The following is a 55630-nucleotide window of genomic DNA, read 5'->3' as shown; positions in this document are numbered from 1 at the left end:
GGCGGCCTGCCACCGAAGCGGACGGCGGTGACGGACCACCTCGCCTAGGAACGGGGGGTTGGAGGTGCTCGCGAAGGAGTAAGTGCAAGGTCGGATTACCTCGATCGTGTGATCGTTCGCGTGCGGGCTTGTGGTGGTCTGGGCTGTTCGGGTTAACGTGATCGTGCGACCTGGGACACCGGGTACGGCGTCAGCGTGCGGGGCCCCTGCTCCACCAGAGGATGGTTCAGGGCCTCCCCGTCGCCTCCGGCCGTACCCACCTGGCCAGGTCGCGCAGGGAACTGGCCTCCCGGGCCCGGACCACGCACACGATGCGTGTCGCCACCCGGGGTCGAGTACGCCGGGGACCAGCTCGCCCAAGACCGTTCGGGGCGCGCGGCTGAACGGACTCACTCTCGCTCAGTCCACAGGAACGGTCTCTCGCACACACACCACGATCGCTCGGGGCGTCTCCTCCGGCGTCGGGGAAGCCCCAGGTGTCGCCGAACACAGGCTGGTCAGGTCCTTCGGGTTCCCCGCGTTCCGGCCCACCAGCGGTGTCGGCCCGTTGCCGTCCGTCCTGTGCCGGGCGGGCGTCTCCGGCGGCTGCGCCGAGTCCCGCAGCCACAGGGTGAGCACACCCCCGACGACCACTGTGACCACCCACACGAGCACGGCCGACCGCCACGCTCTACGGCTCACCCCCACGCCTCGACGTCCACCACGGCGGTCACCGGGATCGGCCCGTACACGTGCGGGAACTCCTCGGCGCCCGGCTCCGGGGCTTCGTACTTCAGGGGTACGTCGAGTCGCACGGGGTCCACGACCAGCACCACCAGGTCGTCGGGGCCGTCGTAGGAGCCGTACAGGAAGGCTGCCACGCCCGGGAGTTGGGCTCGGGTCGAGCAGTGGATGAAACCCTCCTCCCGAAGAGTGCGGCCACGCGTCGACATCTCGTAGGTGCCGCGCTCGCGAGCGGCGTCCCAGAGGGCGCGTTCGGTGATGTGGAGTACGTACGGGAGCGAACGTTCGGGCATGAAGCCAAAATAGCGCGGCGGGCGCGAACGCTCACCCGTCCCCGTCCAGGGCAGAGCGGATCGTCCTCGGTCAGGCCGTCGCGCCCCGGCCGCTCCGGGCGTCCTGGTCCGCCCGCGTCCCGCACACCGTCACCAGGTACGTCAGGACCGCTCCGTCGGCTCGGGCCGCCGTGGTCGGACGGCTTCCCCGGAGCCGTCCTCGGCCTCGGCGGCCGGATCGACGTACGCCTCGCACTCGGTGTTCCGGCACGGTCCGGCGACCCACTTCGGGACCCAGGCGCCCAGGGTCTTGTACCGCCTGACCACCGTGGTCACATGCTGTCCGCAGACGGGACAGTCGTGCTCGTCTCTGCCCATGCCCTCAGGGTATTGCGGGACCGGCCGGGGCGCTCCCCCGCCGGTTCAGCGCTTTCTGCGGTACGTCCGCACGAGCACTCCGTTCTTGAACGGGCGCAGCTCGTCGAGGACGAACTCCGAGACGTCGAAGCCGGTGCCGAACATCGGCATGCCGGTGCCCAGGGCGATCGGGTACGTCTTGATGACGAGTTCGTCGATCTCGTCGTGCAGCTCACCCGCGACATGGGATCCACCGCACAGGTAGATGCCCAGCCCGCCGTCCTCCGCCTTGAGTCCGCGGACCCTGGCGGCCAGATCGGCGGCGATGATCTCGACGTGCGGGTCGGGCGACTCCCGCAGGGTGCGCGAGGCGACGTACTCGCGCAGGTGTGCGTACGGGCTGGTGATGCCCTCCTTCAGGGCCACCTCGTAGCTGGCCCGGCCCTGGACGACGGTGTCGAAGCGGCGGTTGGGGAGGTCGTCGAGGCCGAGGGCGCGGCGGCCGGCGGTGGCGATGGTCTCGGGGTACTCCGTCCGCAGGAACTCCAGGAACGGCTCGTCGACGAAGGGATACATGAAGGAGGCGTCGCCGCTCTCGTCCCCGATGAAGCCGTCGATCGAGCAGGCGACGAAGTAGGTGAGCTTTCGCATGCCGTTCTCTTTCCGCTCTCTTTTCGCGGACGAAGGCGTGGAGTGTCCGGGAGGGGATGGTGGAGTGGGGATCAGGCCTGGGGCTCGCGCCACATGGGCCACATCCGGGGGCCGTCCGGGAGGTCGAGGGGGCGGCCGAGGTGGACGAAGCCGAGGCGCTCGTACAACGTGCGGCTGCGGGCGCTGCTCGCCTCCAGATAGGCGGCCACTCCTTCGCGGTCGCAGCGCTCCAGGACGTGCTGGACGAGAGCCGCGCCCAGCCCCCGCCCCTGGCTGTCCGGCGCGACGCCGATCATCCACAGGTATTCGTGGGCCCGGTCGGAGGGGTGTATGGCGGCCGTGAGCTGCCCGATCAGTTCCACGCGCTCGTTGTCGGGATCGACGGCCTCGCGCAACCGGGCCGCGTCGCCGTTCTCCTCCGCCGCTCCTTCGTTTTCGTTCTCCGGGTGTGCGTCGGCGGGGACGGACAGCCACAGGGCGCACCCCGTGCCGTCCTCGGTGAGGTCGACGCGTCCTTCGGCGAGCACGATGTCGAGGAAGGCGGCCATCAGTTTGGGATGCGTCGCGCGGCGGTGCCCCTGCTCCGGGAAGACCCAGCCGCTCACCGGATCGTCCTGGAACGCCTCGTCCAGCAGTCGGACCACCAGCTCCCGGTCGTCCTCGCCCGCCGTCCGTATCGCCACGCCCATGCCCGCCCCTTTTGTCTCAACCACCGTTGATCGTATGGCGGTTGAGCGTAACCGGTGTGCGAGATGTGACGGGCCCCGCACACCGTGGGGATGTGCGGGACCCGCCGCCGGAGCGCCGCCTCGGAGAGCACGGAGTCAGGGCCGTGCGCCCCGCCGCGGGTGGCGGGTGTCTCCGGGGCCTCAGGTGGTGCGGCGGGTCACGAACTCGGCGAGCGACAGGAGGCCGCCGGCCGCCTCCGGGTCGGGGACCGCACGGGACAGCTCGTGTATCGCGCGGGCCATCCGGTCGGCCGCCTGGAGCTGTGCCCAGTCCCGGCCGCCCGCCCGCTCGACGGCCAGCACCGTCCGCTCCAGCGCCCCTTCCTGCCCCTCGTCGTACGGGACCGCGTACAACTCGGCCAGTTCCCTGGCCGCCGGTGTGCCGGAGGCCAGCGCGGCGACCACGGGCAGGGACTTCTTGCGGGCGACCAGATCCGCCCCGGCCGGCTTGCCGGTGCGGCTCGGGTCCCCCCATATCCCGATCACGTCGTCGATGAGCTGAAAGGCGAGCCCGGCCTCCCGGCCGAACGCGTCCATCGCCTCGACGTCCGCGGCCGATCCGCCCGCGTAGAGCGCCCCGAGGGCGCAGGCGCAGCCGAGCAGCGCGCCCGTCTTGGCCTCGGCCATGACGAGGCACTCGTCGAGGGTGACCTCGCCGGGGCCCCGCTTCTCCATGGCCGTGTCCGCGTGCTGCCCCTCGCACAGTTCGACCACGCAGGACGCGAGCCGGGCCGCGGCGGTGGCGGACGCGGGGTGCGGGTCCTCGGCGAGCAGCCGCATCGCCAGGGCGTGCATGGCGTCTCCCGCGAGGATCGCGTCGGCGTCGCCGAACACGGTCCACGCGGTGGGCCGGTGTCTGCGGGTGGTGTCCCGGTCCATGACGTCGTCGTGGAGCAGGGTGAAGTTGTGCACCAGCTCCACCGCGGCAGCCGCCCGTACCGCCGGCTCCCGTCGGCCGCCGAGTGCCGCGGCCGCGGTCAGCACGAGCGCGGGGCGGATCGCCTTGCCCGCGTTGCCCGCCGCCGGACTGCCGTCCGCGTGCTCCCACCCGAAGTGGTGGAGCGCGACGCGGCGCATGGCCCCGGGCAGCGACTCGATCGCCCCGCGCAGCACGGGATCGACGACGGCCCGGGCCCGCTCCAGGATGAGCTCGGCGTCCTGCCCGTCCGCCCCGGCGGGCTGAACCTGTGCCTCGCCCTTCCCCCGTACCTGTGCGGGGAGGTCGTCCTGCCCCGCGTCGTGCCTTGCTCCCACGGCCGGCCGCTCCCGTCCCCCGGACTCCGGGGATCTCTCCGCACGCCTCCGAGCCGGACTGCCGATGGAGTTCCGCCTCTCCGGGTCCAGAGTCCCGATGGTCTCGGCCGGGCCGTGGGGCGGGGTCATCGCCAGCGGCCGATCTCGACGTTCTCCAGCACGCCGAGGGCGTCCGGTACCAGGACGGCCGCCGAGTAGTAGGCCGTCACCAGGTAGTTGATGACCGCCTGTTCGTTGATGCCCATGAACCGCACGGACAGGCTGGGCTCGATCTCGTCCGGGATTCCGGCCTGCTGGAGCCCGATGACCCCCTGTTCGGCCTCGCCGGTGCGCATCGCGATGATCGAGGTCGTACGGGCCTCGGTGACCGGGATCTTGTTGCACGGGAAGATCGGCACCCCGCGCCAGGTGGGGATGCGGTTGCCGCTCATGTCGATCGTCTCGGGGACGAGGCCGCGCTTGTTCAGCTCACGGCCGATCGCGGAGATCGCCCGCGGATGCGCCAGCAGGAACTTGGTCCCGCGCCGCCTGCTGAGCAGTTCGTCCAGGTCGTCGGGGCTGGGCACACCGTCGTGCGGCTGGAGTCGCTGGTCGTACTCGCAGTTGCTGAGCAGTCCGAACTCCCGGTTGTTGACGAGTTCGTGCTCCTGGCGCTCCTTCAGTGCCTCGACCGTCAGCCGGAGCTGCTGCTCGGTCTGGTTCATCGGCTGGTTGTAGAGGTCGGCGACGCGCGAGTGGATGCGCAGTACGGTCTGGGCGATGCTCAGTTCGTACTCGCGGGGGCTGGCCTCGTAGTCGACGAACGTGCGCGGGATGTCCGCCTCGCCGCGGTGACCGGCCGCGAGGTCGATCTCCCTCTCACCGTATTTGTTGGCGTTCTGCTCCGGGATCGCTCGCAGCTCCTGGAGGTGCCCGCTGAGCGAGTCGGCGCGCTCGGCGACCTGCTCGAAGTGCTGACGGGAGAGTGTCAGCACGGTGACCGCGGTGACCGCGCGGGCCGTGTACTCCCACAGGGCGTCCGGGTCGAGCAGCGCCTGGTCCCCGAAATACGCCCCGTCGGCCAGCATGCCGAGTTCGGCGTCGTCGCCGTACGGACCCGTGCCGATCTTCTCGACCTTGCCGTGCACCAGCAGGAACACCTCGTCGTTCGGGCTGCCGAACGAGGCGATCTCCGAACCTGGTGTGAACTCCCGCTGCTGGCAGCGCCGGGCGAGCTCCGAGAGCACTTCCTCGTCCTCGTAGGAACGCAGGGCCGGCAGCTCGGACAGTTCGGCGGGGACCACTTCCACGCGGTCACCCGTCTTCACGAACGTCAGACGGCCGTCTCCCACGGAGTAGGTGAGCCGTCGGTTCACCCGGTATGTACCACCCTGCACGTTCACCCAGGGAAGCATGCGCAGCAGCCAGCGCGAGCTGATCTCCTGCATCTGGGGTACGGACTTGGTGGTGGTGGCCAGATTCCGCGCGGCCGTTGTGCCGAGACTCTGCTGCGGCTTGTCCTGCTCCGTGCGGATCTCTTCGCCTACCGACATATGGAACTGCCCTCCCAATAACGCGTAATGCGCCGACGCGTCGCCCCCCTCGGGTGCACTCGGCGTCGGACGCCTGCGCGCACCAGCCTTCCGCACCGAACGGGGCAGTGCTATTACACGAATGAGCGGGAATGGATCATCTCCGAAGTGGGCACAAAGAGGTTCTTCGCCATCTCGTTCGACCCGGCGAACAGGAATTACCCCGTACGGGGAACTTCAAGATCGGGCGGGCCGTTTGAGTATTCGACGGACGACGAACAGGAGAGATTCGATGGCAGGCTTCCTGGACCGCGCCAAGGAACAGGCACAGCGCGGCCTGACGCAGGGCAAGCAGAAGCTCGACGAGGTGCAGGCCCAGCGGGCCGGCGCCGACCTGCTCAAGAAAGTGGGCGCGGCGTACTACGCGGAGCGGCGCGGCAGCGGTTCACCTGACGCGACGCAGCGGGCCCTGCAGGCTCTGGAGAGCCACATCGCGGTGAACGGGGACGCGTTTCTGCGCCAGTGACGGCCGGTGACGCCAATTCGGCGTCACTGACCGGATCGGCTCGCACGCCGTACGAACAATTCGACCTCGACCGCTGGATTCCGGTACAAGCTGCGGTACGAGGCGGTCACGACCGGTGGCCGGCGTGCGGCGAAGGAGACGGTCATGGCCCCACCCATGTCCGCCGGCGACTTTCTGGACCGGCTCAGGGAAGAAGGCGTCGACGTCGTCGAAGTCGGCGACTGGGCCCACCACAACCGCAACCACAAGGGTCCTTGGGGCCCGGTCCACGGCGTGATGATCCATCACACGGCGACCCGGGGCAGCGAGTACACGGTGGAACTCTGCCGCGAGGGTTACGCGGAGCTGCCCGGCCCCCTGTGCCACGGCGTCATCACCAAGGACGGGCGCGTCCACCTGGTCGGTTACGGCAGGGCCAACCACGCGGGCCTGGGTGACGACGACGTGCTGCGCGCGGTGATCGCGGAGAAGGCGCTGCCGCCGGACAACGAGGCCAACACGGACGGGAACCGTCACTTCTACGGCTTCGAGTGCGAGAACCTCGGCGACGGCGAGGATCCCTGGCCGCCGGCCCAGCTCGACGCCGTCGAGAAGGTCGCCGCCGCACTGTGCCGTCACCACGGCTGGACGGAGCGGTCGGTCATCGGCCACCTCGAATGGCAGCCCGGAAAGATCGATCCCCGGGGTTTCGGTATGCAGTGGCTGAGGGACAGGGTGCGGGACCGTCTGAAGTAGGAATTCCTCGCCCCCGCGAGAATGGGCCCGTGCCCCTACCCACCCCTCTCCAGGAACTCGCCGACCACCGCTTCGCACAACGCGGCCTCCGGCTGTTCCTCAAGCGTGACGATCTCATCCATCCGGATCTGATCGGCAACAAGTGGCGCAAGCTGGTCCCCAACCTGGAAGCCGCCGCCGGACGCCCGATCCTCACCTTCGGCGGCGCCTACTCCAACCATCTGCGCGCCACAGCCACCGCCGGCCGCCTCCTCGGCCTGCCCACGGTCGGTGTGGTCCGAGGCCAGGAACTCGCCGACCGCCCCCTCAACCCCTCACTGGCCCACTGCGCGGCCAACGGCATGCGCCTGCACTTCGTCGACAGATCGACCTACCGGCGCAAGGCCGACCCGGACACCCTCGCCACCGTCCTCCGGGCGGCCGGGGCCGAGGACGCCCACGTCGTGCCGGAGGGCGGCAGCAACCCGCTCGCCGTGCGCGGCTGCCGCGCCCTCGGTGAGGAACTGCGCGGCCACGCAGATGTCGTCGCGGTCGCCTGCGGTACCGGCGGCACCCTCGCCGGCCTCGCCGCGGGCCTCGCCCCCGAGCAGCGCGCCCTCGGCGTACCGGTCCTCAAGGGGGGCTTCCTGGACGCGGAGATACGGGCCCTCCAGGACCTCACCTTCGGCGGGCCCCGCGGCTCGTGGACCCTCGACCACCGCTTCCACTTCGGCGGCTACGCCCGTACGACCCCCGAACTGCACGCCTTCGCCGACGACTTCGAGGCCCGTCACGACGTACCGGTGGAACGTCTCTATGTCGCCAAGATGCTGTACGGACTTGTCGCCCTCGCCGAGGAGGGCGCCTTCGCGAACGGGACCACCGTCGCGGCGGTGATCACCGGGCGCCCGTTCCCGTGAGCCACCGGACCGCGATCCGGGTGCCGCACCCGCCCTACTCGGCCTCCCGGAACGCCGCCGCCTCCTCCAGGTCCAGCCGTCGCAGCAGGGTCCGCAGCATCTCGTCGTCGATGTAGCGCCCGTCCCGCAGCCGCACGAACACCTCTCGCTCGGCGCTGATCATCTCGCGGGACAGCCGCCGGTACGTGTCGTCCACCGTCTCGCCGGTCACCGGGTTGACCGAACCCAGCCGCTCCCAGACCGCGTTCTGGCGGCGTTCCAGCACCATGCGCAGCCGGTCGGCCAGCGGAGGGGGCAGCGCGTTGCTCTCGTCCTCCAGCAGGCCCTCCAGGCGCCCCTGTGCCGCCCTGGACGCCTGCGCCTGGGCGTTCGCCTCGGCGAGCGTCTCGGCCTGCGCGTCACGTCCGGGCAGCTTCAGCAGCCGGATCAGCGGAGGCAGCGTCAACCCCTGGACGACCAGCGTGCCGATGACCGTCGTGAAGGTCAGGAAGAGGATCAGGTTTCGTCCCGGGAACTCCTCGCCGCCCTCCACCGTGTGCGGGATCGAGAAGGCGATGGCCAGCGAGACGACCCCCCGCATCCCGGCCCAGGAGATGACGAACGCGCCCTGCCAGGTCGGGTTCGGCTCCCGCTCCCTGATCCGCGCCGACAGCAGCCGGGGCACGAACGTCCCCGGGTACACCCAGGCGAACCGGGTGACGACGACCACGAGGAAGACGGCGATCGCGTACCAGGCGGCGTCGACACCCTCGTACTCCCCGAGCCCCTTCATGACGACCGGCAGCTGCAGCCCGATCAGGGCGAAGACGGCCGACTCGAGAACGAAGGCGACCATTTTCCAGACCGCCTCCTCCTGGAGGCGGGTCGCGAAATCGACCTCCCACGCGCGATGTCCCAGATACAGCGCCACGACCACCACGGCGAGAACCCCGGAGGCATGCACCTCCTCGGCGACCGCGTACGCCGCGAACGGGATCAGCAGGGACAGCGTGTTCTGCAGCAGCGCTTCCCGCAGGCATCTGCGCAGCCAGTGGATCGGCACCATCAGGAGAAGTCCGATACCGATGCCGCCGACCGCCGCGAGCAGGAACTCACCGATTCCGCCCGCCCAGGTGGCGCCCTCCCCCACGGCCGCCGCGAGGGCGACGCGGTAGGCGGTGATCGCGGTGGCGTCGTTCACCAGGGACTCGCCCTGGAGGATGGTGGTGACCCGCGACGGCAGTCCGACCCGGCGCGCGATCGCCGTGGCCGCGACGGCGTCCGGCGGGGCCACGACCGCGCCGAGCACCAGCGCGGCGGTGAGGGGCAGTCCGGGCACGATCAGATAGGCCGCCCAGCCGACGGCGAGCGTCGCGAAGAGCACGTACCCCACGGACAGCAGTGCCACGGGCCGCAGTTGCGCGCGCAGATCGAGATACGAGCTGTCGACGGCCGCCGTGTACAGCAGCGGGGGCAGCATCAGCGGCAGGACGATGTGCGGGTCGAGCGCGTAGTCGGGTACCCCGGGGACGTACGCGAACAGCAGGCCGGCCGCGACCAGCAGCAGCGGAGGCGGGACAGGGGTGCGGCGGGCCGCGGCGGCAATGGCGGCGCTTCCCGCGACCAGCAGGAGCAGTGGCATCACATGCATCGGTTTCGGCCCACTCTCAGTCCGCCCACTCTTGTTCCGCCCGCTCCGTCTTCGTGCGCTTCGGCTTCCGCGCGGCTTTCCGCACAGCCCGTCGTAACCTGGCAATCATGAAACAGTGCACGCATGCCGACGCGCTGCCCCTTCCGGAACCAGAGCCCAAGAGCGAGACCTGTCCGGAGTGCCTGGCGTCCGGCACCCACCCGGTGCAGTTGCGTCTGTGCCTGGAATGCGGCCATGTCGGCTGCTGCGACTCCTCGCCGAACCGTCACGCGACAGAACACCACAAGGAGACCGGTCACCCGGTGATGCGGACCTTCGAACCCGGCGAGAGCTGGCGCTGGTGCTTCGTCGACCACGTCCTCGTATGACGGCGCGGAAGCCCCGAGTCGCCGCCCACCCGGCCCCGCACCCGTGTGAGCAGGGGCATTGGTGACCGAGGGCGTAATCGTGTGACCCTGGATCCGGACGGTTCGACCGTCTGACGCCTGGGTACGTCAACCCGGCGCGCGCTCTTCCCAATTGGGCCCGCCAGACCTCTAGCCACTGTGCGTATCCATAGGTTTACTATGAGTGACGGCAAGGGGCTGGGGTCCCGGGACAGGAAAGTCCGGAGCGCGGTAGCGTCACCGCTGAACCACGTATCGCGTTACCCCGGGGGGCGACCCTCGGCCCCCGAAAGAGCTTGTACCACCTTGGAGGTGAGGGTGTCCCAGTTCGCAGGCGAGCCCGCGACCCAGGACTTCGTGGAAGTCCGGCTGCCGGCCGCGGGTGCCTACCTGTCGGTGCTGCGTACGGCTACGGCCGGCCTCGCGGCCCGTTTGGACTTCACCCTCGACGAGATCGAGGACCTGCGCATCGCAGTGGACGAGGCCTGCGCGATCCTGCTTCAGCAGGCCGTGCCCGGCTCCGTACTCAGCTGTGTGTTCCGACTGATCGACGACTCCCTGGAGGTCACGGTCTCGGCCCCGACCACGGACGGTCACGCCCCCGCGCGCGACACCTTCGCCTGGACCGTCCTGTCGGCCCTCGCGGGCCAGGTCGACTCGACCGTCGCCGAGGACAAGACCGTGTCGATCAGTCTCCACAAGAAGCGCGGCGCGGGACCCGGGCCGGCGTGAGGAACGGGGACGGGCCGGTGCGGGACGAAGAGCGCGGCACACGGGAGCTGCCCGGGGCGGGCGGCGGCGGCCCGGACGGGCCGCGGAGCACGGCGGACGCCGCTTCCGGCATCGCCGGTATCTCCGGCATCCCCGAGCAGGCCCGGCCACACCCGGAGGACAACCCGCCGGAGGCCGGCTTCATGGACGACGGGCAGCTGGATCGGGAAGGTGCCGTGCAGAGTGCGCCCCTGGAAGGGCCGAGTGAGGTCTCCCCTGTCCCCGCCGACGCGCGGGCTCAGGGAAGGTCGACAGGCGGGACGATGAGCGAGCACGAACGAGACGACGCGCAGGGCGCACAGCCGGCGGTGCAGGTCACCTCGACCTCTCCGACGGACCGCAGCGGAGCGCGTGCCCTGTTCTACGAGCTGCGCGCGCTGGAGAACGGCAGTGCCGAGTACGCGGAGCTGCGCAACCGGCTGGTGCGTATGCATCTCCCGCTCGTCGAGCACCTCGCGCGCCGCTTCCGCAACCGCGGTGAGCCGTTGGACGACCTGACCCAGGTCGCGACCATCGGTCTGATCAAGTCGGTCGACCGCTTCGACCCGGACCGCGGCGTCGAGTTCTCGACATACGCGACCCCGACGGTCGTCGGCGAGATCAAGCGGCACTTCCGTGACAAGGGCTGGGCGGTCCGCGTCCCGCGCAGGCTCCAGGAGCTGCGGCTCTCGCTCACCACGGCGACGGCGGAGCTCTCGCAGCGGCACGGCCGCTCCCCCACGGTCCACGAGCTGGCCGAGAAGCTGGGCATCTCGGAGGAGGAGGTCCTGGAGGGCCTGGAGTCCGCCAACGCCTACTCCACGCTATCCCTGGACGTCCCCGACACGGACGACGAGTCCCCCGCGGTCGCGGACACCCTGGGTTCGTACGACGAGGCCCTGGAGGGCGTCGAGTACCGCGAGTCCCTCAAGCCGCTGCTGGAGGATCTCCCGCCCCGGGAGAAGCGGATCCTGCTGCTGCGCTTCTTCGGCAACATGACGCAGTCGCAGATCGCGCAGGAGGTCGGCATCTCCCAGATGCACGTCTCACGTCTGCTGGCGCGGACGCTCGCCCAGCTGCGGGAGCGGCTGCTCGTGGAGGAGTAGACCCTGGGGTCACTCCGACGCGTTGCCGGGCCCCCGGATCCCGAGGGCCCGGGTCGTCTCCTGGTTCACCAGCAGCACCAGCGCGGTGACCGCCACCACCCCCAGCACGATCCCGCCCGGAATGGCCATGCTGTCGGCCCGGAGCAGGTTGTAGGCGACGGGCAGCGCCATGATCTGCGTGATGACGGCGGGCCCCCGGCTCCAGCTCCGCCGCCCCAGCAGCCCGCGCGCGGCCAGCAGCGGCAGCAGAGCGAGCACGATCAGGGTGATACCGCCGGTGACGGCCTGCTGCCGGTCGTCCGGATCGCCCGTCAGCCCCAGAACGAGGACGAAGGCCCCGCCGACCAGCAGAGCGAGCCCCTCCAGGGCGGCGAGCACGGCCGCGAGGGTCAGCCGCAGGGGTCGCGACTCCGTGGACACGAGGGTTTCCGGGGCAGGGTTCTGCTGAGCGCTCACCCAAGAAGGGTAGCCCTGGACCTCAGGGGCGCTCGGCCCCGCGCCCCTGAGGAGCGCGGGGAACCTCGCGACCAGCCACAACGCACCCGCAGTTTCATACGGCGCCCCGGCTCACGCTCCCCCTGCTCTTACCGATCCCATACCTGCCCTGGGCCGAGTACCACCGGGTAGGTACCCTGCATCGCATGCGTGCACTTCTCGTGGTCAATCCGGCGGCTACCACCACAAGCGCCCGTACGCGCGATGTGCTGACCCACGCTCTCGCGAGCGAGATGAAACTCGAGGCGGTCACCACCGAGTACCGGGGGCACGCGCGTGATCTCGGCCGGCAGGCGGCGGAGAGCGAGAACATCGACCTGGTCGTCGCTCTCGGTGGCGACGGGACGGTCAACGAGGTCGTGAACGGCCTGCTGCACAACGGGCCCGACCCGGACCGGCTGCCCCGCCTCGCCGTGGTCCCCGGCGGCTCCACGAACGTCTTCGCCCGCGCCCTCGGGCTGCCCAACGACGCCGTGGAGGCCACCGGCGTCCTGCTGGACGCCCTGCGCGAGGACCGGGAACGCACGGTGGGCCTCGGTGTCGCGAAAGGCACCCCGGGGACCGAGGACGAGTCGGTGCCGGAGCGCTGGTTCACGTTCTGTGCGGGCCTGGGATTCGACGCCGGTGTGATCGGGCGCGTGGAGCAACAGCGGGAACGCGGCCGTAAATCCACACATTCCCTTTACCTGCGGCAAGTTGTGCGGCAATTCCTGGGCGAGGCCAATCGCCGGCACGGCACGATCACGCTGGAACAGCCGGGCGCCGACCCGGTGACGGATCTGGTGCTGTCCATAGTCTGCAACACGTCCCCCTGGACGTATCTGGGTAATCGTCCGGTGTACGCCTCACCTAAGGCCTCGTTCGATACCGCCCTCGACGTACTCGGTCTCAGCCGTATGTCGACGGGTGCGGTTGCCCGGTATGGCATGCAGTTGCTCACTTCGTCCCCCGACCGGGGACCCCATGGCAGGCATGCCACGGCCCTGCACGACCTGACGGACTTCACCTTGCATTCGAAGGTCCCTCTGCCCCTCCAGATGGACGGCGACCACCTGGGACTGCGAACGAGCGTGACGTTCACAGGCGTACGCCGTGCACTGCGTGTGATTGTGTGAGCGGAACGGGCTAAAGTCCTTCCACTCGAACGTTTAGGCCAGGGTCCACCCCATGGAAGTACGGCTGTGACTGAGCCGACACCGAGGAATCAAAAAAAACTTTCCGGTAGGGGTTGTATCCGCCGCTGAGGTTTGCGAGTCTCTAAGTGGCGATCGGGACGGCCCGCAACACCGGCCACCACAGAGAGCCAGAACCCCTCCTCACTTCAAGGACGACATCAGTCCGTCTGATGATCGGCCCTTCACTTGTTGAGGGATTCGTGAAAGCGTTCACATTCACAAGCAACGTGCATGTAATACCAAGGAGAGGTAGCAGCCATGGACTGGCGTCACAACGCCGTTTGCCGCGAGGAAGACCCGGAACTCTTCTTCCCCATCGGCAACACCGGTCCTGCGCTGCTGCAGATCGAGGAAGCCAAGGCCGTCTGCCGCCGCTGCCCCGTCATGGAGCAGTGTTTGCAGTGGGCGCTTGAGTCCGGCCAGGACTCCGGCGTCTGGGGTGGTCTCAGCGAGGACGAGCGCCGTGCCATGAAGCGTCGCGCCGCCCGCAACCGGGCCCGCCAGGCAACCGCCTGACAACCCACCCCGTAACAGCCTGAGCTTGGCGGCGCGTACAGCGAGTACGCATCTCCCGCCCCCGAGCCGCAGCGCGCAGTGCCCCCGATGCGCATAGCAACCGCGCGAACAAGCATATGAGCCCCGGACCGTTCCATGGTCCGGGGCTCATCGCTGTGCTGGGGCTCATCTCTGTGCCGGGGCCGATCGCGCCGCGCGGACTACTTGTTGGCGCGTACCGGGATGTCGAGGATCACCTGCGTACCCCGCTCGGGAGCGGGCACCATGTCGAACGTGCCGCCCAACTCCCCCTCCACCAGCGTCCGTACGATCTGCAGGCCGAGGTTGCCCGAGCGGTGTGGGTCGAAGCCCTCGGGGAGACCGACGCCGTCATCCTGGACGGTGACGAGGAGGCGGGACTCCTTGGTCGTGCCGCCTCGTACCGCCGAGACCTCGACCGAGCCCGTGTCGCCCGGTCCGAAGCCGTGCTCCAGGGCGTTCTGCAGGATCTCGGTCAGCACCATGGAGAGCGGGGTGGCGACCTCCGCGTCCAGAATGCCGAAGCGGCCGGTGCGCCGGCCGGTGACCGTGCCCGGCGAGATCTCGGAGACCATGGCGAGCACCCGGTCGGCGATCTCGTCGAACTCCACCCGTTCGTCCAGGTTCTGGGAGAGCGTCTCGTGCACGATCGCGATCGACCCGACCCGCCGTACGGCCTCTTCCAGGGCCTCGCGCCCGCGCTCCGACTCGATACGCCGGGCCTGGAGGCGCAACAGGGCCGCCACCGTCTGGAGGTTGTTCTTGACGCGGTGGTGGATCTCCCGGATGGTCGCGTCCTTGGTGATCAACTCACGTTCGCGACGGCGCAGTTCGGTGACGTCGCGGAGCAGGACGAGTGAACCGATGCGTGTGCCCTTGGGCTTGAGGGGGATGGCGCGGAACTGGATGACCCCGTCGACGGACTCGATCTCGAACTCGCGCGGCGCCCAGCCGCTGGCGACCTTGGAGAGCGCCTCGTCCACCGGCCCCCGGGACGGAGCGAGTTCGGCCGTGGTGACGCCCAGGTGCTGACCGACGAGGTCGGAGGCGAGGCCGAGCCGGTGGTACGCGGACAGCGCGTTGGGCGAGGCGTACTGGACGATGCCGTCGGCGTCGAGCCGGATCAGTCCGTCGCCGACACGCGGCGAGGCGTCCATGTCGACCACCTGGTTCGAGAAGGGGAACGATCCGGCGGCGATCATCTGGGCGAGATCGGAGGCGCTCTGGAGGTACGTCAGTTCCAGCCGGCTCGGGGTCCGGACGGTGAGGAGGTTGGTGTTGCGCGCGATGACCCCGAGGACGCGGCCTTCCCGGCGCACGGGGATCGACTCGACACGGACAGGGACCTCTTCACGCCATTCCGGGTCGCCCTCGCGCACGATCCGGCCCTCGTCCAGAGCCGCGTCCAGCAGGGGGCGGCGGCCACGGGGGACGAGATGGCCGACCATGTCGTCCTGGTACGAGGTCGGACCGGTGTTCGGCCGCATCTGGGCGACCGAGACATAGCGCGTGCCGTCGCGGGTGGGAACCCACAGGACGAGGTCGGCGAAGGAGAGGTCGGAGAGCAGTTGCCACTCCGACACCAGCAGGTGCAGCCACTCCAGGTCGGAGTCACTGAGCGCGGTGTGCTGGCGTACGAGTTCGTTCATGGAGGGCACGTGTGCGAGCGTACCCGTCGGTCCGGACCTGGCCGGAAACCATGGCTGGGGGCGGGGCTCGATGCGGCCCGGGAAACACCCGCGGGCCGCGGCGCCTGAGAGGGACCCTCAGCCCTCCCGGCACCGCAGCCCGGAGCAGCAACGGCCGTGGGGTGTGCGGTCCCGGTCGGCCGATGGATGAGGAGCCGGCGCAGTCAGGGCAGAGAGCCCCGGTTCCTCGATCCGTCTTCCTGTGCGGGGAAGACGGAGGCTCTGGTCTTACGTACAGCTGATCGATCGTACGCTTCTCTGGCCATTGTGGACTAGACCACAAGCCGTGTCCATGCGTTGGAGATTGTTTGTCGCTGTGGGTTCGCGAGCAGTTCGGATGCCTCAGAACCGCCCGTGGGAACTAGTCGGACGTCCCAGCATCCACCATGCAGCCTAGCCTTGTTGGTTCATGTGCGGGGCCGGATCGGCAGGGCAATTTCCGCGAGCATCGTCGGTGGCGAGGTTCACCTACCGGGAGCCTGGGCCGGGAAACCCCGCTCTGTTAGATTGGTCTAAACCACACGGTTCCCCCGTACGCCTCTTGAGCGCTTCTCCAGATCGGCAGGCCCAGCGTGGAAGTTGTCATCGTTCCGGACGCCAAGGCGGGTGGCGAGCTCATCGCCGGGGCCGTCGCACAGCTGCTCCGGCGCAAGCCGACCGCGCTGCTCGGCGTGGCCACCGGCTCGACCCCGCTGCCCGTCTACCAGGCGCTCGCGGCCCGGGCGGCCTCCGGTGACGTGGAGATGTCCCAGGCGCGCATAGCCCAGCTCGACGAGTACGTGGGGCTGCCGGCCGACCATCCGGAGTCGTACCGTTCGGTGCTGCGGCGCGAGGTGCTGGAGCCGCTCGGGATCGGGATGGACGCGTTCATCGGGCCCGACGGGACCGCCGAGGACGTACGGGGAGCGTGCGAGGCGTACGACAGAGCGCTGGCGGAGGCCGGCGGGGTCGACTTCCAGCTGCTGGGGATCGGGACCGACGGACACATCGGGTTCAACGAGCCGTGCTCCTCTCTCGCGTCCCGGACCCGGATCAAGACGTTGACCGAGCAGACCCGGATCGACAACGCACGGTTCTTCGACGGCGACATCGGCCAGGTCCCCCATCACGTCATCACGCAGGGCATCGGCACGATCCTGGAGGCGCGGCACCTGGTGTTGCTCGCGACGGGTGAGGGCAAGGCGGACGCGGTGGCGGCGACGGTGGAGGGGCCCGTGGCCGCGGTGTGTCCGGCGTCGGCGCTCCAGCTGCACCCGCATGCCACGGTGGTGGTCGACGAGGGAGCCGCTTCCAAGCTGAAGCTGGCCGACTACTTCCGGCACACCTTCGTCAACAAGCCCGACTGGCAAGGGATCTAGGGTCTCCCAGGTTCATCAGGTCTCCGACGCGGGAAACCAGGGTCGGCGGAATCCGGGGCAGGCTCTGGGCTAGAAAGATCCGTATGGAACTCACCCAGATACGCCTGTTGGTGTCCGACTTCCCCGCTGTCTACCGCTTCTACCGGGACGTGCTCGGGCTGAAGCCGCAGTTCGAGGCCGAGAGCGGCCCGTACGCCAAGCTCAGCCCGGACACCGGGCACGCCGCCGTGGCGCTGCAGGACCGGGCACAGATGGCCGGCCTGCTGGAGCGGCTGGGGGCGGAGCCGGACGGGCACCGCGCGCTGGTGGTGCTCCGGGTGGACGACCTGGACGCGGCCCACGCCGAGCTCTCCGCACGCGGCGCGGAGTTCCTCCGGGGCCCGGGTCCGATGGGCGACCGGATGCGGGTCGCCCATCTGGCGGACCCGGAGGGGAACCTGATCGAGCTCCAGGAGTGGCTGGCACCGAGAGAACAGGCCTGACGACGAAGGCGCCGGTCCCCTCCGGAGGGGACCGGCGCCTTCGTCGTCGTACGGGTCACTCCCCCGCGATGATCTCCGCCGCCGCGCGTCCGCAGACTCTGGCCGCGCCGTGGGTCGCCAGGTGGGCGGCGCCCCGTCGGGGGGACTGGGGGACGCCCATCTCGACGACGATCGTGTCGGGGCGGGCGGCGAGCAGGGTGTCCAGGGCGGCCGACATCCACGGGTGCCGGTGTTCGTCGCGGACCACGGCGACGACGCGGCTCGGGCCCGCCTCGGTCAGGGCCGCCCGCGCCGCCTCCTCGCCGGTGAAGGTGCCGGTGCGGGTGCCGGGCAGAAGACGTACCAGCTCGGCGGCCACACCCCACGGGGTCTCGTTGCCGACGGCGAAGTTCGCCACCGGGGTGAGGGCGGCCACGTACGGGGGCTCCCGGAGGGGTTCGAACGGGGCCGAGCCGGCCGGATACGTCGTCTCCACGGCGCGTCGGGCGGCCTGGAGGCCGATGTCCGTGAGCCCCGTGGAGCCGGGCTCCCGCGGTGCCGCCGTCCAGCGGGCCAGGGTCCGCACGCGTTCCGCCGCGTCCGCCAGGCGTTCCTCCGGGAGTTCACCGGTGCGTACGGCCTCGATCAGGGCGTCGCGCAGACGGCGTACCGTCTCGTCGTCCGAGAGCCCGCCGCCCACGCAGATGGCGTCGGCGCCGGCGGCGATGGCGAGGACGCTGCCGCGTTCGATGCCGTACGTGCCCGCGACGGCCCGCATCTCCATGCCGTCGGTGACGATCAGGCCGGTGTAGCCGAGTTCGCCCCGGAGGAGGTCGGTGAGGACGGGGTGGGAGAGGGTCGCCGGGCGGTCGGGGTCCAGCGACGGGATCAGGATGTGGGCGCTCATCACCGCCCTGGTGCCGGCGGCGATCGCCGCGCGGAAGGGGGACAGCTCGCGGTCGAGGACCATGGAGCGGCTCGCGTCGATGCGCGGGAGGGCGTGGTGGGAGTCGACCGAGGTGTCGCCGTGACCCGGGAAGTGCTTCGTGCAGGCGGCGACGCCCGCGGCCTGGAGACCGGTGACGTAGGCCGCGGTGTGGCGGGCGACCAGCTCCGGGTCGGCGCCGAAGGAGCGGACGCCGATGACGGGGTTGGCGGGGTTGGAGTTGACGTCCGCCGACGGGGCCCAGTTGAGGTTGACCCCGCAGGAACGGAGGCGGTGGCCGAGTTCGTGCGCCACCTGCTCGGTCAGCCGGACGTCGTCCACCGCGCCCAGGGCGTGGTTGCCGGGGAAGGAGGAGCCGGTGTGGACCTCCAGGCGGGTGACGTCGCCGCCCTCCTCGTCGATCGCGACCAGGACGTCTTCACGTTCGGCGCGCAACTGGGCGGTGAGGGCGGCCAGCTGGTCGGGGGAGGTGATGTTGCGGCCGAACAGACCCACGGAGGCGAGGCCTTCGCCGAGGCGGCGCAGCAGCCAGTCGGGGGCGGTGGTGCCGGTGAAGCCGGGCTGGAGGACGGTGAGCGCGTCACGGGTGAGTGTGTCGGGGCGGCGGGCGAGGGTCGTCATCGGTGGGGGTTATCCCTTCACGGCGCCCGCGGTCAGGCCCGCGGCCATCTTGCGCTGGACTAGGAGGAAGAGGACGACGATCGGCACGGCCATCATCGTGGAGCCGGCCATCATCGGGGCGTACTCGGTGCCGTGCTTGGTGGTGAAGTTGCCGAGCCAGACGGTCGCGGTCTGGTTCTTCTGGCTCATCAGCATCAGGGCGTACAGGTACTCGTTCCAGGCCTGGATGAAGCCGTAGACCGAGGTGGCGACCAGGCCGGGAGCGAGGAGGGGGAAGACCACACGGAGGAAGGCGGTGGTGCGGGAGCAGCCGTCGACCATCGCGGCCTCCTCCAGCTCCTTCGGGATGTTGACGATGAAGCCGCGCAGGGTCCACACCGTGAACGGAAGGATGAAGGTGAGGTAGGTGATGATCAGGCCGGACAGCCGGTCGTACTGGTCGAGGTCGTTGAGAAGCAGGAACACGGGGATGATCATCGCGACCAGGGGGACCATCTGCACGGCCAAAATGCCGACGATGACGATCTTCCGGCCGCGGAAGGCGAAGCGCGAGATGGCGAGGGCCGCCAGCATGCCCACCACGATGCCGATCACGACCACCGTCAGGGACACGATGAGGCTGCGGCCGACCGGGCCCCAGAAGTCGGCGATGTTCAGCGCGCGGCGGAAGTTGGCGAGGGTGAAGCCCGTCGGCAGCAGGCTCGGGTCGGGGTCGATCGCGTCCTTCGCCGGTTTGACCGCCGTGTTCAGCATCCAGTAGACGGGGAATCCGGCCGTCAGGAAGACGAACAGGCCGAGGAGGTTCCAGCCGGCCCTGGACTTGCGGGGACCGGAGACAGTCGCCGTGCTCATGCTGGTCATTCCACCTATTCCGCTCATTCCGCTCATTCGACGTCTCCGATTTTCAGCATCTGGCGCATGTAGACGGCGACGACACCGAGCAGCAGCACCACGGTGAGCAGGGCGATCGCCGACCCCTGGGCGTAGTCGTTGACGGCGAAGGCGCGGTCGTAGGAGTAGGTGGTCAGGAGCTGGAACTCGGCCTCCGGGTGGCCGCCCCGCATGACGAAGACCTGGGGGAACACACCCATGTCCCAGATGACCGACAGGGTCGTGAGCATCACGATGATCGGTTTGAGGATGGGGAGGGTGACGTAACGGAAGACGCCCCAGGCGCCCGCGCCGTCGAGCCGGGCCGCCTCCTCCAGTTCCTTCGGGACCTGGGTCAGCCCCGCGCCGAGCGTGATGACCACGAACGGCACCGCGCCCCAGACGACGAGCAGCATGATCACGGCCAGGCCCTGCGGCCCGCTCGCGAACCAGTTGTGGCCGATCATCTCGACGCCCGGGAGCCTGCTCAGCAGGGCGTTGACGATCCCGTAGTCGGAGTCGAACAGCCATTTGAAGACGGTGGTCGCCACGATGATCGGCATGCCCCAACTGGCCACCAGGACGATGTTGATGAGCGTCTTCATCCAGCCGCTGACCCGCTGGAGCAGCAGTGCGATCAGCATGCCGGCGACCATCGTGAGGATCACCGAGCCGCCGGCGAAGACGATGGTGCGGACGACGACGTCCCAGAACTCGCTGTCGCCGAGCACGGTGCTGAAGTTGTCGAAGCCCACCGACTCGGCCGGCTGGAAGCCCCACAGCTGGGACTGCCCGAACTTCTGGAACGACAGGGTGACCAGACGTACGAGGGGGTAGCCGAGGACCAGCGCGAGGATCAGCAGACAGGGCGCCAGCAGGGCCCACGGAATCGCGGCGGTGGCCTTCGGCGTCCGCCTTCTCGGCGGGGCTTCCTGGCCGGTCGGCGGCGCTGGTGGGTCGTGCCGTGCCGACGGCGGCAGCTTGGCAGGTGTGGTCGTGTCAGCGGCACTCATCCGCGCGCTCCTCAGCGGTCCCTCAGGTCGTACGGTCGTTGCTGTCGAACAGGTTCTTCAGCTGGCGGGCGAGCGGGGCCCTCCCCGTGACAGGGCCCCGCGTCGGTCGCTACTTGACGTTGATGACCTTGTCGATCGCCGCGTCCGCTTCCTTCGCGGCGGCCTCGACCGTCTCCTTGCCGGTGCCGATGTTCTGCAGCAGCGTCTGGAGGATCTGGGCCTTCTCGACCTGGCCCCAGCCCGGTGCCATCGGCACGAACCAGTTGGACTCCGCCGCCGTGGCCGGGACCGCCGTCGCCGGGTCGTTCTTCAGGGTGGCGAGGTCGGTCTTGTTGTTGGGCAGGTTGCCCTTGGCCATCAGGCCCTTCTGGCCGCTCGCTCCGGTGTAGGCGTTGATCCACTCGGCGGCGACCGTCTGCGCCTTCGACTTCACCGGCACGGCGAGGTCCGAGCCGCCCAGGAACACCGGCATGTTCTTGCCGGACGGGCCGGGCATCACGAAGTTCTCCGTGTTGCCCTTGAGCTTGCCGGTCTTGTCGTTCTCCGGCGTCTCCGCGGTCGCGCCCTCCCAGGCAGCGGCGAAGATCATGCTCGTCCGGCCCTGGCCGTAGACGATGTAGCGGTCGGACTCGTCCTTGGTCTTGTCACCGTGCATGTACTTGTCGATGACGTTCTTGAACTCGGTGAGGCCCTTGACGGACTCCGGGGAGGAGAGGTTCGCCTTCCACTGGCCGCCCGACTCCTCGGCGATCGAGCCGCCGGCGTCGTACACGAAGGACATACCGGCGTACCAGTCGCGGGTGGGCTGGTACCAGGCGTTGTACTTGCCGCCCTCCTTCTTCTGGATCTTGTCCAGGTCGGAGGTGAGTTCGGCGTACGTCTTCGGCACCGACTTGACGCCGACCGAAGCCGCCACGTCCTTGCGCCAGTTGGCGACGCGGCCACCGGCGTAGTAGGGGACGCCGTAGGTCTTGCCGTCGTAGGTGACGGAGGCCTTGAGGCCGTCCAGCCAGGCGGCGGAGTTCTCGAACTTCGCCGGGTCGAGGGGGGCGAAGGCGCCCTTGACCATGTAGCCGAGCATCTCGGTGTTGCCCATCTCGACCACGTCGGGGGCCTTGTCGGTGGCCAGGACGGCGTCGAGCTTGGCGTTCTTGTCGGGCCAGCCGTAGTACTCGTGGTTGATCTTGATGCCGGGGTGCGCCTTCGTCAGCGTGGCGTCGGCGGCCTTCACCAGCTCGGGCCAGTTGTTCTGCGCGTCCACGGTCAACCAGACGGTCAGCTCCTTGGCGTCGGCGCCGGTGTTGTCCGAGCTTCCGCCGTCACTGTCCCCGCATGCCGCGATGGAGACCATCATGCCCGCGATACCGATCGCGGCTATCAGCTTGCGCTTCACGCCAACCTCCTCAGGGAGCTGGACCAATGGTGTAGACCAGTAGGCGGAGCTTGGCTCAGACCAAACAGGGTGTCAAGGGGGTAGGAACGCCTTTGACCAGCCGTTATGCGAGCTACATATGCAGGAACCTTTAAGTAAGAAAGTGACGGAAATAGCCTGCACATCTCCCCGATTCGAGGTAGACCACTTCTCAAGAGCACCGGGGCGCGAGCTTGGGCGGGACTTTCCCTGCCGTGGACTAGACCAGCGGGGGGCGTGAAGGTATACAGAGGGATCACGGAGCGCGCGAAGGGCCGACGAGACCATTCACAGGTCAATCGCGGCGCCGGTCGTGCCACGATGTGAAGGTGGACCGGCGGGACGCCGGCCGTAGCGGCTGCGGAAGCCGGGAAGGCGGAGCATGAGCACCGAGGTGAGCAGCGCGGAGAACGAGGGTGGGCCTACCGTCCGCACCGCGCGCGTGCCCAAGTACTACCGTCTGAAGAAGCATCTGCTCGACATGACGGAGACCCAGGCGCCCGGCACCCCGGTCCCGCCCGAGCGCACGCTGGCGGCGGAGTTCGACACCTCCCGCACCACCGTCCGCCAGGCCCTGCAGGAACTGGTCGTCGAGGGCCGGCTGGAGCGCATCCAGGGCAAGGGCACCTTCGTCGCCAAGCCGAAGGTCTCCCAGACGCTGCAACTCACCTCGTACACCGAGGACATGCGCGCCCAGGGCCTCGAACCCACCTCGCAGCTCCTCGACATCGGCTACATCACCGCCGACGACACCCTCGCCGAACTGCTCGACATCACGGCGGGCGGGCGCGTCCTGCGGATCGAGCGCCTGCGGATGGCGAACGGTGAGCCGATGGCCATAGAGACCACCCACCTCTCCGCGAAGCGCTTCCCCGCCCTGCGCAGGTCACTCGTCAAGTACACCTCCCTCTACACGGCCCTCGCCGAGGTGTACGACGTCCACCTCGCGGAGGCCGAGGAGACCATCGAGACCTCCCTGGCGACCCCGCGCGAGGCCGGCCTGCTGGGCACCGACGTGGGCCTGCCGATGCTGATGCTGTCCCGGCACTCGCTGGACAGGACCGGGCAGCCGGTGGAGTGGGTGCGGTCCGTCTACCGGGGGGACCGGTACAAGTTCGTGGCACGGCTCAAGCGGCCCGTCGAGTAGGGCCACCCGACGACAGAACACGCTCCCGCCCGACCTCCCGGCACGGTTCCATAAAGCGAAGCCGTCCCGTAGATTTCCTGCGCGTTGCACAAGTGATCACAGGTAATCGCATGCGGTCAGTGAGGGGACGGAGCTGTGACATGTCAGAAGCGCCAGAAGTGAGACAACCGGCGGCAGACCCACCGGTGGTGACTCCTATGCGCGTCGTCATCGGGCTCTGCCTCTTCGCACCCTTCGTCGCGATGCTGTGGGTCGGCTCGTACGCGAAGGTCGATCCGGCGTTCATCGGCATCCCGTTCTTCTACTGGTACCAGATGCTGTGGGTGTTCGTGTCCACCGCGCTGACGATGACCGCCTACCAGCTCTGGCGGCGTGACCAGCGCGCCCGTGCCTCCGCGAAGGGTGGTGCGGACTCGTGAACGACGGCGTGAACGGCGTGGCACTCACCGTTTTCATCATCTTCTTCCTGGCCGTAACGGTCATCGGCTTCATGGCCGCGCGCTGGCGCAAGGCCGAGAACGAGCACAGCCTCGACGAATGGGGCCTGGGCGGCCGGTCGTTCGGCACCTGGGTCACCTGGTTCCTGCTCGGCGGCGACCTCTACACCGCGTACACCTTCGTGGCCGTACCGGCGGCGATCTACGCGGCGGGCGCGGCCGGCTTCTTCGCGGTGCCCTACACGATCCTGGTGTACCCGCTGATCTTCACGTTCCTGCCCCGTCTGTGGTCGGTCTCCCACAAGCACGGCTACGTCACCACCTCGGACTTCGTACGTGGGCGCTTCGGTTCGAAGGGCCTCTCGCTGGCGGTGGCGGTCACCGGCATCCTCGCGACCATGCCGTACATCGCGCTCCAACTGGTCGGCATCCAGGCGGTCCTGGACGTCATGGGCGTCGGCGGCGGCGAGGACACCAACTGGTTCGTGAAGGACCTCCCGCTGCTGATCGCGTTCGGCGTGCTGGCGGCCTACACGTACTCCTCGGGTCTGCGGGCCCCCGCCCTGATCGCGTTCGTGAAGGACACGCTGATCTACATCGTCATCGCGGTGGCGATCATCTACATCCCGATCAAACTGGGCGGCTTCGACGAGGTCTTCGGCGCGGCGAGCGAGAAGTACACCGCCGCGAAGGCGGGCGCACTGGTCCCGGCCGAGGCCGGCCAGTGGACCTACGCCACGCTGGCGCTGGGCAGCGCGCTCGCGCTGTTCATGTACCCGCACTCGATCACGGCGACGCTCTCCTCCAGAAGCCGTGAGGTGATCCGCCGCAACACCACGATCCTGCCGCTGTACTCCCTGATGCTGGGGCTGCTCGCCCTGCTGGGCTTCATGGCCATCGCGGCCGGAGTCAAGGTCACCAACCCGCAGTTGGCGATCCCGCAGCTCTTCGAGGACATGTTCCCGTCCTGGTTCGCGGGCGTGGCCTTCGCGGCGATCGGCATCGGGGCGCTCGTCCCGGCGGCCATCATGTCCATCGCGGCGGCGAACCTCTTCACCCGCAACATCTACAAGGACTTCATCAAGCCGGACGCGACCCCGGCGCAGGAGACCAAGGTCTCCAAGCTGGTGTCCCTCCTGGTGAAGGTGGGCGCGCTGATCTTCGTCCTGACGATGGACAAGACGGTCGCCATCAACTTCCAGCTGCTGGGCGGCATCTGGATCCTGCAGACCTTCCCGTCCCTCGTCGGCGGCCTGTTCACCCGCTGGTTCCACCGCTGGGCCCTGCTGGCCGGCTGGGCGGTCGGCATGCTGTACGGCACGCTGGCGGCGTACGGGGTCGCGTCTCCGACGCAGAAGCACTTCGGGGGCAGCTCGAAGGAGATCCCCGGGATCGGTGAGATCGGTTACATCGGCCTGACGGCGTTCGTCCTGAACGTCGTCGTCACCGTGGTTCTCACCTTCGTACTGAAGGCGCTGAAGGCGCCGGACGGTGTGGACGAGACGACCGCGTCGGACTACACGGCCGACGCGGGGGATCCTGGTGTGGCGGTCGAACTGCCGCCTGCCACGGCAGGCTCCGCCCACTGAGGGCTCCGCCAGGTCCGTGGTTCTTCGTCCGCGGGCCCGGTGGGGGCTTGTCGCGCAGTTCCCCGCGCCCCTGAGGGGCGCTCAACTCGCCGATACGACACAACATGTGGGGGTGCTTCCGGGGCCCGGCACTAGATGTATGCTCATGCTCGCTGTCGCCGCAGGGGAATCCGGTGCGAATCCGGAACTGTCCCGCAACGGTGTACATGTGCTCTTTCGTGCCCCCGCACGGCTGTGTACGTGTCCAGTCCGAGGACCTGCCGACGGTGTGCCCGGCCGACCGGTCCGGGTGCCTGACGTCCGGGCCTCGTGGAGTGGGCCGGTGGACGCACGCGTGCCGTAAGGCGTCCGCGTGCCCCGCTGCCCTCCGCAAGGCCCCGTGCCGAGCGAGGGAGAGCCCCCTGTGACCATCGCGCCAGCCGAACCGGCTTCAGCGACCCCAGAGGCCGCAGTCGAGACGGACGGTCCCGGTACCGCGCTGCTGCGGATCCTGACCGAGCTGACCGCCGACCTCCCCGACGCGGACCCCGGCCGGGTCGCCGCCGCCGCGCTGCGCGGCCGGTCCGCGCGGGCCGACGTGTCGGAGCTGCGCGAGCTGGCCACCGAGGCCGCGGCCGGCCTCATCTCCGAGGACCCCGCCTACTCCCGGCTGGCCGCCAGGCTGCTGACCGTCACCATCGCCGCGGAGGCCGCCTCACAGGGCGTCACGTCCTTCGCCGAGTCTGTCGCGGTCGGGCACCGCGAGGGTCTGATCGCCGACCGCACCGCCGAGTTCGTACGGCTGCACACGGACCGTCTGAACACCCTGATCGACGTCGAGGGCGACGACCGCTTCGGGTACTTCGGGCTGCGCACCCTCCACAGCCGGTACCTCCTGCGCCACCCGATCACACGCCGGGTGATCGAGACGCCCCAGCACTTCATGCTGCGCGTCGCGAGCGGTCTGGCGGAGGACGACACTTCTCGGGCGCTGGACGAAGTCGCCGCGCTCTACCGGCTGATGAGCCGCCTCGACTACCTCCCCTCCTCCCCCACCCTCTTCAACTCCGGTACCCGGCACCCCCAGATGTCGTCGTGCTACCTCCTCGACTCGCCCCTCGACGAGCTGGACTCCATCTACGACCGCTACCACCAGGTCGCCCGGCTCTCCAAGCACGCCGGTGGCATCGGGCTGTCGTACTCCCGTATCCGCAGCCGCGGTTCGCTGATCCGGGGCACCAACGGGCACTCCAACGGCATCGTGCCGTTCCTGAAGACGCTGGACGCCTCCGTCGCCGCCGTGAACCAGGGCGGCCGGCGCAAGGGCGCCGCCGCGGTGTACCTGGAGACCTGGCACTCCGACATCGAGGAGTTCCTGGAGCTGCGCGACAACACGGGTGAGGACGCCCGCCGTACGCACAACCTGAACCTCGCGCACTGGGTCCCGGACGAGTTCATGCGCCGGGTGAACTCGGACGCCCTCTGGTCGCTCTTCTCCCCCTCCGACGTGCCTGAACTGGTCGACCTGTGGGGCGACGAGTTCGACGCCGCCTACCGCGCGGCCGAGGAGGCCGGGCTCGCCCGCAGGACCATCCCGGCCCGCGATCTGTACGGCCGCATGATGCGTACGCTCGCGCAGACCGGCCAAGGCTGGATGACCTTCAAGGACGCGGCCAACCGCACCGCCAACCAGACGGCCGAGCCTGGCAGCGTCGTCCACTCCTCGAACCTGTGCACCGAGATCCTGGAGGTCACGGACGACGGGGAGACCGCGGTCTGCAACCTGGGCTCGGTCAACCTCGGCGCGTTCGTCGACACGGCGGCCGGTGACATCGACTGGGAGCGGCTCGACGAGACGGTCCGTACCGCCGTCACCTTCCTGGACCGGGTCGTCGACATCAACTTCTACCCGACCGAGCAGGCGGGCCGCTCGAACGCCCGGTGGCGTCCGGTCGGTCTGGGCGCGATGGGCCTCCAGGACGTCTTCTTCAAGCTGCGTGTCCCCTTCGACTCGCCCGAGGCCAAGGCCCTCTCCACGCGGATCGCCGAGCGGATCATGCTCGCCGCGTACGAGGCCTCCGCCGACCTCGCCGAGCGCAGCGGCCCGCTGCCGGCCTGGGAGAAGACCCGTACGGCCCGTGGTGTGCTGCACCCCGACCACTACGACGTGGAGCTGAACTGGCCCGAGCGCTGGTCGGCGCTGCGGGAACGTGTCGCCCAGGTCGGTATGCGCAACTCGCTCCTGCTCGCCATCGCGCCCACGGCGACCATCGCCTCGATCGCCGGGGTGTACGAGTGCATCGAGCCGCAGGTGTCCAACCTGTTCAAGCGCGAGACGCTGTCCGGTGAGTTCCTCCAGGTCAACTCGTACCTGGTGAAGGAGCTCAAGGACCTCGGCGTGTGGGACGCCCGCACCCGGGAGGCGCTGCGCGAGTCGAACGGCTCGGTGCAGGACTTCGCGTGGATCCCGGCCGACGTACGGGCCCTGTACCGCACGGCCTGGGAGATCCCGCAGCGCGGGCTGATCGACATGGCCGCCGCCCGGACGCCGTTCCTGGACCAGTCGCAGTCCCTGAACCTGTTCCTGGAGACGCCGACCATCGGCAAGCTCTCCTCCATGTACGCGTACGCCTGGAAGTCGGGCCTGAAGACGACGTACTACCTGCGCTCCCGCCCGGCGACCCGTATCGCCCGCGCCGCGCAGGCGACCGTCCCCGTCCAGCAGGTCGCCGAGCCCGACGCCGTCGCCTGCTCCCTTGAGAACCCCGAGTCCTGCGAGGCCTGCCAGTAATGACCGCCCACCCGTCGCCCGACCACCACCCCTCAACGACGGCGCTGCGCGCCGGCACCTCCTCTGCCGAGAAGAACCTTCTCGACCCGGGCTTCGAACTGACCCTCCGCCCCATGCGCTACCCGGACTTCTACGAGCGCTACCGGGACGCCATCAAGAACACCTGGACCGTCGAGGAGGTCGACCTCCACTCGGACGTCTCCGACCTGGCGAAGCTGTCCGAGGGCGAGCAGCACATGATCGGCCGGCTGGTCGCGTTCTTCGCGACGGGCGACTCGATCGTCTCGAACAACCTGGTGCTCACGCTCTACAAGCACATCAACTCCCCGGAGGCGCGGCTGTATCTGAGCCGGCAGCTGTTCGAGGAGGCTGTGCACGTCCAGTTCTATCTGACCCTGCTGGACACCTATCTCCCCGACCCGGCGGACCGGGCGGCGGCCTTCGACGCGGTGGAGAACATCCCGTCGATCCGCGAGAAGGCCGAGTTCTGCTTCAAGTGGATCAACGAGGTCGAGAAGCTGGAGCGCCTGGAGACCAAGGCCGACCGCCGCCGTTTCCTCCTCAACCTGATCTGCTTCGCCGCGTGCATCGAGGGCCTGTTCTTCTACGGCGCCTTCGCCTACGTCTACTGGTTCCGCAGCCGGGGCCTCCTGCACGGCCTCGCCACCGGCACCAACTGGGTGTTCCGGGACGAGACGATGCACATGAGCTTCGCGTTCGAGGTGGTCGACACCGTCCGCAAGGAGGAGCCGGAGCTGTTCGACGAGCAGCTCCAGCAGCAGGTGACCGACATGATGCGGGAGGCGGTCGAGGCGGAGCTGCAGTTCGGCCGGGACCTGTGCGGTGAGGGTCTGCCGGGTATGAACACCGAGTCGATGCGCCAGTACCTGGAGTGTGTCGCCGACCAGCGGCTGGCCCGGCTGGGCTTCGCCCCGGTGTACGGCTCGGAGAACCCCTTCTCCTTCATGGAGTTGCAGGGCGTGCAGGAACTGACCAACTTCTTCGAGCGCCGCCCGTCGGCCTACCAGGTGGCCGTGGAGGGCACGGTCGACCTCGACGAGGACTTCTGACGCCACGTCACTGACGGTGCCGGGCTTACCGAAGGGTAATCCCGGCACCATCAAGCGCTGGGCGTACTCCATGGATCGTCCATCCACCGTCCATGGACCTCCTATGGAGCGGCAAAGTTCTTCCGGCGCATCTGTTCCGGTCTCGTGGGCCCCGGCTACTTTCTGGCCAACCTGTCATGCGCACAACGGCATCACGGACCGTTCAAAGTGTCATGCCCCTGACGATAACGCGCACTGCTGCCGCTACGCGCGTCACAGGGCTGCCACCAGCGTCGAGAACCCCACTCCAACGACGGAGGCAGTACCCCCATGCGTAAGACACGCACCGACATGTCCAGGCACGGCCTGCGAAGACTTCTGGCCGTCGCCGCGCCCGCCCTCGCCCTCAGCCTCGCCGGACTCGTCGCGGCGCCGGCACACGCGGCGCCCGCACCGCACGCGGTGGCGCCCACCTCGCACGTCACCCAGAACTCCAGGGCCCTCACCTCCCCGGACCGGCAGACGTTCCACTCGACCGGCAAGGCCGGCCAGAAGGTGCCGACCACGCATCTGTGCGCCACGGCCGAGCCCGGTCACGTCTCCTGTTTCGCCCAGCGCCGGACCGACATCAAGCAGCGTCTGGCCGCAGCCGCTGCCGCCGCCGCGCCCTCCGGGCTCAGCCCGGCCAACCTGCACAGCGCCTACAACCTCCCGTCAACGGGCGGTTCCGGCCTGACGGTCGCCGTCGTCGACGCGTACAACGACCCCAACGCCGAGGCCGACCTCGCCACTTACCGTTCGCAGTACGGCCTGTCCGCCTGCACCAAGGCCAACGGCTGCTTCAAGCAGGTCAGTCAGACCGGTTCGACGACCTCGCTGCCGACCAACGACACCGGTTGGGCCGGCGAGGAGGCGCTCGACCTCGACATGGTCAGCGCCGTCTGCCCCAACTGCAACATCATCCTCGTCGAGGCCAACTCCGCCACCGACTCCGACCTCGGCACCGCCGAGAACGAGGCCGTGGCGCTCGGCGCGAAGTTCGTGTCCAACAGCTGGGGCGGCGACGAGGCGTCCTCCCAGACGACCGAGGACACCTCCTACTTCAAGCACCCCGGTGTCGCGATCACGGTCAGCGCGGGCGACAGCGCGTACGGCGCCGAGTACCCGGCGACCTCCCAGTACGTGACCGCCGTCGGCGGCACCGCCCTCTCCACGTCCTCCAACTCCCGCGGCTGGACCGAGTCCGTGTGGAAGACCAGCAGCACCGAGGGGACCGGGTCCGGCTGCTCGGCGTACGACGCCAAGCCGAGCTGGCAGACCGACACCGGGTGCGCCAAGCGCATGGAGGCCGACGTCTCCGCCGTCGCCGACCCCGCCACCGGTGTAGCCGTCTACGACACCTACGGCGGCTCCGGCTGGGCTGTCTACGGCGGCACGAGCGCCTCGGCGCCGATCATCGCGGGCGTCTACGCCCTGGCCGGCACCCCGGGTTCCAGTGACTACCCGGCGAAGTACCCCTACAGCCACACGAGCAACCTGTACGACGTGACCAGCGGCAACAACGGCTCCTGCACCACCTCGTACTTCTGCACCGCGACCACCGGCTACGACGGTCCGACCGGCTGGGGCACCCCCAACGGCACCACCGCCTTCACCTCGGGCTCCACCAGCACGGGCAACACGGTGACCGTCACCAACCCGGGCACCCGGACGACCACCACCGGCAGTTCGGTCAGCCTGCAGATCAGCGCGACCGACAGTGCGTCGGCGACCCTCACCTACAGCGCGAGCGGTCTGCCGACCGGGCTGTCGATCAGCAGTTCGACCGGCCTGATCTCCGGTACGGCGTCCACCGCGGGCACTTACCAGGTCACCGTGACCGCGAAGGACAGCACCGGTGCCTCCGGTTCTGCCTCCTTCACCTGGACCGTCGGGTCGAGCAGCAGCACCTGCACCTCGTCCCAGCTGCTCGGCAACCCCGGCTTCGAGTCGGGCAACACCACCTGGACCGCCTCCACCAGCGTGATCAGCAACTCCACCAGCGAGGCGGCGCACGCCGGCTCGTACTACGCCTGGCTGGACGGCTACGGCTCCGCGCACACCGACACGCTCTCCCAGTCGGTGACCGTGCCCAGCGGCTGCAAGGCCACCTTCACCTTCTACCTGCACGTCGACACCAAGGAGACCTCCACCAGCACCGCCTACGACAAGCTGACGGTCACCGCCGGCTCGACCACCCTGGCGACGTACTCGAACCTCAACGCCGCCTCGGGCTACGTCCAGAAGTCCATCGATCTGTCCTCGTACGCCGGGTCCACCGTCGCCCTGAAGTTCAGCGGTGTCGAGGACTCCTCGCTCCAGACCAGCTTCGTCCTCGACGACACCGCCGTCACGACCAGCTGACCACCGCTCCGCCCTGGGCCCCGGCCGCCGCCTTCGCGGCCGGGGCCCAGGTGTGGGATCAGACGTGCGAGCAGGTGTGGGATCCGGACGGGCGGGTGACACGTCGAACGGAACAAGGAGGCTTTTCCATGCGTCGAACGATCCGCCGCCACCCGCCCGTCGCCCTCTCGGCACTCGCCCTCGCCCTGACCATCACGCTCGCGGGCTGCGCCGACCGGACCGACAGCGGCAAGGACGGCGGCAACAGCTTGTCGTCCTCCCCCACGACGAACCCGACCACCGGCCCGAGCCCGAGCACAAGTCCGACCCCGAGTCCCGCGGACTGTGCGGCAGCGGCGCCGCTCGGCGTCGGCGACAGCGGCCGTACGGTGTGCCTGGCGGTGGGTGACACGGTCCGTATCAGCCTGGACGGAACCTCCGAGCGGCCCTGGAAGCCGCTCACCGCGAACGGCTCCGGCCTGGAGGCCGCCAACAGCGGGGTCGTCCTGCTGCCCGGCGACGCGAGCGCCGCCTTCGCGGCCGTGGCGACAGGCAGGACCCGGCTGGAGTCCACGCGGCCACTGTGCGCCGCCGGGACCGGCCGGGTCTCGTGCAAGGGGATTCAGGAGTGGTGGGTCACCGTGGTGGTGAAGTAGCGCCGCCGTGGTGCGGGGAGCGCGGTGGGAACGCGTCCCTCGGTCTCCCGGCGAGCCTGCTGGGCCTCGCGGAGCTGACGGTCGATGCGCCGGTCGCGCGCCAGGCCGATCAGGGACGGAAGGGCAAGGGCCACGAAGACCGCGACGACGAAGAGGATTCCGGCGATGTTGTCCGCTGCTGTGTTCATGGACATCAGTCTCGTCCCGAACACTCCTTACCGTCAGTGGCAGGACTGCCGCACACCCTCGATTTCCTGCCAAAGGCGAGGCACACTGGCAGCATGCTCGAAAACGTGGCCGTCGTCCTGCTCGACGGAGTGCATCCCTTCGAACTCGGTGTCGTCTGTGAGGTCTTCGGTCTGGACCGCGGCGACGAGGGCCTGCCGGTGTACGACTTCGCGGTCGCCTCGGCCGAGGGCCCGACCCTGACCACCCACGCGGGCTTCGCCGTGGGCACGGAACACGGGCTGGAGCGTCTGGAGACGGCCGACCTGATCGCCGTACCGGCCGGGCAGACCTATGTGGACCGGGAGTACCCGCCGGAGCTGCTGGACGCGCTGCGGCGGGCCGTGGCGCGCGGGGCCCGGGTGCTCAGCGTGTGTTCCGGGGCCTTCGTGCTCGCCGCCGCGGGACTGCTGGACGGCCGGCGGTGCGCGGTGCACTGGCGGCACGCGGAGGAACTGGCCCGGCGCTATCCGCGGGTCCTGGTCGAGCCGGACGTGCTGTACGTCGACGAGGGGCCGGTGATCACCTCCGCCGGTACGTCCGCCGGGATCGACGCCTGTCTGCACATCGTGCGCGAGGAGCACGGGCCCGAGGTCGCCAACGCCATCGCCCGGCGGATGGTCGTACCGCCGCACCGGGACGGCGGGCAGGCCCAGTACATCGAGCGGCCCCTGCCCCGGTCGCGGTGCGACACCGTCGGGGAGGTACTGGTGTGGATGGAGCGCCATCTCGACGAGGAGGTGACCGTCGAGCAGCTCGCCGAGCGCGCCCACATGTCGCCCCGCACCTTCGCCCGCCGCTTCCAGCAGGAGACCGGCACCACGCCCTACCGCTGGATTCTGCGGCAACGCGTGCTGCTGGCACAGCAGTTGCTGGAGGCGACGGACGAGACGATGGACGCGATCGCCTGGCGCACCGGGTTCGGCAACGCGGCGGCGCTGCGCCATCAGTTCGTACGGTCGCTGGGGACGACACCACAGGCGTACCGGCGTACGTTCAAGGGCCCGGAGGCCGCCTGAACGCGCGCCCGCTCCACCACCCGGACCGCTTCAGCGGGGTGTCGCCCGCAGGAGCATCCGGTCCGGGTGCAGGGTGATGCCCACCCGGAGCGCGTCCCGCGATTCGGGCACTCGTTCGAAGCGCCACTTCCTCGCCAGCTCGGCCGTGAGAATGGTCAGCATGGCCATCGAGAAATGGTCACTCGGACACTTGCGATTGCCCACACCGAACGGGGTCATCGCGTACTTGGGCAGGTCCTTGACGCGTTCCGGAAGCCAGCGGTCGGGGTCGAACTCGGTGTTCCGCTCGTACGAACGCGGATCGCGCTGTATCGCGTACGGGCTGTACACGAGGTCGGCCCCGGCCGGAATCCGATAGCCGCCCAGCTCGGTCTCGGCCACCGCCCTCCGGGTCAATATCCATACGGGTGGCTGCAAACGCATCGTCTCGACGACGACATTGTTCGTGTGCGCCAGCTCGCGGACGTCCGCGAATGCGACCGGGCGGTCACCCGCGACGGATTCTCCCTCCTCGGCCACCTTGTCCGCGTGTTCCGGCTGCTCGGCGAGTACCTGGAGCAGCGACATGATCGTGGAGGCGACGGTTTCGGCGCCCGGGGTGACTATGGCGATGACCTGATCGTGGATCTCCTGTTCGCCTATGGGGTCGCCATTCCCGTCCGTCGCCGTCAGCAACGCCGTCAGCAAATCGTCCGGGTTCTGACCGGATGCCCGGCGTTCGGCCACGATCTCGTCGACGACAAGATGCATATCGGCCAGAGCCCGGTTGAATTTGAGGTTGCCCGGCAGCGGAAGCCGGTAGAGCGGTCCCGCCGGGATCACCATGCGCCGGTACATCCCGAGGAACACCGTGGCGAGCGCGGCGCACAGTCGTTCGGCGCGCTCGTCCATGTAGTCGCCGCGCAGCAGACAGCGGGCCGCGATGCGCACGGCGACCCGAAAGGACTCGGCAGTGGTGTCGATGACCTCGCCGGGCTGCCAGCGCCGGGCGAACGCCTGCGCCTCCTCCTCCATGATCGGCCCGTACTCGGGGAGGACGTCCAGCCTGAACGCGGGCTGGATGGTGCGCCGTTGACGCCGGTGGGTGGGCCCGTTGGCGGTGGCCACGCCCTGCTTGCCGAGCAGCCCTTCGAGGGACTCCCACAGCGGGCCGCCGATGATGTAGTCCGGGTTGAGGGCGAGTTCCCCGACCAGTTCCGGGGCGGTGGCGGCGTACACCGTCTTGGGGCCGAGTTTCAGCCGTACGACGTCGCCGTGGTCGCGGAGCCGGGCGAAGTAGCCCAGGGGGTCGCGGACGAGCTGCCAGCCGTGGCCCAGGAGCGGGACACCGCCGCCGGCGAAGGGCGGATCGGGCAGCTCCCCGGTGGCCGGGGACACGGGGCGTACTGATTCGACGGTCATTTCTCACCTGCCGCTTCGTTGTTGACGTACGGGGGTGTGGAGCGGTCGTCCCAGTTGTCGACCATGTAACGGCCGGACTCGTGGTGGAACCAGTAGACGGAACTGAACCAGTTCCGCATATTGTCGAGACAGGCGCTCAGGGCCCTGCTCGTTTCCTTTCCTCGCACGCTGCCGTCGTCGAGTGACGCGGCGAGACGGCGCACTTCCTTTTCCACCGCGAGGAATTCGAGAACGGTCCCCTCGACCCGCCTCCTGACTTCCGCGATGGCCTCCTCAAGTGTCAGCCCCTCGTGCCGAATGAGACTGATCCCGAGATTGTGCACCTCGTCCCCCGCGATCTCCTTCGGGAGCGAGCAGAGATCGTTGTACCAGGCGGCGAATTCCTGGCTCAGGAGAGCCGCCCGGCGGAATGCGGAGTTCTTCCTCACCATGCTGGGGAGTTCGCATCCCGCGCTCGGTTCCAGGAGGTCGGTCCAGATCCAGTGCGCGAAGGTGAGCCGCCGTAGTTCGAGGTATTCCTCGACTTTCGGCACCGTTCCGTTTGTACGGTTGCGGAATTCTCGGTCGTACGCGTCTATCACCGCGTGGAAGTGCCGCGCGAAGCGGGCGTTCCACCTCCTGCCCAGGAACGAGTACAGCCGCAGCACACTGTCCGCGAACCCCGCGACCAGCGGATCCGGGTGGTGGAGATAGAGCCCGGGTGCGTCCAGCGCGGAGTGGAGCAGGTCCTTGAGTTGCCGCCAGGCGGCGGGCCGGCCGTGCACGATGTCACGGTCATGGCGGTCGTCCCAGACGAAGAACCAGGCGCTGTAGTCCGCTATCGCCTGGAGTACGTCGTCCGGGGCGCCGAGGTAGTACCCGGCCATGAGGTCGGTGTAGCAAAGGCCGTCGGCATATTCTGCGACCTTGTCCGGCGGCATGAGGCGTTTTTCCAGCAACCAGGCCCTGGTCTTCTCCTGCAGTCGGGGCCAATACGGGTGCAGTCGCCGGGGAAACGCCGCCTCGATCACCGGTAAGGCCAGTGACGGTGGGATCGCTACCGCTGGTGTCGCCGGTGAGGTGCTGTGTGGGAAAGCAGGCACGAACAAACCCCTCTCAGCCGCGAGTTGACGCAACACCCCTCCCGCTGTGCCGGGCGTGCGCCGTTGCGTATCCCCGCACTTCCCATTCAGCACCACAACTGACCGTTCTGGGAACGCATTTGCTCCCTTCACTACCCCAAGCTGCCGAGATTCGCCGCTCACTTGACTGGTTACGGATCACGGTATGCGCACTTGAGTCCAGGTTTCGATCGAACGTGCGACGGACACGCGAACGGCTCCTGGTCAGGGATCGTTCCGACCAGGAGCCGTTCGCGTGTACGCCTGCCTCAGGCGTTGTCAGAAGTTGTCAGTCGTTCGCGACCACGGGGTACCGGGGCTCGTTCTCGGCCATCTGCCGCAGGGCGTCCTTGCGCTCGCGCTTGGAGAGCCGGTCGATGTACAGGTATCCGTACAGGTGATCGGTCTCGTGCTGCAGACAGCGCGCGAAGTAGCCGGTGCCCCGCACCTTGATGGGGTTGCCCTTCTCGTCCTGCCCGGTCACCTCGGCGTAGTCCGGCCGGGCGAGCGGCGCGTACGCGGTCGGCACGGAGAGGCAGCCCTCGTTGCTGTCGTCCAGCCGACGCCGGTCGGCGGGCAGTTCCACCAGCTTCGGGTTGCAGATCACGCCGGTGTGCCGGGCGCCGTCGTCGTCGGGGCAGTCGTAGATGAAGACCTTCAGGTCGACGCCGACCTGGTTGGCGGCCAGACCCACGCCCTCGGCGGTGCGCTGGCTGGCGAACATGTCCGCGACCAGCTGGTCCAGCTCCGCGCCGAACTCGGTGACGTCCTGGCACTCCTTGTGCAGCACCGGGTTGCCGACGACCGTGATGGGCCGCGAGGTCCCGCGCTCACGCCAGGCCGCCTCACGCTCCTCGCCGTCCTCGGTGTCGACGACGAAACCCTCGTCGTCCACGGGGAGCACGCCCGCGTGCTGCTGATCGGTGTCCTGCTGCGCCATGACCGACGATGCCTTCCTCAAACAAGCGGGGGGAGAGTTGCTGATACAGGGTACGGGGAACAGGTGATGGGGGCCGCCCCGCAGGGGCGCCCCCAAAGGGGCGCGGGGAACTGCGCGACAAGCCACAACGGACCCGCAGTCGGCAAGGGCCCTAACAAACCTCTTCCAGATCCCGCCAGTCCCGAGTATCCGGACTGTCAGCAACCCACCCGTCCAACAGCCCCCTCACCAAGGAGGCCGGGGCCGCAAGGCCACACTCCCGCTCAGGCGCCCAGAACTGCCCGTCCGTACGGTGCCCCAGCGGCCCGGGATGCCCCGGCTCACTGTGATCGTGCGGATCGAGATGCTCACCGTCACCCTCGTCGGACGGCATCCGTGACTCCGAGCACATCCGGCACAGCAACCGCACCGACGACGACCAGTCCTCCGCGGCGAACCCCGCGTCGGACGCCAGCCGCTCCAGGGCGTCCCGGTCGTCCTCGGCGGCGGCCTCCAGGAGGACCACCCAGGTGGGCACGGGCGAGGGCGCCCACAGCTCGATCTCGTCGAAGACGGGGTAGGAGTGCCCGGCCGCGGTGGTCCGCTCCCCGTGGGGCACCCCGTCGTGCAGCACGACCTCGCCCCAGCGTCGCCCGGAGGACGGCAGCGGAATCGACAGCACCTCGACGCGCGCGGGGTCGAGCCGCCGCCCCCACACGACCTCGGCCTCGCCCTCCGGCGACAGCCGTACGGCCGCGCTGCCCAGGTCCATCCCGGCGGGCTCACCGGCGGCGGCGGCGCCCCCGGGCACCCGCAGCCCGTACGCCTGCCAGGCCCGACGGGCCAGCGGCCAGTCCTGGAGAGCGGTGGCCGCGATGCCCACGTTCCACCAGTCGGGGGCCCCGGTCTCCCGGTCGAGCAGGGCGATGGCGCGCAGACCGGCCGCCCTCGCCTGCTCCCAGTCGTGCCGGAACTTGTGGAGCAGGGCGAGATTGAACCAGGACTCGGACAGCCAGGGTTCCAGATCGGCGGCACGTGTCAGCAACGCTCCCGCGTCCTCGTACCGCCCGTCGCCGATCAGCGTGAACGCGCGGTCGGTGGCCTGCCGCCATGAGGCGGAGGGCCGGTGCCGCCCCTTGCCGAAGATCCTCACGATTCCCGCCTGCCAGTGCCGTGGAGTGGGCCGGCTTCTGCCCCCGTACAGCCTCTCCCTCGCATCCAACCACGGACCGCTGGAGGGGCGCTCATTACCCATGGGTTACCCAACCGAGGGCAGCGTAAGACCGTCCACCCCTCTCCCACCACCACCTTCACCCGATGCGCTCCCGGACGACTCCACCATTTCTGGCGAGTACCCGCGCGAGGGATTCCACCACCTCGGGCTGGTAGTCCCGGCCCGTGCCGAGCCGCAGCTCCTCCAGCGCGCGCAGCGGGCCGCCCGCTCCGGCGTCCCGCACCTTCTCGTCGTAGGCGTTGACGGCCCGCACGATACGCGCGGACACGGGCTGTTCCCGGTACGGATCGGCCTGCCGTTCCACGACCACGGCGACGGCCGCGGCCACCCCCGTCTGCCGTACGACGGCCCCGCCGAGCAGCGCGATCCGGCGCTGTTCCGCCACGGGGAGTACGGCCGTGGCGCCGGCCGGTACCGGGTCGACGAGGCTGAGTTGCCCGATGTCGTGCATGAGGGCCGCGTACTCCAGCACGGTCAGTTCCGGCTCGGACAGCCCCAGCTCCCGGCCCACCGCCCCGCTGAGCACCGCGACGCGCCGGGCGTGCCCGGCCGGTGTGTACCCGGCGATCTCGGTGGCGCGGGCCAGGGAGGCGATGGTCTGCCGGTAGGTGGCCCGCACGGCCGCGTACCGCCGGAAGGCGAACTGTGTGAGCAGCAGCGGCAGCGAGAAGACGGGCAGCGCCCAGAGTCCGACGACGGCGACGGCGAGCGCCATGACGACCCCGGTGGCACACACGGCCGTCCCGATGCCCAGCGTGGCCCGCAGCTCGTCCCGCAGCAGCGGGCCGAAGGGCCAGCCGGTGCGCGCGTGCGCGAGCGCGGCGGCGAGAACGGCGTCGCAGAGCGCGGTGAGCACGAGCAGCGCGACGAGCAGGAGGGCGTAGGCGGAGCCGCCCCAGGCCTCGAACACGCCCTGGTTGTAGAGGGGTTGGAAGCAGATGGCGGCGAAGCCCGCGGTGAGCACCCGGCGGGCGAGATGGTCGGTGGTCGGCCCCTGTCCCCGCGCGACGTGCGGCACACAGCCGACGAGGGTGGCCGCGACGACGACGGTGACGACCTGGAGCGCGCCGTGGTGGGTGGCCCGTCCCGCGTCCTCCCCGAGCAGCGCGTACGACAGGGCCCCGGCCGCGGCGAGCGGCGCCGCCTCCCGCGACTCGGGCCCGCTCCAGCGGGTCAGCTCCCCCGCGACGACGAGCAGCCCGAAGGAGAGCGCGACGGCCCGTTCGTCGAGCCCGGACCAGAGGGTGTGGGCGAGGGAGACGGCGGCGAGGAGCGCGGCGGCGGCACGGACGAGGGCCCTCATCGCACCCTGCCTTCGCTGCCGACCTGGCCGGGGATGCCGTCGGGGTGGGTGGTGGGCCCGTCGGAAGGCGCGTTGGAGGGTCGACTGGTAATCGGACCGGAAACAGGTGGGGTGGGTGGGAAATCACAAGGGGACTGGACCGAGTCTGCTGTGACCGCCGGATGCCACCCACCCCGCCGCTCCAGCCCCCTCACCAACGCCCCCACCATCACCGGATCGAACTGCGTCCCCGCGCACCGTTCGAGCTCAGCGAGAGCGACCCCCACAGGTCGCGCCCTGCTGTACGACCGCGTGGACGTCATCGCGTCGAACGCGTCCGCGACGGCGACCACCCTCGCGAACTCCGGGATCTGGCTGCCGACCAGCCCGTAGGGGTACCCGCTCCCGTCCAGCCGTTCGTGGTGGTGCAGGATCGCCGACCGGGCCTCCCCGAGGAAGCCGATCCCCCGGACCATCTCGTGGCCGTACTCCGGGTGCAGCTCGATCACCCGCCTCTCCTCCGGGGTCAGCGGCCCGTCCTTGCGCAGCAGCCTCGTGGGAACGCCCAGCTTGCCGACGTCGTGCAGGATCCCGGCGAACCGCAGCACCTCCACCCGCTCGTCGTCCATGCCCAGTTCCCGCGCGATCACCATCGACGCCTGTCCGACCCGCTCGCTGTGCCCGCGCGTGTACCCGTCCTTGATGTCGACGGCCTGCACGAGCGCCCTGATCGTGGCCTGATGTGCCGCCCGCTCCCGGTGGTACTGCGCGAAGACCCACCACGACACCCACATCGGGAGCAGCACGAGCAGCGCGGCGAGCGGCCCGTACGGGCTGCGCCACAGGACGGCCATCATCAGCCCGGCGAGCCCGTGCACCCCGACCGGTACCAGGGACCGTACGAACAGCCCCCGCCAGGCCAGCCGTACCGGCACCCGTTCGGCGAGCGCCAGGATGCCTCCGTCGAGCAGGGCCAGGACCAGGCAGAACGCGACGACGGCCGCCCCTGCGGCGGCCAGGGCGTACGGGAAGTAGGACGAGACGACCGTGTCGGGGCCGCCGAGCGACCAGTGCACCCGCGAGGCCGTCCAGGCGCCGATCCCGAGCTGTCCGGCCCGCCAGAGCCGACGCGGCCAGGGCGTCCGTTCCGCGCCCCGCACGAGCAGCGCGCCCGGCAGCGGCACGAGGGCGGCAGCGGCGGGCGGCAGCAGGAAGGCGCCGGCGAGCAGGACGGGCGTGTGCCACCTGGGTGGTCCGCCGCCGGTGCCACCGGGGCCGACGGCGCCCGGCCCCTCGTACCCCGGCCCCCCGCCGAACCGGCCGACCGCGAGCTGCTCGCACGCGGCGCACAGCGCGGCGAACAGCGCCACGGCGCCCCAGGGGGCATGCGCGTACCCGACGGGCGCCGCGCAGAGGACGGCCCCGACGGCAACGGCGACGACGTAGACACGCGCCCACGGCGTGATCGACCGCATGGCGTTCCCTCCCCCCGTGTCCCGGACCGGCGCCGATCGGGCGTTCGGCGCGAGCCTGTCCAGGCTCCGGGACATGGAGGATAGGGCGGCCGTCAGCGGCCGTACGGAGGCATTGGGCGAATCTCAGGCCTCAGAAGCCGCAGATTAGCCCGTTAGAGGGAAGCGGGCGTATCAGACGTAACCGGCGGCGGGGCCGCGCGGCTTCCGTCTCAGTACGCCACGTCGGCCGCCAGGACCTTGGCCAGGTCCTCGACCGTCGCCGGGGACTCACGCTGGAACGCGGCGATGTCCAGCCCGTCGTCGCCCACGACGGTCAGCAGGGCGCGTTCCCCGACGGCCAGCACGATCACGTGCCCGGAGCCGCACCGGGCGACCACCTCGCGCAGGGCCCCGACCTTCGCCTGCTCGGCGATACGGCGGCTCACCCCGAGCGTCGCGGCGGCGAGCGCGGCGACCGACTCCGGGTGCACGGAGTCCGCGTCGGCCACGACGAGAAGCCCGTCGACCGTGGACAGGACGCTCTCGGAGACTCCCATCACCCGCTCCCGCAACGAGGTCAGGATGTCGGTCAGCCGGGAGGACTGGGACGCCTCGGAAACCTGGTCGGACCGGGGGTCGTCGCTCAGGGGATTCCGGGGGCTCGGAGGGCTCGGAGGGCTCGGAGGACTCAGGGGACCCATGGGACGTACTCCTTGCGATCAGTCGGGCTCAGGAAGAGCGCGCAACGCGTGGCGGACCCGCCGCAGCGTCTCGACAGAGGGTTGGTCGGCGGCCAGTTCTTCGGCCGTGGGGCCCAGCAGGGCGGGGTTTGCCGCACCCCGTACAGGAAGCGGCTTCCGTACGGGCAGAGGGGGTGTACTCACCCCTTGGTCGTCGTGATCCTGGTCCGCGCTCGCCGACGCGTTTCCCTCGTCGTTCGCATCGCCGTTCGCATCGCCGCTCGCCTTGCCGATTCTCTCGCCGCTTCCCTCTTCGTTCCCGTCGGCGCATCGGTCGGTGCTTTCGTCAGCACGTCGGTCGGTGCCTGGGTCATCTCTTCCATCGTCCGCACTCACTTCCCCCCTTTCTCTCCGCCACGAGGCATCCGCCTCGGCAGCGGCTCGGTTCTCGACGGCACCGGCGGCGGGCCCGCGACCCGCGTACGGCCGGGAGCGACACGTGGCGCCGTGCTCGGCCGGCCGCCGGGGACGGTCGGGGGCTCCCAGCGGAGCAACCCGTACGACTCCATGCGGATCAGGTCCAGCATCACGGCGTACAGTCCGCGTCCCAGCGCGAAGGCGAGGTCACGGGCCGTACGGCGCCCGTTGACCTGGTTCAGGATGTTCTCGTGCCGGCCGGACAGCGGCCCCTCCACAACCCCCGTACCGGGTACGGGCCGCACCCGGGCCAGTTCGCCCGGAGGTCCCCACAGACGGATGAGCAGCGCGATCCGCCGCGTGGTCTCGTCGGTCAACTGGCGTGGTTCCACGCCCGGTCGGGCGAGGAGCGCGGGCTCCGGGTCGCTCAGCTCCCAACTGCCGGGCGCGCCCAGCGACATGGCGAAGGCCGCGTCGAACACGGCTGCCGTGCAGATGACTTCGAGCTCGGCGGCGCCCACCAGCTTGTCGGCGACCAGGCGTTCACCGAGCAGTTCCGCGTCGCGCTGTGCGGCGCACGCGGCGAGCCAGTCCTCGTCGCCGATCCGGCCCGAGGTCAGCAGTGCCGAGGTGGCGGTCGGCGCCCCCGGTGTCTCGATCGCGCCCAACAGACCGTCGCGCAGGTGGAGCGTGCCGCCCGGGGTGCCCGCGACCCGTACCGTGCCGCTGAACCCCTCCTCGCGCAGCCCCAGCAGGAGCGCGGGCAGATTGCGCGCGGCGGACGCCCTCATGCGCTCACCCGCGCATCCGTGCCGGTCGTAGGGGTGGGACCGGATCTACCGACCGGGTCCGTCATGCCAGCACCTCGCCGGCCAGGTCACCCAGGCTGCGCGCGGCGAGCGCGAGGTTGACCCGCTGCCGGTCGAGTCCGGCCGTCAGCAGCAGCGGATCGCCGGCCGGGCGGCCCACCGTCAGCAGGACCTGATGGCGGCGCACGCTGGTCGTGACGACGCTCTCCAGCTCACCCTCGGCGCCCGCCCGGCCCAGCCGTTCGGCCACGAGGGCGGCGAACTCGGAGCTGTCCGAACCGTCCCCGGCCTCGGCGGTGTCCCCCGCCACGCCGTACGTGAGACCGGTGACCGCGTCGACGAGGGCGACCCCGGTGACGCCGGGGGAGTCGAGGAACCGGGCCAGCGAACCCTCAACTGCCGTCGACATTTCGCCATTCCCCCTTCACGTACGACCGCTGCGCAGTACTTTGAGCGACAACTTTCGTATCACACACCAAAGTTGATGTTTTAAGACCCGAAAGTCGCTTGGGTCCGATCGTAGTTGCACAGACAGCGACCGGTCAGCGTCACTGAGGAATTGGGGCAGCAGAATGAACATCGAGACAGCGCTCAAGGAAGCCATGACCGTGGACGGCGCGCTCGGAGTGGCGATCGTCGACTACGACAGCGGCATGTCGCTCGGCACCCTCGGCGGCGGCCCGGCCCTGGACCTGGAGCTCGCGGCGGCGGGCAACACCGAGGTCGTACGGGCGAAGATGCGCACGCTGGCCTCGCTGGACATGAACGACAGCATCGAGGACATCCTGATCACGCTGGGCAGGCAGTACCACCTGATCCGCCCGCTGGCCAGCAGCAAGGGAGCGCTCTTCATGTACGTCGCGCTCGACCGGTCACGCAGCAACCTGGCGCTGGCCCGGCACAGCCTGAAGAAGATCGAGAGCGGCCTGGACATCTGAGGTCCCGGCCTCGAAGCGGCTGAAAAACGGCGATCGGCCCCGCCTCAGCGGGGCCGATCGGCGTCCTGCGATGTCAGCCCTCGGCAGCCACGTCGTGGTCGGGCACGGCCTGCCCGGAGCGGATCATGTCGAGCCGCCCCATCACCTTGGCACGCAGGTCGGTCGGCACGTCGTCCTGGCCGCAGCAGCGCTTGACGAGCTTCTTCACCGCCTGTTCGAGCCCGTACTTCTCCAGGCACGGAGAGCACTCGTCGAAGTGGACCTCGAACTTGGTGCAGTCCGAGTCCGGCATCTCCCGGTCGAGGAACTCGTAGAGATGATCGAGTACTTCACTGCAGTCCGTCTCGTGCGGCTCTCCGCAGCTCATGAGCCCGAACCTTTCGCTTCGTTCGACTCTCCGGCACCGGCCGGGACCAGGCCACGGTCACGCGCGTAGTCCTCCAGCATCCCGCGCAGCTGGCGACGGCCGCGGTGCAGCCGGGACATCACAGTGCCGATGGGTGTCCCCATGATGTCCGCGATCTCCTTGTACGCAAAGCCCTCGACGTCCGCGAGATAGACCGCGATCCGGAACTCCTCCGGAATGGCCTGCAGCGCTTCCTTGACGTCCGAGTCGGGCAGGTGGTCGAGCGCCTGCGCCTCGGCGGAGCGCAGACCGGTCGACATGTGCGACTCGGCACGCGCGAGCTGCCAGTCCTCGATCTCCTCGGCAGCACTGCGCTGGGGCTCGCGCTGCTTCTTGCGGTACGAGTTGATGAACGTGTTCGTGAGAATCCGGTACAGCCACGCCTTGAGGTTGGTGCCCTCACGGAACTGGTGGAAGGACGCGTACGCCTTGGCGTACGTCTCCTGCACCAGGTCCTCGGCGTCGGCCGGATTGCGTGTCATGCGCAGCGCGGCCGAGTACATCTGGTCGAGGAATTCGAGCGCGTCCCGCTCGAAGCGCGCGCTGCGCTCCGCGGTCGACTCACTCCTGCCCGGGCCCTCGGGCTGCTCCGCCTGACCGTGTTCGGTCCCCGCGTCGGTCCCAGTGACCGGACCCACCTCCTCAAACGATGTGATGGGACCGAAACCGATCCCACTCGAATCGGAGGATAGACGACCTGCGGTCGGGAGAGGATGAACATCGCGTCCGCCCGCCGCCCGGACAGGGGCGGTCTTCGACGCGCGCAGCACCGTCCAGTCCAGGTCAGCGCTGCTGCGGCGATTCGGGCAGATGGTCGAACCCATGCGGCGGACTTCCTCTCGTACGAACGGTCACCCCACGTTCGTGGCGTCTGATCCGCACAACAGTCACCCACCGCCCGGCATTCCCGGCTCTCACCCCGACTACGGCGCGAGTGACGCGATCCACTCCACGACCCGGCCGGTGATCACCGCCATCGTCTCGTCCTGCCCGACGGGTGCCCGTTTCGGCACGGCGAAGCCGTGGTCGCCGTAGGGCACCTCCACCAACTCGTGCTCCCCCGGCGGGAACTCGGCCGGTTTCCCGAACGGATCGTTGCCGCCCTGGACGACGAGGGTGGGCACCCCGGCCCCGAGCAGCTCGCCGGCCCGGGACCTGTCGGGCCTGCCCGGAGGGTGCAGCGGGAAGGAGAGCGCGAGCACGGCCACCGCGCCCAGTTCCCCGGCCGTACGACAGGCCACGCGGGCTCCGGCACTGCGCCCGCCCGCGATCACCGGCAGCCCGGGCCTCACGAGCGCGGGCCAGATTCCCCGCCACCCCACGTCCAGGGTCTTCGGCGCGGGCGCCAGCTTCCTTCCGGCCACCCGCCAGGGCTGCTCGACGAGCGCCACCGTGACGCCGTGCGCGGGCAGCTCCCCGGCGAGCGCCTGGAGATCCCGGGCCTCGATGCCCCCACCGGCACCATGGCTGACAGCCAGGACGAGCCGGGGCCGCGGGGCGGGACGCCAGGTGACACGGGCGGTGCCCGCGTCGGTCTCCACTGTCTCGACTGCTTCGGGGATGTTCTCGGTGCTCACGTCAGAAGAGTGTGCCCTCCTCGGGCCCCTCCAGCTCGGTCAGCAGCTCCGGTCCGTTGTTGCGGACGTTGCTGACGGCCGTGGAGACGGGGTAGGCGCGCAGCAGTCCGGCGGGCGGCGGCGCGAGCAGCTCGCGCAGGTCGTCCACATCGGTACGGGCCGGGTCGAGCCAGGCGTCCCAGTGGTCCGGGGTGAGCATCAGGGGCATCCGGGGGTGGATGTCGGCCAGGGCGCGCGGGCCATCCGCGGGGGCTGCCGCGAGCGGGGAGGTCTCGGCCTCGGTGGTGATGACCGAGCAGGTCACCCACCAGGCCAGCGGGTGTTCGTCGGGCAGGGTGCGGTCCCGCCAGAACTCGTACAGGCCCGCCATCGCGAAGACCGAACCGTCGGCGGGCGTCACGAAGTACGGCTGCTTGCGCGGTCGCTTCTTCCTGCCCTCGACCTCCAGCTCGCGCTCGCCCGCGGCGGTGACCCACTCGTAGTAGCCGTCGGCGGGCAGGATGCAGCGCCGGGTGGTGAAGGCGCGACGGTACGAGGGCTTCTCGTGAACGGTCTCCGCGCGCGCGTTGATCATGCGGGCGCCGCCCTCGGGCGTCTTGGCCCAGGACGGGACCAGGCCCCACTTGAGCTTCCGCAGCTGCCGCACCGGTTTCGGGTCCTCGGCATCCTTGAGGGGACGGTCGAGGACCGCGTAGACCTCTTTGGTCGGGGCCACGTTGTAGTCAGGGGCGAGTGTCTCCTCGGGCTCCCACCGCTCGACCTCGAAGACCCCCGCGAGATCCTCGGGCGCCCGACTCGCCGCATACCGTCCGCACATCCCCAACCACCCCTCCGACCTGCGGAAACCGCATCTGGCCGCGTCAGTCGCCACCGGTCAGTGCGGTGCGCGGTCACTGAGCGCGGTCGTGACGAACCAGTCTCGCAGGTCGCTCCCGCCCGTTCACGGCCGCCAGGAACGATCGGTGTCGCCACGGCGTCTCAGCCAGTGCCCGTACAGACGTGCCACACTGCCTGATTCGACGCGACGCTAGGGAGCATCCGCAGACAATGACCAGCACCGCATCCACCTCGCTGGCCGGCCTCTGGGACGAGATATTCGGCAGCCAGCCCGACCCCGACCTGTGGGTGGTGATCGCGACCATGGTGGCCGCGCTCGCCGTGATCGTCCCGCATCCCCTGTGGCGCCTGTCGCGCAACGCGATCACCATCGCGCACGAGGGCGGGCACGGGCTGGTCGCGCTGCTGACCGGCCGCACCCTCACCGGCATCCGGCTGCACTCCGACACCAGCGGCCTCACGGTCAGCCGGGGCAAGCCGCACGGCCTCGGCATGATCCTCACGGCCGCCTTCGGCTACACCGCTCCCCCGCTGCTCGGCCTCGGCGGCGCCGCGCTCCTCGCCGCCGGCCACATCACGGCCCTCCTGTGGCTGGCCACGGTGCTGCTGGTGGCGATGCTGGTGATGATCCGCAACGCGTACGGCGCCCTCACCGTGTTCGTCACCGGCGGCACCTTCGTGGTGGTGTCGTGGCTCGCCGGCCCCCAGATCCAGGCGGCGTTCGCCTACGCGGTGGTGTGGTTCCTGCTCCTGGGCGGAGTCCGCCCGGCCTTCGAACTCCAGGCCAAGCGCCGCAGGGGCGGAGCGGGCGACTCGGACGCGGACCAGCTGTCCCGCCTCACACACGTCCCGGCCGGGTTGTGGCTCTTCCTCTTCCACGCGGTGAGCCTGTGCTCGCTGATAGGCGGGGGACGCTGGCTCCTGGAGGTATGACGCGCCCCGCAGGGGCAGCGTCGAGGGGCGCGGGGAACTGCGCGACCAGCCACAACGGCGCCGCACCCGAAGAAGAACCGCCCACTAAAGTGAACCTATGGCCCCGAACCCCGCAGACACCCCCCTCTGGCCCGCCCCGCACGCGACCGGAGCCGTCGACGCGACGGTCCACGTGCCCGGGTCCAAGTCCGTCACCAACCGCGCCCTCATCCTCGCCGCCCTCGCCTCGGAGCCCGGCTGGCTGCGCCGCCCCCTCCGTTCCCGCGACACCCTCCTGATGGCGGGCGCCCTGCGCACGATGGGCGTCGGCATCGAGGAGACGGTGTCGTCGAGTTCCTCCGGCGCGGCAGGCCCGGGCGACCCCGACGGTTCCGGTGAGGCCTGGCGCGTGATCCCCTCCGGTCTGCAAGGCCCCGCCACCGTCGACGTCGGCAACGCCGGCACCGTGATGCGCTTCCTGCCCCCGGTCGCCGCCCTCGCGGACGGGCCCATCCGTTTCGACGGCGACCCGCGTTCGTACGAGCGTCCGCTGCACGGCGTGATCGACGGCCTGCGCGCCCTCGGCGCCCGTATCGACGACGACGGCCGCGGCGCGCTCCCGCTGACGGTGCACGGCAGCGGCGCCCTGGACGGCGGCCCGGTCTCGATCGACGCGTCCTCGTCGTCGCAGTTCGTCAGCGCCCTGCTCCTCTCCGCGCCGCGCTTCAACCAGGGCGTGGAGGTCCGCCACACCGGCGCGACCCTGCCCTCGCTCCCGCACATCCGGATGACCGTCGACATGCTGCGCGCGGTCGGCGCCCAGGTGGACACCCCCGAGTCGGGCGGCGAGCCGAACGTCTGGCGGGTGACGCCGGGCGCGCTGCTCGGCCGGGACCTCACCGTCGAGCCGGACCTCTCCAACGCCCAGCCGTTCCTGGCGGCGGCCCTGGTCACCGGCGGCAGGGTGACGATCCCGGACTGGCCGGCCCGCACCACGCAGCCCGGCGACCGGCTCCGCGAGATCTTCACGGAGATGGGCGGTTCCTGCGAACTCACCGAGTACGGACTGGAGTTCACGGGCTCCGGGTCGATCCACGGCATCGACGTGGACCTGAGCGAGGTCGGCGAGCTGACCCCGGGCATCGCGGCGGTCGCGGCCCTCGCCGACTCGCCCTCCACCCTCACCGGGGTGGCCCATCTGCGCCTCCACGAGACGGACCGCCTGGCGGCCCTGACCAAGGAGATCAACGAACTCGGCGGCGACGTGACCGAGACGGCCGACGGCCTGCACATCCGCCCGCGCACCCTGCACGGCGGCACCTTCCACACGTACGAGGACCACCGAATGGCGACGGCCGGCGCGATCATCGGTCTGGCGGTGGAGGGCGTACGGATCGAGAACGTGGCGACGACGGCGAAGACCCTCCCGGACTTCCCCGATCTGTGGGCCGGAATGCTCGGGAACTGACGGGCGGACCGGAATCATGCGCCGCTACGGCAAGAACACCGACGAGGACGACATCCGCTCCCGCCCGAACCCCAAGGGCAACCGACCCCGTACGAACATCCGCCCGAAGCACGAGGACGCGGCCGACGGCATGGTCCTCACCGTCGACCGGGGCCGGCTGACCGTCCTGGTCGACGACCGGATCGTCATGGCGATGAAGGCCCGTGAACTGGGCCGCAAGGCCGCGGTGGTCGGCGACCACGTGTCCGTCATCGGCGACCTCTCCGGCAAGAAGGACACCCTGGCCCGTATCGTCCGCATCGGGGCGCGCACCTCGCTCCTGCGCCGCACGGCGGACGACGACGACCCGTACGAGCGGGTGGTCGTGGCCAACGCCGACCAACTGGCCATCGTCACAGCGCTGGCCGACCCGGAACCCCGCCCCCGTCTCATCGACCGCTGCCTGGTGGCGGCGTACGCCGGCGGCCTGACCCCGCTCCTGGTCCTGACCAAGTCGGACCTGGCCCCGCCCGACAAGCTCCTGGAGCTGTACGGCGCCCTGGACATCCCGTACGTGGTCACGAGCCGCCAGGAGCTGGAGAGCGGGGCCGCCGTGGCCCGCGTGCGCGAGCAACTGGACGGCAAGATCACGGCCTTCGTCGGCCACTCGGGCGTCGGCAAGACGACCCTGGTCAACGCCCTGGTGTCCAACGACCAGCGGCGCTCGACGGGAATCGTCAACGCGGTGACGGGCCGGGGCCGGCACACCACCACCTCCGCCCTCGCCCTCCCCCTCTCGGGCGACGCGGGCTGGGTGGTCGACACCCCGGGCGTACGTTCGTTCGGGCTGCACCATGTCGACCCGTCCCTCGTGATCCACGCCTTCCCGGACCTGGAACCGGGTACGGAGGGCTGCCCGCGCGCGTGCAGTCACGACGAGCCCGACTGCGCGCTGGACGAGTGGGTGGAGAAGGGGCACGCCGACCCGGCGCGGCTCTACTCCCTGCGGCGGCTGCTGTCGACGAGGGAGCGAACAGAGGGCGACTGACCTCCGCGTTGTTTGGCCGCTACGAGAGCCGGTAAGTGCATAATCGCACCGAGCCGGATCCGAGCGTGACGAAGCGGTCGACGTGGTACACGGGAGGACAAGACATGGCGTGGCTGCTGGTCGTTGTGGCGGGACTCCTGGAAACCGGCTTCGCCGTCTGTCTGAAGCTGTCCCACGGCTTCACCCGTCTGTGGCCGACGGTCGCCTTCTGCGTCTTCGCCCTCGGCAGCTTCGGCCTGCTGACGCTCTCCCTGAAGAAGCTCGACGTGGGCCCGGCGTACGCGGTGTGGACCGGCATCGGCGCGGCGGGCACCACGATCTACGGGATGGTCTTCCTCGACGACCTGGTGTCCGTCCTGAAGATCGTCTCGATCAGCCTGGTGATCATCGGCGTGATCGGCCTGCAGTTGTCGGGCTCCTCCCACTGACCGAAACCGCCCGCACCCGCCCCTCAGCCGCTTCCACAGTCACTTCCACACAGCGTCGTCCGAGGGCTGTAACACGCTCCCCACGAGGTCGGCGACACCACCCTCCCCCGGGGGCGCGGCGACGCAGGACAGGGCGAGCCTGACGGCCAGTTCGCAGGTACGGGACATCTCGGCGACGTCCGACTTGGCCGCGCCGGCGCCGGACAGCACGGTCACGGCCCGGTCCCGGACGAGCGCCACGAAGTCACCGGGCGAGGGCAGCGGCCCGTCGGCCCGCCGCTGCGCGGGCACCGTGGCGGCGGACGGCACGGCGGACAGCGTCGGCGAGGGCAGCCGTTCGCTCCAGCAGCCGGTCAGCAGGGCCCGCACCAGGACGCTGTCGCGGGCGGCCGACGCGGTCCACTCGGCGGCTGCGGTGAGTCGTTCCCGCGCTCCGGAACCCGGTTCGGCGGGCCCGGTCAGCGTCCGCTCGACGCCCGCGAGGTAGGCATCGGCCTCCCTGCGGACGAGGGCCCGGGCGAGCCCCTCCTTGCTGCCGAACTCGTTGTACAGCGTCTGCCGGGACACTCCGGCCGTCACCGCGACGTCGACCATGCGTACGGCGGACCACGGTCGACGCGCGAGCGCCGTGTATGCGGCGTCCAGCAAGGAATCCCGCGCTGCAGGCATGATCCGCCTCCCAGGGCCGAGCGGCTCTGGGCCCAGGTTTGACGCGCACGGGGTCACTGTCAAGGGTGCGCGACGGCACCGGGAGGCGCGTATCGACATTCGCACCCCCGAGCCGCCGACGTCGCCGGCACCGGTCAACCGCGGCCAATCACACCCACCGCCCCCTGTAGCCCCGCGACAGCCTCGAAAGATACGGTTCGCCTATGCCCGACTATCTCGATGACCTGCGCCTTGCCCACGTCCTCGCGGACGCCGCCGACGCCACGACGATGGGCCGGTTCAAGGCACTCGACCTCAAGGTCGAGACGAAGCCGGACATGACGCCGGTCAGCGAGGCGGACAAGTCGGCCGAGGAACTGATCCGGGGCCAGTTGCAGCGCGCCCGCCCGCGCGACGCGATCCTCGGCGAGGAGTACGGCGTCGAGGGCACCGGGCCCCGCCGCTGGGTGATCGACCCGATCGACGGCACCAAGAACTACGTTCGCGGGGTGCCCGTCTGGGCCACGCTGATCTCCCTGATGGAGGCGGGTGAGGGCGGCTTCCAGCCGGTGGTCGGCCTGGTCTCCGCCCCCGCCCTGGGCCGCCGCTGGTGGGCGGCGAAGGGCCACGGCGCCTTCACCGGCCGCAGTCTCTCCTCGTCGTCCCGGCTGCGCGTCTCGAACGTCTCGAAGATGACGGACGCGTCGTTCGCGTACTCGTCCCTCACCGGCTGGGAGGACCGAGGCGTGCTGGGCGGCTTCCTCGACCTGACCCGCGAGGTGTGGCGCACGCGCGCGTACGGCGACTTCTGGCCGTACATGATGGTCGCCGAGGGCTCGATCGACATCTGCGCCGAGCCTGAGCTGTCCCTGTGGGACATGGCGGCCAACGCGATCATCGTCACGGAGGCCGGCGGCACGTTCACCGGCCTCGACGGCCGCCCGGGCCCGCACAGCGGAGACGCGGCGGCGTCCAACGGCCACCTTCACGACGAGATGCTGGGTTACCTGAACCAGCGCTACTGATCCCGTCCCCGCCCCTCCGCGCGCCCCGTAACAGCCGTACCCGCCCCCTTGTTGACCGTCGCTTTACCTGCCACTCTGAAGTTCCCCCCACTTGTGAACTTGTGAAACCCTGAACAAGGCAGCGAAACAGGGGGCGGGAACTCTCTAGGAGGTGGCTCCACCCCATGCTCGTACGCGACGCCATGAGCTCCGTGGTCCTCACCATCGGCCCCGATCACACACTCCGCCAGGCCGCCACTCTGATGGCCGCACGGCGGGTCGGCGCGGCGGTGGTCCTCGACCCGGACGCCGGCGGAATCGGCATCCTGACCGAACGCGACATCCTCGACTCCGTGGGCCTCGGCCAGAGCCCCGACACGGAACGCACCCACGCCCACACCACCAACGACGTGGTCTTCGCCACCCCCTCCTGGACCCTGGAGGACGCCGCGCACGCGATGGCCCACGGCGGCTTCCGCCATCTCATCGTCCTGGACGGCGGCGAGCCCGTCGGCATCGTCTCGGTCCGCGACATCATCCGCTGCTGGGCCCCGGTACGCCAGCACGCGACCGCCTGACCGGAAAAACACCGAGGGCCGAAGTCCTGAATCGGACTCCGGCCCTCGGCCTCAAGTAGCGGGGACAGGATTTGAACCTGCGACCTCTGGGTTATGAGCCCAGCGAGCTACCGAGCTGCTCCACCCCGCGTCGGTAAAACCAACGTTACGTCAGCCCAGCCCACGAAGGCAAATCACTTACTCCCGCACTCTCAAGCACCGGCCCGCACCCCCAGCCCGTCCGGCGTTTGAGGACAAGGCCCGTCCAGGGCCGATGGGGGGTCTGGGGGCACAGCCCCCAGGAACGGGATGGGACGGGTAGGGGCGGCGGGGGCGAAAAACCCCACGCCAACCCACCGCACCCTCACGCGGAAAGCTCCTCCCGCAACGCATCCCGCAACCGAGCCGCCCGCTCAGCAACCTCCCCAGGCCCCAGCGAAACCGCCAGATCAGCCCACCGCTGCCCCTCCGCCAACTCCCCCCGCCGCGCATACACCAGCGCCAGCCGCAACGCGGCCCGCCCATGCCCCGCCTCAGCCGCCCGAGCCCACCACACCGCGGCCTCCGGTTCACTCCCCTCCCGAGCCAGCAACAGCCCCAGATTGAACGCCCCGTTACGAGACCCGGCCTCGGCCGCGGCCCGATACCACCGAGCCGCCTCCACCACGTCCCCCCGAGCAGACGCCAGCATCCCCACCCGCACCTGCGCCCGCCGATGCCCCTGGGAAGCCGCCCGCTCGTACCACTCCTCGCACTCGGTCTTCTCGTGCGCGATCTCACCCAGTTCATGCGCGGGCGTCTGCGGACGCCGGGCGTCGAGCACGGAGGCCAGCCGGTACGCGGCCTCGGGGCTTCCCCCGCCCGCCGCGCACCGCAGATGCCTCTCGGCCTCCCGCTCGTCCCCCTCACGGAGCCGGGCGATGCCGACCTGCAGCGCCGCCTCGGTGTGCCCAGCGCCCGCGGCCCGCTCGTACCAGCGCAGCGCGGCGGCCTCCTCGCCGCGTCCGGCGTGCAGGATCCCGAGGTTGAAGGCCGCGTCGACACTTCCCGCCTCGGCCGCCTTGGAGAACCACGGCTCGGCCCCCGCCGCGTCCCCGACCTGCAGCAGCAGGATGGCGAGCGCGTTCGCGGCCTCGCGGTGCCCCGCGTACGCGGCCCGCCGGTACCACTGTTCGGCCTGCGCGGTACGCGACTGCTCGGCGCAGAGCAGCCCGAGGTTGTACGCGCCGTTCACGTCCCCGGCGTCCATGGCCGCCCGGTACCAGCGCTCGGCGGTCTGGGTCTCGCCCCGCTCGGCGTGCAGCGCGCCCAGCGCGTTGGCGGCGTTGCCGTCCCCGTCCTGGGCAGCCCGCAGCCACCACACGGCGGCGCTCTCGGAGTCGCCCGCGTCGCGCAGCAGGAATCCGAGCGCGCACGCGGCCCTGGCCTCGCCGTCCTTGGCGGACGTCAGATACCAGCGTCCGGCCTCCTTGAGCTCGCCGCGCTTCTCCAGAATGGCCCCGAGGTGCAGCGCGGCCCGCTGATGGCCGCGGGCGGCAGCCTGCCGGTACCACTGCTCGGCCTCCCCGGCACCACCGTCGCCCGCACCCTCCTCGCCGCCGGCGTCGGCCGCGGCCTTGCGGTCGAGCGCGCGGGCGATCCGGTACGCGGCCTCCCGGTGCCCCCGTTCGGCGGCGACGCGCATCCACCGCTCCGTTGCCGCGTCCCCACGGTGCTCCAGCAGATCGGCGAGGGCGTACGCGCCCAGCACGTGCCCCTGCTCGGCGGACTGGCGCAGCCAGTACTCGGCGGCCGGCTCGTCGCCGCGCTCACGGTGGTGGCGGCCGAGCGCGTGGGCGGCGGGAGCGGATCCCGCGACGGCGGCGATCCGCCACCATCCGGCGGCGTCGTCCGCGTACCCGCGCTGGTGGAGAAGGACGCCGAGGTTGTTGGCCGCGGCACGGTCACCGGCGGCGGTGGCGGCACGCAGCTGCGGCTCGGCTCCGTCGAGATCACCGCGACGCAGCAGCATGGCTCCGAGGACACTCATCGCCTCGACGTCGCCGGCCTCGGCGGCGAGCCGTTGGCGTGCCTCTTCTACCGCCTCGCCGGTTTCGTCCCGGTCGGAAGGCTGCACAAATCGCCCTGTCTCCAACAGAGTTGCCTTGTCCCCCATAACGTCCATCGTCGCACCACCTGCAACCTGGGTACACCTGGTATACCGCAGCCAGTGAGGTCAATTCAGCGTTTTGTCGACATGCCCACAGAGAGACAAGTCAAACACAGTTCCCCTCAAGTGCCCCTGGAAGGCGCGACCTTAACCTGGTCGGCACATGCGTTCGCACACCACGAAGGCCCGGATCCTTGGAGGATCCGGGCCTTCGCGATCAGTAGCGGGGACAGGATTTGAACCTGCGACCTCTGGGTTATGAGCCCAGCGAGCTACCGAGCTGCTCCACCCCGCGCCGTTGTGTTCCAACCGTACCACGGCGCGGGAGGAGCTGAGGCCGCGGCCTCAGCGGGTCCGACCAGCACTAACTGCTGCTGGGACTGCTACTTGGGCTGGCGCTCGGACTGCCGCTGGGGCTGGGGCTCGCCTTGTCACCCTTGCCGGCCGCGGACTGTGCTTCCTCGGCCCGCTTGAGGGCGTCCTCAAGGTCCGCCTGTGCCTTGCCGTACGCCTCCCAGTCGCCCTTCTGGAGGGCCGCCTGGCCGTCGGTGAAGGCTTTCTGGGCGTCGGTGAGCGCCTCTTGGACCGTCGGGTTGTCGGACGCCGGCGGCGGTGTCGTCGTACCTCCGCCCTCGTCCGGTGGCTCGGTGGTCGTGCCCTGCGCCCCGAAGACCTTGTTGAGCGCGGCGTCGAGGGTGTCCTCGAAGGCGGTCTGGCCGCCGTAGGTCACCAACACCTTGCGCAACAGCGGGTACTTGAGGCCGCTGCCTCGTACGTAGACGGGTTCCACGTAGAGCAGCCCGCCATCGAGCGGCACTGTCAGCAGGTTGCCGTACTCGATCTCCGAGTCCCCGCCTCTCAGCAGCCTGATGGACTCGGCGATGTCCTGTTCGGAGTTGAACTGGCTCTGGACCTGTTTGGGTCCGTCGACGGTTCTGCTCGTCGGCAGCTTCAGGATTCTGATGGTGCCGTAATCACTCGTCCCCGCCTCGGCGTTGACCGACATGAA

57 protein-coding genes, 2 tRNA genes and 1 riboswitch (2 of these 60 running past the window's edge) are annotated in these 55630 nt (G+C 69.9%); of the genes, 26 read left to right on the top strand and 33 right to left on the bottom strand.

Going from position 1 to position 55630, the window contains the following annotated elements; all coding sequences use genetic code 11:
• Window positions 1-48 carry the 3' portion of a VOC family protein gene (locus tag PV734_RS27970; RefSeq protein WP_319292540.1) on the top strand. It extends 741 nt beyond the left edge of the window, so only the last 48 of its 789 coding nucleotides appear in the window; its start codon lies beyond the left edge, outside the window; its stop codon occupies window positions 46-48.
• 351 nt (window positions 49-399) lie between these two features.
• Here PV734_RS27970 and PV734_RS27965 read toward each other — a convergent pair whose 3' ends face one another.
• The 7 genes from PV734_RS27965 to PV734_RS27935 form a co-directional block, all read right to left on the bottom strand.
• On the bottom strand, window positions 400-681 hold the full coding sequence (locus PV734_RS27965; protein WP_319092039.1) for a hypothetical protein: 282 nt from the start codon (window positions 679-681) through the stop codon (window positions 400-402).
• Window positions 678-1016 (bottom strand): DUF952 domain-containing protein, encoded by a 339-nt coding sequence (locus PV734_RS27960; RefSeq protein WP_319292539.1) that lies wholly within the window; start codon window positions 1014-1016, stop codon window positions 678-680. Before PV734_RS27960 ends, PV734_RS27965 begins: the two co-directional genes overlap by 4 nt.
• A gap of 141 nt (window positions 1017-1157) precedes the next feature.
• Window positions 1158-1373: a hypothetical protein gene (locus tag PV734_RS27955; RefSeq protein ID WP_319092041.1), complete on the bottom strand. Its 216-nt coding sequence runs from the start codon at window positions 1371-1373 to the stop codon at window positions 1158-1160.
• 45 nt (window positions 1374-1418) lie between these two features.
• Window positions 1419-2003, bottom strand: a complete 585-nt coding sequence (locus PV734_RS27950) for a dihydrofolate reductase family protein (protein WP_319292538.1) — start codon at window positions 2001-2003, stop codon at window positions 1419-1421.
• 71 nt (window positions 2004-2074) lie between these two features.
• Entirely contained in the window at window positions 2075-2692 is a 618-nt protein-coding gene (locus PV734_RS27945; RefSeq protein ID WP_319092043.1) for a GNAT family N-acetyltransferase, read from the bottom strand.
• Between the two features lie 180 nt (window positions 2693-2872).
• Entirely contained in the window at window positions 2873-3985 is a 1113-nt protein-coding gene (locus PV734_RS27940) for a family 2 encapsulin nanocompartment cargo protein polyprenyl transferase (protein WP_319092044.1), read from the bottom strand.
• 125 nt (window positions 3986-4110) lie between these two features.
• Complete coding sequence (locus tag PV734_RS27935) at window positions 4111-5517, bottom strand: family 2B encapsulin nanocompartment shell protein (protein ID WP_006380620.1); 1407 nt, start codon at window positions 5515-5517, stop codon at window positions 4111-4113.
• A 271-nt stretch (window positions 5518-5788) separates the two neighbouring features.
• Between PV734_RS27935 and PV734_RS27930 the strand changes: the two genes are divergently transcribed.
• The 3 genes from PV734_RS27930 to PV734_RS27920 all read left to right on the top strand — a co-directional run bounded on the left by PV734_RS27930 (window position 5789) and on the right by PV734_RS27920 (window position 7656).
• Entirely contained in the window at window positions 5789-6022 is a 234-nt protein-coding gene (locus tag PV734_RS27930; RefSeq protein WP_319092045.1) for a hypothetical protein, read from the top strand.
• 144 nt (window positions 6023-6166) lie between these two features.
• Complete coding sequence (locus PV734_RS27925) at window positions 6167-6757, top strand: N-acetylmuramoyl-L-alanine amidase (protein ID WP_319092046.1); 591 nt, start codon at window positions 6167-6169, stop codon at window positions 6755-6757.
• 29 nt (window positions 6758-6786) lie between these two features.
• Window positions 6787-7656, top strand: a complete 870-nt coding sequence (locus tag PV734_RS27920; protein WP_319092047.1) for a 1-aminocyclopropane-1-carboxylate deaminase/D-cysteine desulfhydrase — start codon at window positions 6787-6789, stop codon at window positions 7654-7656.
• A 34-nt stretch (window positions 7657-7690) separates the two neighbouring features.
• On the opposite strand, the gene PV734_RS27915 is transcribed toward PV734_RS27920, so the two are convergent.
• Window positions 7691-9286, bottom strand: a complete 1596-nt coding sequence (locus tag PV734_RS27915; protein WP_319092048.1) for a Na+/H+ antiporter — start codon at window positions 9284-9286, stop codon at window positions 7691-7693.
• A gap of 107 nt (window positions 9287-9393) precedes the next feature.
• Here PV734_RS27915 and PV734_RS27910 point away from each other — a divergent pair, with 107 nt between their 5' ends.
• The 3 genes from PV734_RS27910 (at window position 9394) to PV734_RS27900 (ending at window position 11528) form a co-directional block, all read left to right on the top strand.
• A complete protein-coding gene (locus tag PV734_RS27910; RefSeq protein WP_006380972.1) occupies window positions 9394-9654 on the top strand; it encodes a UBP-type zinc finger domain-containing protein in 261 nt (86 codons plus the stop codon).
• A 336-nt stretch (window positions 9655-9990) separates the two neighbouring features.
• Window positions 9991-10404 carry a hypothetical protein gene (locus PV734_RS27905; protein WP_006380964.1) on the top strand — a complete coding sequence of 138 codons (414 nt, stop codon included), beginning with the start codon at window positions 9991-9993 and terminating at the stop codon, window positions 10402-10404.
• Window positions 10401-11528 (top strand): RNA polymerase sigma factor SigF, encoded by a 1128-nt coding sequence (locus PV734_RS27900; RefSeq protein WP_319092049.1) that lies wholly within the window; start codon window positions 10401-10403, stop codon window positions 11526-11528. The genes PV734_RS27905 and PV734_RS27900 overlap by 4 nt, the downstream gene beginning before the upstream one ends.
• A 9-nt stretch (window positions 11529-11537) precedes the next feature.
• Here PV734_RS27900 and PV734_RS27895 read toward each other — a convergent pair whose 3' ends face one another.
• Window positions 11538-11984, bottom strand: coding sequence for a hypothetical protein (locus PV734_RS27895; protein WP_319092050.1), 447 nt, complete (start codon window positions 11982-11984; stop codon window positions 11538-11540).
• A gap of 185 nt (window positions 11985-12169) precedes the next feature.
• Between PV734_RS27895 and PV734_RS27890 the strand changes: the two genes are divergently transcribed.
• Together PV734_RS27890 and PV734_RS27885 are read left to right on the top strand one after the other, a co-directional pair.
• Window positions 12170-13138 carry a diacylglycerol/lipid kinase family protein gene (locus tag PV734_RS27890; protein ID WP_319092051.1) on the top strand — a complete coding sequence of 323 codons (969 nt, stop codon included), beginning with the start codon at window positions 12170-12172 and terminating at the stop codon, window positions 13136-13138.
• Between the two features lie 318 nt (window positions 13139-13456).
• A complete protein-coding gene (locus PV734_RS27885; RefSeq protein ID WP_006380970.1) occupies window positions 13457-13714 on the top strand; it encodes a WhiB family transcriptional regulator in 258 nt (85 codons plus the stop codon).
• Between the two features lie 200 nt (window positions 13715-13914).
• Here the strand turns inward: PV734_RS27885 and PV734_RS27880 are convergent, their stop codons facing one another.
• Window positions 13915-15390: a PAS domain-containing sensor histidine kinase gene (locus tag PV734_RS27880; RefSeq protein WP_319092052.1), complete on the bottom strand. Its 1476-nt coding sequence runs from the start codon at window positions 15388-15390 to the stop codon at window positions 13915-13917.
• 602 nt (window positions 15391-15992) lie between these two features.
• Here PV734_RS27880 and nagB point away from each other — a divergent pair.
• Window positions 15993-16778 (top strand): glucosamine-6-phosphate deaminase, encoded by a 786-nt coding sequence (gene nagB, locus PV734_RS27875; protein ID WP_319092053.1) that lies wholly within the window; start codon window positions 15993-15995, stop codon window positions 16776-16778.
• A gap of 83 nt (window positions 16779-16861) precedes the next feature.
• Window positions 16862-17260, top strand: a complete 399-nt coding sequence (locus PV734_RS27870; protein WP_319092054.1) for a VOC family protein — start codon at window positions 16862-16864, stop codon at window positions 17258-17260.
• A 55-nt stretch (window positions 17261-17315) separates the two neighbouring features.
• On the opposite strand, the gene PV734_RS27865 is transcribed toward PV734_RS27870, so the two are convergent.
• The 4 genes from PV734_RS27865 to PV734_RS27850 all read right to left on the bottom strand — a co-directional run bounded on the left by PV734_RS27865 (window position 17316) and on the right by PV734_RS27850 (window position 22082).
• Window positions 17316-18806, bottom strand: a complete 1491-nt coding sequence (locus tag PV734_RS27865; RefSeq protein ID WP_319292537.1) for a glycoside hydrolase family 3 protein — start codon at window positions 18804-18806, stop codon at window positions 17316-17318.
• 9 nt (window positions 18807-18815) lie between these two features.
• Window positions 18816-19658, bottom strand: a complete 843-nt coding sequence (locus tag PV734_RS27860; RefSeq protein ID WP_319092056.1) for a carbohydrate ABC transporter permease — start codon at window positions 19656-19658, stop codon at window positions 18816-18818.
• A gap of 32 nt (window positions 19659-19690) precedes the next feature.
• Entirely contained in the window at window positions 19691-20689 is a 999-nt protein-coding gene (locus tag PV734_RS27855; protein ID WP_319092057.1) for a sugar ABC transporter permease, read from the bottom strand.
• A 109-nt stretch (window positions 20690-20798) separates the two neighbouring features.
• Window positions 20799-22082: an extracellular solute-binding protein gene (locus tag PV734_RS27850; protein ID WP_319092058.1), complete on the bottom strand. Its 1284-nt coding sequence runs from the start codon at window positions 22080-22082 to the stop codon at window positions 20799-20801.
• Between the two features lie 400 nt (window positions 22083-22482).
• Here PV734_RS27850 and PV734_RS27845 point away from each other — a divergent pair, with 400 nt between their 5' ends.
• From PV734_RS27845 to PV734_RS27815, 7 genes are all read left to right on the top strand, one after another.
• Window positions 22483-23247 carry a GntR family transcriptional regulator gene (locus PV734_RS27845; RefSeq protein ID WP_044472682.1) on the top strand — a complete coding sequence of 255 codons (765 nt, stop codon included), beginning with the start codon at window positions 22483-22485 and terminating at the stop codon, window positions 23245-23247.
• A 140-nt stretch (window positions 23248-23387) separates the two neighbouring features.
• On the top strand, window positions 23388-23666 hold the full coding sequence (locus PV734_RS27840) for a DUF3311 domain-containing protein (RefSeq protein WP_319092059.1): 279 nt from the start codon (window positions 23388-23390) through the stop codon (window positions 23664-23666).
• Complete coding sequence (mctP, locus tag PV734_RS27835; RefSeq protein ID WP_319092060.1) at window positions 23663-25273, top strand: monocarboxylate uptake permease MctP; 1611 nt, start codon at window positions 23663-23665, stop codon at window positions 25271-25273. The genes PV734_RS27840 and mctP overlap by 4 nt, the downstream gene beginning before the upstream one ends.
• 93 nt (window positions 25274-25366) lie before the next feature.
• A riboswitch (cobalamin riboswitch) is annotated at window positions 25367-25553 on the top strand.
• A 123-nt stretch (window positions 25554-25676) separates the two neighbouring features.
• Window positions 25677-28043: a ribonucleoside-diphosphate reductase subunit alpha gene (locus PV734_RS27830; protein WP_319092061.1), complete on the top strand. Its 2367-nt coding sequence runs from the start codon at window positions 25677-25679 to the stop codon at window positions 28041-28043.
• The gene (locus tag PV734_RS27825; RefSeq protein WP_415924273.1) at window positions 28043-29113 is read left to right on the top strand and encodes a ribonucleotide-diphosphate reductase subunit beta; all 1071 of its coding nucleotides are present in this window, start codon (window positions 28043-28045) and stop codon (window positions 29111-29113) included. Before PV734_RS27830 ends, PV734_RS27825 begins: the two co-directional genes overlap by 1 nt.
• 309 nt (window positions 29114-29422) lie before the next feature.
• Complete coding sequence (locus PV734_RS27820; RefSeq protein WP_319292536.1) at window positions 29423-31495, top strand: putative Ig domain-containing protein; 2073 nt, start codon at window positions 29423-29425, stop codon at window positions 31493-31495.
• Window positions 31496-31623: 128 nt separating this feature from the next.
• Window positions 31624-32130, top strand: a complete 507-nt coding sequence (locus tag PV734_RS27815; protein WP_319292535.1) for a hypothetical protein — start codon at window positions 31624-31626, stop codon at window positions 32128-32130.
• On the opposite strand, the gene PV734_RS27810 is transcribed toward PV734_RS27815, so the two are convergent.
• Complete coding sequence (locus PV734_RS27810; protein WP_319092064.1) at window positions 32097-32318, bottom strand: hypothetical protein; 222 nt, start codon at window positions 32316-32318, stop codon at window positions 32097-32099. The two genes, PV734_RS27815 and PV734_RS27810, sit on opposite strands and share 34 nt — an antisense overlap.
• Before the next feature lie 93 nt (window positions 32319-32411).
• Between PV734_RS27810 and PV734_RS27805 the strand changes: the two genes are divergently transcribed.
• Window positions 32412-33374 carry a GlxA family transcriptional regulator gene (locus PV734_RS27805; protein ID WP_319292533.1) on the top strand — a complete coding sequence of 321 codons (963 nt, stop codon included), beginning with the start codon at window positions 32412-32414 and terminating at the stop codon, window positions 33372-33374.
• Between the two features lie 30 nt (window positions 33375-33404).
• On the opposite strand, the gene PV734_RS27800 is transcribed toward PV734_RS27805, so the two are convergent.
• The 9 genes from PV734_RS27800 to PV734_RS27760 all read right to left on the bottom strand — a co-directional run bounded on the left by PV734_RS27800 (window position 33405) and on the right by PV734_RS27760 (window position 43079).
• Window positions 33405-34775: a cytochrome P450 gene (locus tag PV734_RS27800; RefSeq protein WP_319292532.1), complete on the bottom strand. Its 1371-nt coding sequence runs from the start codon at window positions 34773-34775 to the stop codon at window positions 33405-33407.
• Window positions 34772-35857, bottom strand: a complete 1086-nt coding sequence (gene cyc1 / locus PV734_RS27795; protein ID WP_319092067.1) for an epi-isozizaene synthase — start codon at window positions 35855-35857, stop codon at window positions 34772-34774. Before cyc1 ends, PV734_RS27800 begins: the two co-directional genes overlap by 4 nt.
• A gap of 307 nt (window positions 35858-36164) precedes the next feature.
• Window positions 36165-36815, bottom strand: coding sequence for a peptide deformylase (gene def / locus PV734_RS27790; RefSeq protein WP_319092068.1), 651 nt, complete (start codon window positions 36813-36815; stop codon window positions 36165-36167).
• A gap of 151 nt (window positions 36816-36966) precedes the next feature.
• On the bottom strand, window positions 36967-37947 hold the full coding sequence (locus tag PV734_RS27785) for a tetratricopeptide repeat protein (RefSeq protein WP_006376699.1): 981 nt from the start codon (window positions 37945-37947) through the stop codon (window positions 36967-36969).
• Between the two features lie 157 nt (window positions 37948-38104).
• Window positions 38105-39331, bottom strand: coding sequence for an HD-GYP domain-containing protein (locus PV734_RS27780; protein WP_319092069.1), 1227 nt, complete (start codon window positions 39329-39331; stop codon window positions 38105-38107).
• A complete protein-coding gene (locus PV734_RS27775; RefSeq protein WP_319292531.1) occupies window positions 39328-40785 on the bottom strand; it encodes an HD-GYP domain-containing protein in 1458 nt (485 codons plus the stop codon). Before PV734_RS27775 ends, PV734_RS27780 begins: the two co-directional genes overlap by 4 nt.
• Before the next feature lie 209 nt (window positions 40786-40994).
• Window positions 40995-41465: a roadblock/LC7 domain-containing protein gene (locus PV734_RS27770; RefSeq protein WP_319292530.1), complete on the bottom strand. Its 471-nt coding sequence runs from the start codon at window positions 41463-41465 to the stop codon at window positions 40995-40997.
• 371 nt (window positions 41466-41836) lie between these two features.
• On the bottom strand, window positions 41837-42652 hold the full coding sequence (locus PV734_RS27765; RefSeq protein WP_319092073.1) for a hypothetical protein: 816 nt from the start codon (window positions 42650-42652) through the stop codon (window positions 41837-41839).
• A 61-nt stretch (window positions 42653-42713) separates the two neighbouring features.
• A complete protein-coding gene (locus PV734_RS27760; RefSeq protein WP_319092074.1) occupies window positions 42714-43079 on the bottom strand; it encodes a hypothetical protein in 366 nt (121 codons plus the stop codon).
• A 163-nt stretch (window positions 43080-43242) separates the two neighbouring features.
• Here PV734_RS27760 and PV734_RS27755 point away from each other — a divergent pair, with 163 nt between their 5' ends.
• Entirely contained in the window at window positions 43243-43608 is a 366-nt protein-coding gene (locus PV734_RS27755) for a hypothetical protein (protein WP_319092075.1), read from the top strand.
• 73 nt (window positions 43609-43681) lie between these two features.
• Here PV734_RS27755 and rsrA read toward each other — a convergent pair whose 3' ends face one another.
• The 4 genes from rsrA to PV734_RS27735 form a co-directional block, all read right to left on the bottom strand.
• Entirely contained in the window at window positions 43682-43975 is a 294-nt protein-coding gene (gene rsrA, locus PV734_RS27750) for a mycothiol system anti-sigma-R factor (RefSeq protein WP_319092076.1), read from the bottom strand.
• Complete coding sequence (gene sigR / locus PV734_RS27745) at window positions 43972-44652, bottom strand: RNA polymerase sigma factor SigR (protein ID WP_044474046.1); 681 nt, start codon at window positions 44650-44652, stop codon at window positions 43972-43974. The genes rsrA and sigR overlap by 4 nt, the downstream gene beginning before the upstream one ends.
• Before the next feature lie 285 nt (window positions 44653-44937).
• Window positions 44938-45591 carry an alpha/beta family hydrolase gene (locus tag PV734_RS27740; protein WP_319292529.1) on the bottom strand — a complete coding sequence of 218 codons (654 nt, stop codon included), beginning with the start codon at window positions 45589-45591 and terminating at the stop codon, window positions 44938-44940.
• 1 nt (window position 45592) lies between these two features.
• Complete coding sequence (locus PV734_RS27735) at window positions 45593-46408, bottom strand: SOS response-associated peptidase (protein ID WP_319292528.1); 816 nt, start codon at window positions 46406-46408, stop codon at window positions 45593-45595.
• Window positions 46409-46638: 230 nt separating this feature from the next.
• Here PV734_RS27735 and PV734_RS27730 point away from each other — a divergent pair, with 230 nt between their 5' ends.
• The 4 genes from PV734_RS27730 (at window position 46639) to PV734_RS27715 (ending at window position 50263) form a co-directional block, all read left to right on the top strand.
• Window positions 46639-47361: a M50 family metallopeptidase gene (locus PV734_RS27730; RefSeq protein WP_319092079.1), complete on the top strand. Its 723-nt coding sequence runs from the start codon at window positions 46639-46641 to the stop codon at window positions 47359-47361.
• Window positions 47362-47458: 97 nt separating this feature from the next.
• Window positions 47459-48808 (top strand): 3-phosphoshikimate 1-carboxyvinyltransferase, encoded by a 1350-nt coding sequence (gene aroA, locus PV734_RS27725; protein ID WP_319292526.1) that lies wholly within the window; start codon window positions 47459-47461, stop codon window positions 48806-48808.
• Between the two features lie 16 nt (window positions 48809-48824).
• Window positions 48825-49835 (top strand): ribosome small subunit-dependent GTPase A, encoded by a 1011-nt coding sequence (gene rsgA, locus PV734_RS27720; RefSeq protein WP_319292525.1) that lies wholly within the window; start codon window positions 48825-48827, stop codon window positions 49833-49835.
• A gap of 104 nt (window positions 49836-49939) precedes the next feature.
• Window positions 49940-50263 carry a DMT family transporter gene (locus PV734_RS27715; RefSeq protein WP_006383410.1) on the top strand — a complete coding sequence of 108 codons (324 nt, stop codon included), beginning with the start codon at window positions 49940-49942 and terminating at the stop codon, window positions 50261-50263.
• Between the two features lie 39 nt (window positions 50264-50302).
• Here PV734_RS27715 and PV734_RS27710 read toward each other — a convergent pair whose 3' ends face one another.
• Window positions 50303-50932 (bottom strand): helix-turn-helix domain-containing protein, encoded by a 630-nt coding sequence (locus PV734_RS27710; protein ID WP_319292523.1) that lies wholly within the window; start codon window positions 50930-50932, stop codon window positions 50303-50305.
• A gap of 203 nt (window positions 50933-51135) precedes the next feature.
• On the opposite strand from PV734_RS27710, the gene hisN reads away from it, so the two are divergent.
• A complete protein-coding gene (gene hisN, locus PV734_RS27705; RefSeq protein ID WP_319092083.1) occupies window positions 51136-51936 on the top strand; it encodes a histidinol-phosphatase in 801 nt (266 codons plus the stop codon).
• A 164-nt stretch (window positions 51937-52100) separates the two neighbouring features.
• A complete protein-coding gene (locus PV734_RS27700) occupies window positions 52101-52493 on the top strand; it encodes a cyclic nucleotide-binding/CBS domain-containing protein (protein ID WP_319292521.1) in 393 nt (130 codons plus the stop codon).
• A 56-nt stretch (window positions 52494-52549) separates the two neighbouring features.
• Here PV734_RS27700 and PV734_RS27695 read toward each other — a convergent pair.
• From PV734_RS27695 to PV734_RS27680, 4 genes are all read right to left on the bottom strand, one after another.
• Window positions 52550-52623 (bottom strand) — tRNA-Met (locus PV734_RS27695).
• 213 nt (window positions 52624-52836) lie between these two features.
• Window positions 52837-54636: a tetratricopeptide repeat protein gene (locus PV734_RS27690; protein ID WP_319092085.1), complete on the bottom strand. Its 1800-nt coding sequence runs from the start codon at window positions 54634-54636 to the stop codon at window positions 52837-52839.
• A gap of 206 nt (window positions 54637-54842) precedes the next feature.
• Window positions 54843-54916, bottom strand: a tRNA-Met gene (locus PV734_RS27685).
• Between the two features lie 69 nt (window positions 54917-54985).
• Window positions 54986-55630 carry the end of a UPF0182 family protein gene (locus PV734_RS27680; RefSeq protein ID WP_319092590.1) on the bottom strand. The gene runs 2292 nt beyond the window's last position, so only the last 645 of its 2937 coding nucleotides appear in the window; its start codon lies beyond the right edge, outside the window — the gene reads right to left on this strand; its stop codon occupies window positions 54986-54988.

The sequence above is a fragment of the Streptomyces sp. AK08-02 genome, from assembly GCF_033795085.1.
GTDB lineage: Bacteria > Actinomycetota > Actinomycetes > Streptomycetales > Streptomycetaceae > Streptomyces > Streptomyces echiniscabiei.
This window is presented reverse-complemented; position numbering and strand designations above follow the sequence as displayed.

What these genes read in the sequence shown, in the direction of transcription:
- PV734_RS27800 (WP_319292532.1), bottom strand. Translation starts at nt 34,775, where the DNA reads ATGACCGTCGAATCAGTACGCCCCGTGTCCCCGGCCACCGGGGAGCTG.
- PV734_RS27960 (WP_319292539.1), bottom strand. Translation starts at nt 1,016, where the DNA reads ATGCCCGAACGTTCGCTCCCGTACGTACTCCACATCACCGAACGCGCC.
- PV734_RS27730 (WP_319092079.1), top strand. Translation starts at nt 46,639, where the DNA reads ATGACCAGCACCGCATCCACCTCGCTGGCCGGCCTCTGGGACGAGATA.
- PV734_RS27885 (WP_006380970.1), top strand. Translation starts at nt 13,457, where the DNA reads ATGGACTGGCGTCACAACGCCGTTTGCCGCGAGGAAGACCCGGAACTC.
- PV734_RS27820 (WP_319292536.1), top strand. Translation starts at nt 29,423, where the DNA reads ATGCGTAAGACACGCACCGACATGTCCAGGCACGGCCTGCGAAGACTT.
- PV734_RS27840 (WP_319092059.1), top strand. Translation starts at nt 23,388, where the DNA reads ATGTCAGAAGCGCCAGAAGTGAGACAACCGGCGGCAGACCCACCGGTG.
- PV734_RS27935 (WP_006380620.1), bottom strand. Translation starts at nt 5,517, where the DNA reads ATGTCGGTAGGCGAAGAGATCCGCACGGAGCAGGACAAGCCGCAGCAG.
- PV734_RS27945 (WP_319092043.1), bottom strand. Translation starts at nt 2,692, where the DNA reads ATGGGCGTGGCGATACGGACGGCGGGCGAGGACGACCGGGAGCTGGTG.
- PV734_RS27865 (WP_319292537.1), bottom strand. Translation starts at nt 18,806, where the DNA reads ATGACGACCCTCGCCCGCCGCCCCGACACACTCACCCGTGACGCGCTC.
- rsrA (WP_319092076.1), bottom strand. Translation starts at nt 43,975, where the DNA reads ATGAGCTGCGGAGAGCCGCACGAGACGGACTGCAGTGAAGTACTCGAT.
- def (WP_319092068.1), bottom strand. Translation starts at nt 36,815, where the DNA reads ATGGCGCAGCAGGACACCGATCAGCAGCACGCGGGCGTGCTCCCCGTG.
- rsgA (WP_319292525.1), top strand. Translation starts at nt 48,825, where the DNA reads ATGCGCCGCTACGGCAAGAACACCGACGAGGACGACATCCGCTCCCGC.
- PV734_RS27775 (WP_319292531.1), bottom strand. Translation starts at nt 40,785, where the DNA reads ATGCGGTCGATCACGCCGTGGGCGCGTGTCTACGTCGTCGCCGTTGCC.
- PV734_RS27765 (WP_319092073.1), bottom strand. Translation starts at nt 42,652, where the DNA reads ATGAGGGCGTCCGCCGCGCGCAATCTGCCCGCGCTCCTGCTGGGGCTG.
- hisN (WP_319092083.1), top strand. Translation starts at nt 51,136, where the DNA reads ATGCCCGACTATCTCGATGACCTGCGCCTTGCCCACGTCCTCGCGGAC.
- PV734_RS27780 (WP_319092069.1), bottom strand. Translation starts at nt 39,331, where the DNA reads ATGAGGGCCCTCGTCCGTGCCGCCGCCGCGCTCCTCGCCGCCGTCTCC.
- PV734_RS27930 (WP_319092045.1), top strand. Translation starts at nt 5,789, where the DNA reads ATGGCAGGCTTCCTGGACCGCGCCAAGGAACAGGCACAGCGCGGCCTG.
- PV734_RS27925 (WP_319092046.1), top strand. Translation starts at nt 6,167, where the DNA reads ATGGCCCCACCCATGTCCGCCGGCGACTTTCTGGACCGGCTCAGGGAA.
- PV734_RS27815 (WP_319292535.1), top strand. Translation starts at nt 31,624, where the DNA reads ATGCGTCGAACGATCCGCCGCCACCCGCCCGTCGCCCTCTCGGCACTC.
- PV734_RS27710 (WP_319292523.1), bottom strand. Translation starts at nt 50,932, where the DNA reads ATGCCTGCAGCGCGGGATTCCTTGCTGGACGCCGCATACACGGCGCTC.
- aroA (WP_319292526.1), top strand. Translation starts at nt 47,459, where the DNA reads ATGGCCCCGAACCCCGCAGACACCCCCCTCTGGCCCGCCCCGCACGCG.
- PV734_RS27855 (WP_319092057.1), bottom strand. Translation starts at nt 20,689, where the DNA reads ATGAGTGCCGCTGACACGACCACACCTGCCAAGCTGCCGCCGTCGGCA.
- PV734_RS27715 (WP_006383410.1), top strand. Translation starts at nt 49,940, where the DNA reads ATGGCGTGGCTGCTGGTCGTTGTGGCGGGACTCCTGGAAACCGGCTTC.
- PV734_RS27805 (WP_319292533.1), top strand. Translation starts at nt 32,412, where the DNA reads ATGCTCGAAAACGTGGCCGTCGTCCTGCTCGACGGAGTGCATCCCTTC.
- PV734_RS27690 (WP_319092085.1), bottom strand. Translation starts at nt 54,636, where the DNA reads ATGGACGTTATGGGGGACAAGGCAACTCTGTTGGAGACAGGGCGATTT.
- PV734_RS27955 (WP_319092041.1), bottom strand. Translation starts at nt 1,373, where the DNA reads ATGGGCAGAGACGAGCACGACTGTCCCGTCTGCGGACAGCATGTGACC.
- PV734_RS27870 (WP_319092054.1), top strand. Translation starts at nt 16,862, where the DNA reads ATGGAACTCACCCAGATACGCCTGTTGGTGTCCGACTTCCCCGCTGTC.
- PV734_RS27915 (WP_319092048.1), bottom strand. Translation starts at nt 9,286, where the DNA reads ATGCATGTGATGCCACTGCTCCTGCTGGTCGCGGGAAGCGCCGCCATT.
- PV734_RS27760 (WP_319092074.1), bottom strand. Translation starts at nt 43,079, where the DNA reads ATGTCGACGGCAGTTGAGGGTTCGCTGGCCCGGTTCCTCGACTCCCCC.
- PV734_RS27845 (WP_044472682.1), top strand. Translation starts at nt 22,483, where the DNA reads ATGAGCACCGAGGTGAGCAGCGCGGAGAACGAGGGTGGGCCTACCGTC.
- PV734_RS27770 (WP_319292530.1), bottom strand. Translation starts at nt 41,465, where the DNA reads ATGGGTCCCCTGAGTCCTCCGAGCCCTCCGAGCCCTCCGAGCCCCCGG.
- PV734_RS27700 (WP_319292521.1), top strand. Translation starts at nt 52,101, where the DNA reads ATGCTCGTACGCGACGCCATGAGCTCCGTGGTCCTCACCATCGGCCCC.
- PV734_RS27890 (WP_319092051.1), top strand. Translation starts at nt 12,170, where the DNA reads ATGCGTGCACTTCTCGTGGTCAATCCGGCGGCTACCACCACAAGCGCC.
- PV734_RS27810 (WP_319092064.1), bottom strand. Translation starts at nt 32,318, where the DNA reads ATGAACACAGCAGCGGACAACATCGCCGGAATCCTCTTCGTCGTCGCG.
- PV734_RS27950 (WP_319292538.1), bottom strand. Translation starts at nt 2,003, where the DNA reads ATGCGAAAGCTCACCTACTTCGTCGCCTGCTCGATCGACGGCTTCATC.
- PV734_RS27755 (WP_319092075.1), top strand. Translation starts at nt 43,243, where the DNA reads ATGAACATCGAGACAGCGCTCAAGGAAGCCATGACCGTGGACGGCGCG.
- PV734_RS27860 (WP_319092056.1), bottom strand. Translation starts at nt 19,658, where the DNA reads ATGAGCACGGCGACTGTCTCCGGTCCCCGCAAGTCCAGGGCCGGCTGG.
- PV734_RS27825 (WP_415924273.1), top strand. Translation starts at nt 28,043, where the DNA reads ATGACCGCCCACCCGTCGCCCGACCACCACCCCTCAACGACGGCGCTG.
- PV734_RS27735 (WP_319292528.1), bottom strand. Translation starts at nt 46,408, where the DNA reads ATGTGCGGACGGTATGCGGCGAGTCGGGCGCCCGAGGATCTCGCGGGG.
- PV734_RS27910 (WP_006380972.1), top strand. Translation starts at nt 9,394, where the DNA reads ATGAAACAGTGCACGCATGCCGACGCGCTGCCCCTTCCGGAACCAGAG.